General features: G+C 69.7%; 33 protein-coding genes. 21 read left to right on the forward strand and 12 right to left on the reverse strand.

What is annotated here, in order from left to right:
* Positions 1 to 446: AfsR/SARP family transcriptional regulator (locus ABT367_RS24130; RefSeq protein ID WP_352255169.1), on the forward strand; the 446-nt coding region annotated here is incomplete at its 5' end.
* 42 nt (positions 447 to 488) lie between these two features.
* Here ABT367_RS24130 and ABT367_RS24135 read toward each other — a convergent pair.
* The 3 genes from ABT367_RS24135 to ABT367_RS24145 are packed head-to-tail and all read right to left on the reverse strand — an operon-like array spanning position 489 to position 3,148.
* Entirely contained in the window at positions 489 to 1,646 is a 1,158-nt protein-coding gene (locus ABT367_RS24135) for an acetyl-CoA C-acetyltransferase (protein ID WP_352255170.1), read from the reverse strand.
* A 26-nt stretch (positions 1,647 to 1,672) separates the two neighbouring features.
* Positions 1,673 to 2,260 (reverse strand): TetR/AcrR family transcriptional regulator, encoded by a 588-nt coding sequence (locus tag ABT367_RS24140; RefSeq protein WP_352255199.1) that lies wholly within the window; start codon positions 2,258 to 2,260, stop codon positions 1,673 to 1,675.
* 45 nt (positions 2,261 to 2,305) lie between these two features.
* Positions 2,306 to 3,148 (reverse strand): SDR family oxidoreductase, encoded by an 843-nt coding sequence (locus tag ABT367_RS24145; RefSeq protein ID WP_352255171.1) that lies wholly within the window; start codon positions 3,146 to 3,148, stop codon positions 2,306 to 2,308.
* A gap of 52 nt (positions 3,149 to 3,200) precedes the next feature.
* Between ABT367_RS24145 and ABT367_RS24150 the strand changes: the two genes are divergently transcribed.
* Positions 3,201 to 4,361, forward strand: coding sequence for an acyl-CoA dehydrogenase family protein (locus ABT367_RS24150; protein WP_352255172.1), 1,161 nt, complete (start codon positions 3,201 to 3,203; stop codon positions 4,359 to 4,361).
* Positions 4,358 to 5,314 (forward strand): acyl-CoA dehydrogenase family protein, encoded by a 957-nt coding sequence (locus tag ABT367_RS24155; protein WP_352255173.1) that lies wholly within the window; start codon positions 4,358 to 4,360, stop codon positions 5,312 to 5,314. The genes ABT367_RS24150 and ABT367_RS24155 overlap by 4 nt, the downstream gene beginning before the upstream one ends.
* A 40-nt stretch (positions 5,315 to 5,354) precedes the next feature.
* On the opposite strand, the gene ABT367_RS24160 is transcribed toward ABT367_RS24155, so the two are convergent.
* Positions 5,355 to 5,699 (reverse strand): MerR family transcriptional regulator, encoded by a 345-nt coding sequence (locus ABT367_RS24160; protein ID WP_165331384.1) that lies wholly within the window; start codon positions 5,697 to 5,699, stop codon positions 5,355 to 5,357.
* 69 nt (positions 5,700 to 5,768) lie between these two features.
* Here ABT367_RS24160 and ABT367_RS24165 point away from each other — a divergent pair, with 69 nt between their 5' ends.
* The 3 genes from ABT367_RS24165 to proP all read left to right on the forward strand — a co-directional run bounded on the left by ABT367_RS24165 (position 5,769) and on the right by proP (position 9,185).
* Positions 5,769 to 6,680, forward strand: a complete 912-nt coding sequence (locus ABT367_RS24165; protein ID WP_352255174.1) for an aldo/keto reductase — start codon at positions 5,769 to 5,771, stop codon at positions 6,678 to 6,680.
* Between the two features lie 104 nt (positions 6,681 to 6,784).
* Positions 6,785 to 7,576, forward strand: a complete 792-nt coding sequence (locus tag ABT367_RS24170; RefSeq protein WP_352255175.1) for a uracil-DNA glycosylase — start codon at positions 6,785 to 6,787, stop codon at positions 7,574 to 7,576.
* A 109-nt stretch (positions 7,577 to 7,685) separates the two neighbouring features.
* Positions 7,686 to 9,185, forward strand: coding sequence for a glycine betaine/L-proline transporter ProP (gene proP / locus ABT367_RS24175; RefSeq protein WP_352255176.1), 1,500 nt, complete (start codon positions 7,686 to 7,688; stop codon positions 9,183 to 9,185).
* A 25-nt stretch (positions 9,186 to 9,210) separates the two neighbouring features.
* Here proP and ABT367_RS24180 read toward each other — a convergent pair whose 3' ends face one another.
* Both ABT367_RS24180 and qcrB read right to left on the reverse strand, forming a co-directional pair.
* On the reverse strand, positions 9,211 to 9,810 hold the full coding sequence (locus tag ABT367_RS24180) for a hypothetical protein (RefSeq protein ID WP_352255177.1): 600 nt from the start codon (positions 9,808 to 9,810) through the stop codon (positions 9,211 to 9,213).
* A gap of 142 nt (positions 9,811 to 9,952) precedes the next feature.
* Positions 9,953 to 11,608 carry a cytochrome bc1 complex cytochrome b subunit gene (gene qcrB, locus ABT367_RS24185; protein ID WP_352255178.1) on the reverse strand — a complete coding sequence of 552 codons (1,656 nt, stop codon included), beginning with the start codon at positions 11,606 to 11,608 and terminating at the stop codon, positions 9,953 to 9,955.
* A gap of 163 nt (positions 11,609 to 11,771) precedes the next feature.
* Here qcrB and ABT367_RS24190 point away from each other — a divergent pair, with 163 nt between their 5' ends.
* Both ABT367_RS24190 and ABT367_RS24195 read left to right on the forward strand, forming a co-directional pair.
* Positions 11,772 to 12,497 (forward strand): glucose 1-dehydrogenase, encoded by a 726-nt coding sequence (locus tag ABT367_RS24190; protein ID WP_352255179.1) that lies wholly within the window; start codon positions 11,772 to 11,774, stop codon positions 12,495 to 12,497.
* A 49-nt stretch (positions 12,498 to 12,546) separates the two neighbouring features.
* A complete protein-coding gene (locus ABT367_RS24195; protein WP_352255180.1) occupies positions 12,547 to 13,431 on the forward strand; it encodes a chitosanase in 885 nt (294 codons plus the stop codon).
* A gap of 73 nt (positions 13,432 to 13,504) precedes the next feature.
* On the opposite strand, the gene ABT367_RS24200 is transcribed toward ABT367_RS24195, so the two are convergent.
* From ABT367_RS24200 to ABT367_RS24210, 3 genes are read right to left on the reverse strand one after another with little or no spacing between them, the layout of a single operon-like run.
* A complete protein-coding gene (locus ABT367_RS24200) occupies positions 13,505 to 14,338 on the reverse strand; it encodes a carbohydrate ABC transporter permease (RefSeq protein ID WP_352255181.1) in 834 nt (277 codons plus the stop codon).
* Positions 14,335 to 15,336, reverse strand: coding sequence for a carbohydrate ABC transporter permease (locus ABT367_RS24205; protein WP_352255182.1), 1,002 nt, complete (start codon positions 15,334 to 15,336; stop codon positions 14,335 to 14,337). The genes ABT367_RS24200 and ABT367_RS24205 overlap by 4 nt, the downstream gene beginning before the upstream one ends.
* A 13-nt stretch (positions 15,337 to 15,349) precedes the next feature.
* Complete coding sequence (locus ABT367_RS24210; protein WP_352255183.1) at positions 15,350 to 16,654, reverse strand: sugar ABC transporter substrate-binding protein; 1,305 nt, start codon at positions 16,652 to 16,654, stop codon at positions 15,350 to 15,352.
* A 283-nt stretch (positions 16,655 to 16,937) separates the two neighbouring features.
* On the opposite strand from ABT367_RS24210, the gene ABT367_RS24215 reads away from it, so the two are divergent.
* The 6 genes from ABT367_RS24215 to ABT367_RS24240 all read left to right on the forward strand — a co-directional run bounded on the left by ABT367_RS24215 (position 16,938) and on the right by ABT367_RS24240 (position 25,298).
* A complete protein-coding gene (locus ABT367_RS24215; RefSeq protein ID WP_352255184.1) occupies positions 16,938 to 17,438 on the forward strand; it encodes a lamin tail domain-containing protein in 501 nt (166 codons plus the stop codon).
* A 165-nt stretch (positions 17,439 to 17,603) separates the two neighbouring features.
* Positions 17,604 to 18,650: a VWA domain-containing protein gene (locus ABT367_RS24220; RefSeq protein WP_352255185.1), complete on the forward strand. Its 1,047-nt coding sequence runs from the start codon at positions 17,604 to 17,606 to the stop codon at positions 18,648 to 18,650.
* A 172-nt stretch (positions 18,651 to 18,822) separates the two neighbouring features.
* Complete coding sequence (locus ABT367_RS24225; RefSeq protein WP_352255186.1) at positions 18,823 to 19,386, forward strand: hypothetical protein; 564 nt, start codon at positions 18,823 to 18,825, stop codon at positions 19,384 to 19,386.
* Positions 19,383 to 20,030: a hypothetical protein gene (locus ABT367_RS24230; protein WP_352255187.1), complete on the forward strand. Its 648-nt coding sequence runs from the start codon at positions 19,383 to 19,385 to the stop codon at positions 20,028 to 20,030. Before ABT367_RS24225 ends, ABT367_RS24230 begins: the two co-directional genes overlap by 4 nt.
* A complete protein-coding gene (locus ABT367_RS24235; RefSeq protein WP_352255188.1) occupies positions 20,030 to 24,772 on the forward strand; it encodes a putative T7SS-secreted protein in 4,743 nt (1,580 codons plus the stop codon). Before ABT367_RS24230 ends, ABT367_RS24235 begins: the two co-directional genes overlap by 1 nt.
* Positions 24,744 to 25,298, forward strand: coding sequence for a hypothetical protein (locus tag ABT367_RS24240; protein ID WP_352255189.1), 555 nt, complete (start codon positions 24,744 to 24,746; stop codon positions 25,296 to 25,298). The genes ABT367_RS24235 and ABT367_RS24240 overlap by 29 nt, the downstream gene beginning before the upstream one ends.
* Positions 25,299 to 25,484: 186 nt before the next feature.
* Here the strand turns inward: ABT367_RS24240 and ABT367_RS24245 are convergent, their stop codons facing one another.
* The 3 genes from ABT367_RS24245 to ABT367_RS24255 all read right to left on the reverse strand — a co-directional run bounded on the left by ABT367_RS24245 (position 25,485) and on the right by ABT367_RS24255 (position 32,581).
* On the reverse strand, positions 25,485 to 26,945 hold the full coding sequence (locus ABT367_RS24245) for a glutamate synthase subunit beta (protein WP_352255190.1): 1,461 nt from the start codon (positions 26,943 to 26,945) through the stop codon (positions 25,485 to 25,487).
* Complete coding sequence (gene gltB, locus ABT367_RS24250) at positions 26,938 to 31,497, reverse strand: glutamate synthase large subunit (RefSeq protein WP_352255191.1); 4,560 nt, start codon at positions 31,495 to 31,497, stop codon at positions 26,938 to 26,940. The genes ABT367_RS24245 and gltB overlap by 8 nt, the downstream gene beginning before the upstream one ends.
* Before the next feature lie 352 nt (positions 31,498 to 31,849).
* Positions 31,850 to 32,581 (reverse strand): VIT1/CCC1 transporter family protein, encoded by a 732-nt coding sequence (locus ABT367_RS24255; RefSeq protein WP_352255192.1) that lies wholly within the window; start codon positions 32,579 to 32,581, stop codon positions 31,850 to 31,852.
* Positions 32,582 to 32,829: 248 nt separating this feature from the next.
* On the opposite strand from ABT367_RS24255, the gene ABT367_RS24260 reads away from it, so the two are divergent.
* The 7 genes from ABT367_RS24260 to ABT367_RS24290 are packed head-to-tail and all read left to right on the forward strand — an operon-like array spanning position 32,830 to position 40,587.
* Positions 32,830 to 33,852, forward strand: a complete 1,023-nt coding sequence (locus ABT367_RS24260) for an ADP-ribosylglycohydrolase family protein (protein ID WP_352255193.1) — start codon at positions 32,830 to 32,832, stop codon at positions 33,850 to 33,852.
* Positions 33,849 to 35,036, forward strand: a complete 1,188-nt coding sequence (locus ABT367_RS24265; RefSeq protein ID WP_352255194.1) for an ADP-ribosylglycohydrolase family protein — start codon at positions 33,849 to 33,851, stop codon at positions 35,034 to 35,036. Before ABT367_RS24260 ends, ABT367_RS24265 begins: the two co-directional genes overlap by 4 nt.
* Positions 35,011 to 36,180, forward strand: coding sequence for an ADP-ribosylglycohydrolase family protein (locus tag ABT367_RS24270; RefSeq protein WP_352255195.1), 1,170 nt, complete (start codon positions 35,011 to 35,013; stop codon positions 36,178 to 36,180). Before ABT367_RS24265 ends, ABT367_RS24270 begins: the two co-directional genes overlap by 26 nt.
* A 26-nt stretch (positions 36,181 to 36,206) precedes the next feature.
* Positions 36,207 to 37,631: an ADP-ribosylglycohydrolase family protein gene (locus tag ABT367_RS24275; RefSeq protein WP_352255200.1), complete on the forward strand. Its 1,425-nt coding sequence runs from the start codon at positions 36,207 to 36,209 to the stop codon at positions 37,629 to 37,631.
* Positions 37,628 to 38,530 (forward strand): ribokinase, encoded by a 903-nt coding sequence (rbsK, locus tag ABT367_RS24280; protein WP_352255196.1) that lies wholly within the window; start codon positions 37,628 to 37,630, stop codon positions 38,528 to 38,530. Before ABT367_RS24275 ends, rbsK begins: the two co-directional genes overlap by 4 nt.
* A 24-nt stretch (positions 38,531 to 38,554) precedes the next feature.
* On the forward strand, positions 38,555 to 39,754 hold the full coding sequence (locus ABT367_RS24285; RefSeq protein WP_352255197.1) for a CaiB/BaiF CoA transferase family protein: 1,200 nt from the start codon (positions 38,555 to 38,557) through the stop codon (positions 39,752 to 39,754).
* Complete coding sequence (locus ABT367_RS24290; RefSeq protein ID WP_352255198.1) at positions 39,751 to 40,587, forward strand: HpcH/HpaI aldolase/citrate lyase family protein; 837 nt, start codon at positions 39,751 to 39,753, stop codon at positions 40,585 to 40,587. The genes ABT367_RS24285 and ABT367_RS24290 overlap by 4 nt, the downstream gene beginning before the upstream one ends.
* Positions 40,588 to 40,601 lie beyond the last annotated feature (14 nt).

Here is a 40,601-nt window from a genome sequence, read left to right on the forward strand (position 1 = left end):
GCGAACCGGCCGAGGCGGCCCGGCTGCTCGACCAGGCGCGGGCCCTCAAGACGGGCCCGCTGGCCGAAGGCCTGGACGCGCCGTTGCTCGACCGGGAGCGGACCTTCACCCGGGCACGCCTGCTCGTGGACTTCGAACTGCGCGCCGAGATCGAGCTCGACCTCGGTCGGCACCGCGAGGCGATCCCGTACCTGGAGTGCCTGGTGCACAGCCATGAGCTGCACGAACGTTTCGTATGGCTGCTGATGCTGGCGCTCCACCGCGCAGGTCGGGACGGCGAGGCCCTTGCCGCCTACCGGACGCATCGGAGCCGGGTCGCGGCGGAGCTGGGCGCCGAGCCGGGGCGGGCGCTGCGGGACCTGGAGCTCGCGGTGCTGCGCCAGGATCCCGCGCTGGGGTCCATCCCGGCCCTGGCGCCCGCTTCGAGGCCGAGGTCCGTCGCCTAGCGAGCGGGCGGGTCCCGGAGGACCCGCCGTTCGCCCGCGCCCTCAGAGCCGCTCGATGATCGTCACGTTCGCCTGACCGCCGCCCTCGCACATCGTCTGAAGCCCGAACCGCCCGCCCGTGCGCTCCAGTTCGTGCAGCAGCGTGGTCATCAGCTTGACGCCCGTGGCGCCGAGCGGGTGGCCGAGGGCGATCGCGCCGCCGTTGACGTTGACCTTGTCCGGGTCGGCGCCCGTCTCCTTGAGCCAGGCGAGGACCACCGGGGCGAAGGCCTCGTTGATCTCGACCAGATCGATGTCACCGATCGACATCCCGGTCTTCTTCAGCGCGTACGCCGTCGCCGGAATGGGCGCGGAGAGCATCCGGATGGGGTCCTCGCCGCGTACGGACAGGTGGTGGATGCGGGCGCGCGGGGTCAACCCGTGTTCCCGTACGGCCTGTTCGGAGGCGAGCAGCATCGCCGCCGCACCGTCCGAGACCTGCGAGGAGCAGGCCGCCGTGATGGTGCCGCCCTCGACCACAGGGTTGAGGCCCGCCATCTTCTCCAGGGAGGTGTCGCGCCGCGGCCCCTCGTCCACGGTCACCTCCCCGTAGGCGACGGTCTCGCGGACGAAGCGGCCCTCGTCGATGGCAGCGAGCGCCCGCTGATGCGAGCGGAGGGCGAACTCCTCCTGGTCACGGCGGGTGATCCCCCACTTGGCCGCGATCAGCTCGGCCCCGTGGAACTGGTTGACCGGCTGCTTCCCGTACCGCTCCTGCCAGCCCACCGACCCGTGGAAGGGCCCGTCCGTGAGGCCGAGCGGCTCACCCGCCTGCCGGGAGGCGAAGGCGATCGGGATCATCGTCATGTTCTGTACGCCACCGGCGACTACCAGGTCCTGGGTCCCGGACAGCACACCTTGCGCGGCGAAGTGAACGGCCTGCTGCGAGGAGCCGCACTGCCGGTCGATCGTCACGCCGGGCACCTCCTCGGGCAGCCCGGCCGCCAGCCATGCGGTGCGCGCGATGTCCCCGGCCTGCGGTCCGACCGTGTCGAGGCAGCCGAAGACCACGTCCTCGACGGCGGCGGCGTCGACGCCCGAGCGTTCCACGAGCGCCTTGAGCACATGCGCGCCGAGATCCGCCGGATGCACCTGGGACAGTCCGCCCTTGCGGCGCCCCACCGGCGTACGGACCGCTTCGACTATGTAGGCCTCGGCCATGACAACTCCCTCATACGAGACATGAGCTATGTACGTACGGCGATTCCGTCCAGGACCATCGACAGGTACTGCCGGGCGATCTCCTCCGGGCTGTGCTGCCCGCCCGGCCGGTACCAGGACGCGGCGACCCATACGGTGTCGCGCACAAAGCGGTACGTGAGCCGGATGTCCAGGTCGGAGCGGAAGACCTGGGCGGCGACCCCGCGCTCGAGCGTGCCGAGCCACGCCTTCTCGAACTTCTGCTGCGACTCGACGAGATACGCGAAGCGCTCCTGCTGGGCGAGGTGGCGCGACTCCTTCTGGTAGATCGCGACGGCCGCGCGGTGCCGGTCGATCTCGCGGAAGGACTCGGTGACGAGGGCCTCGATGGTCTCGCGCGGCCCGAGCCCGGCGGCGAGCACCTCGTCGTAGCCCTGCCACAGCTCGTCGAGGAAGGAGGAGAGGATCTCGTCGAGGATCCCCTCCTTCGAATCGAAGTGGTAGTAGAGGCTGCCCGCCAGCATGCCCGCCTCGTCGGCGATCTTGCGGACGGTCGTGGCGTTGTAGCCCTGCGCGGCGAACACCTCGGCGGCGGTCGCGAGGAGTTCACCTCGGCGGGCGGGCGAGGGGGTCACGTTCTTGCTGTCGTTCTGCTTCGGCACGCGTCCATTGTCCCGCCCCTATGCGTGCTGGCTGCTGACGGATACGACCTCGCCCGTCATATACGAGGAGTAGGGCCCGGCCAGGAACACGATCACGTTGGCCACCTCCCACGGCTCGGCGTACCGCCCGAAGGCCTCGCGGGCCGTCAGCTCCTCCAGGAGCTCCGGCGTCGTGACCTTCACCAGGTGCGGATGCATGGCGAGGCTGGGCGAGACGGCGTTGACCCGCACCCCGTACTCGGCGGCCTCGACCGCGGCGGTCCGGGTGAGCGCCATGACGCCGGCCTTCGCGGCCGCGTAGTGCGCCTGCCCGGCCTGGGCGCGCCAGCCGATGACGGAGGCGTTGTTGACGATCACCCCGCCGGAGCCGGACTCCTTGAAGTGCCGCAGGGCCGCGCGTACGCAGCGGAATGTGCCGTTGAGCGTGACGTCGAGGACCTTCGACCACTGCTCGTCGGCCATGTCGACGATCGCCGAAGTCCCGCCGAGTCCGGCGTTGTTGACGACCAGATCGAGCCCGCCGTGGCGTTCGGCGGCGTACGAGAACAGCGCCCGCACCTGATCCTCGTCCGTCACGTCGCACGGCACCGAGGTCACGCGGTCCGGCCCGAACTCCTTGGCCAGTTCGGCCTCGGACTCGGCGAGGCGGCGCTCGTGCGCGTCACTGATGACGACGGACGCACCCTCCTCCAGGAAGCGACGGGCGGTCGCGCCCCCGATGCCCGCACCGGCCGCCGCGGTGATCACGGCGGTGCGTCCGTCGAGGAGCCCGTGGCCTTTCACGTACTGCGGCTTGTTGCCGACCCCAGGCTTGCTGCCGGCCCCCGGCTTGTTGTCAGTCCCAGGCTTGTTGTCAGTCACAGCAGGAGGCTAACCTACCAAACACTTGTTAGGGAAGGGAGTTGGGCGGCCCGTGGACCTGGACGAATCACCCGAAGAGCAGGCGTTCCGTCAGGAGGCGAGGGAGTGGCTGCGCGCCAACGTCCCCTCGCAGCCGCTCATTTCACTGGAGACCGAAGAGGGCTTCGCCCAACACCGCGCCTGGGAGCGGCGGTTGTCCGATGACCGCTGGTCGGTGGTGTCCTGGCCCGAGGAGTACGGGGGCCGGGGCGTGGACATCTTCCAGTGGCTGGTCTTCGAGGAGGAGTACTACGCGGCCGGCGGGCCGGGCCGGGTCTCGCAGAACGGCATCAACCTCCTCGCCCCCACACTCCTCGACCACGGCACCCCGGAGCAGAAGCAGCGCATCCTGCCGTCGATGGCGAGCGGTGAGGTGATCTGGGCGCAGGCCTGGTCGGAGCCGGAGGCGGGCAGCGATCTCGCCTCGCTGAAGTCACGGGCCGTACGGACCGACGGGGGCTGGCTGCTGAGCGGCCAGAAGACCTGGTCCTCGCGGGCGGCGTTCGCGGACCGGGCCTTCGGCATCTTCCGTACGGACCCGGAGGCGGACCGGCCCCACCGCGGCCTGACCTACCTGATGTTCGACCTGCATGCCCCCGGCGTGACCGTCCGCCCGATCGGCCGCCTGGACGGCAAGCCGGCCTTCGCCGAGCTCTTCCTGGACGAGGTCTTCGTGCCCGACGAGGACGTGATCGGCGAGGTCGGCCAGGGCTGGCGTATCGCCATGTCGACCACGGGCAACGAACGCGGGCTCACGCTGCGCTCCCCCGGCCGCTTCATGGCGGCGGCGGACCGCCTCGTCGACCTGTGGCGCGAGCAGGGGAACCCCGCCGACACGGCCGCCAGGGACCGGGTCGCGGACGCGGTGGTCGGCGCCCGCGCGTACCAGCTGTTCACGGCGGCCAACGCGTCCCGCTTCGCGGCCGGCGAGACGATCGGCGCGGAGTCATCCCTGAACAAGGTGTTCTGGTCGCAGTACGACATCGCCCTGCACGAGACCGCCCTCGACCTCCTGGGCACGGACGGCGAGTTGGCCTCCCACGACGGCCCGTACGACTGGGCGGAGGGCTATGTCTTCTCGCTCGCGGGCCCGATCTACGCGGGCACCAACGAGATCCAGCGCGACATCATCGCCGAGCGGCTGCTCGGCCTGCCGAAGGGACGGCGCGCATGAGGTTCCTGCTCAGCGAAGAGCAGCGCGAGTTCGCCCGCAGCCTGGACGCGATGCTGACGGCCACGGATGTCCCTGCGGTCGTACGGTCCTGGGGCGCGGGTGACTTCGGGCCCGGACGCGCCTTGTGGTCCAGGCTCGCGGAGGCCGGGGTCTTCGCGCTCGCCGTGCCCGAGGCGTACGAGGGAGTCGGGCCGCTGCCCGTCGAACTGGCCGTCGCTTACGTGGAGTTGGGCCGCCATGCCGTACCGGGCCCGGTCGTGGAGACGGCGGCGGTCGCCGGACTGCTCGCCGCGACCGGCGACTCCGCGCACGCCAAGCAGCTCCTGCCGGGCATCGCCTCCGGTGCCGTGATCGCGACGGTCAAGGCGCCGGGCGGCCCGTACGCCCTGGACGCGGAGACAGCGGACCTCACCGTCACCTTCGCCGACGGCGGCCTGCACACCTGCACCGGACACGGCCCCACCCACCGCTCGGCCGACCCCGCCCGCCGGCTGACCGAACCGGGCGCGCCCGCCGAACTCCTCACGCAGGACCGCGCGGCCTTCGCGGCCACCGACGCCTGGGGCACACTCGCCGCGGCCGCGCAGACGCTCGGGGTGGGCCGTGCGCTGCTGGACCGGACGGTCGCGTATGTGAAGCAGCGCAAGCAGTTCGGGACGGAGATCGGCACGTTCCAGACGGTGAAGCACCAGCTCGCGGACACGCTGGTGAAGCTCGAGTTCGCGACCCCGCTGCTGTACGGCGCGGCCCTCACCATGACCCGCGCCGACCTCGCCGCCGCCAAGCTCACGGCCTCGGAGGCGGCCTATCACGCCTCGCGCACGGCGCTCCAACTGCACGGCGCGATCGGGTACACCGAGGAGCTCGACCTGTCCCTGTGGATCCGCAAGGCCCAGGCGCTGCGCACGGCTTGGGGCACGCCGAGCGCTTGCAGGAAGCGGGTGCTGGCCTGAGCGGCCCCGGGCCCTTCAGACTTGGGCGGCCCCCGGGCCTTCAGGCCCGGGCGGCAGCCACCAGCTCCGCGAGCGACTCACGGGTGAGCGCGAGCCGCTCCATCTCCTGGTCCACGCGCGAGAGTTGCTCGAGGACCAGCGGGCTCAGGCACGGCTCGATCTCCTGCTCGCTGCCGCAGACGCACTCGATGATCTCGGCGATGATGCGCGTGGACAGGCCCGCGTCCAGGAAGCGGCGGATCCGCCGGACCGTCGCGGGCGCGTCCACTCCGTACACCCGATGGCCGCCGGGCGTCCGGGTGGACGCCAGGAGCCCCTGCTCCTCGTAGTAGCGCAACAGCCGTACGGAGACGCCCGTCTCGGCAGCGAGCTGACCGATCTTCATCCCGTCCACTGTGACCCCCCTCACAAGTGCTTGAACCTCACATGGGTGTGAGCTCATAGCGTCCCTGCCATGACGAACACCACGGACACCACGCGGCTCACGGCCGAGAACCCTACAACCGTCCTGATCGGCGGAGACCTCCCGGTGCGGCGGATCGGATACGGCGCGATGCGCCTCGCGGACGCCCCCGGCGACCCCACAGGGCCCGAGGCCCGTATCTGGACCGCGCCCGCCGGCCGCGACGCGGCGATCACTCTGCTCCGTACCGCCGTCGAGCAGGGCGTCCAGCTGATCGACACCGCGGACGCCTATGCCCTGGGCGCGAACGAGGAGCTGATCGCCGACGCCCTGTACCCCTACCGCGACGACCTGGTGATCGCGACAAAGGTCGGCGTCGTCCGCCCGTCCCCCGCCGAGTGGGTGCCGCTCGGGCACCCGGCGTATCTGCGCCAGCAGACCGAGCTGAGCCTGCGCCGGCTGCGCACGGACCGGATCGATCTGCTGTATCTGCACCGCCTGGACCCCGCCTACCCGGTGGCCGAGCAGCTCGGCGCACTGAAGCAGCTCCAGGAGGAGGGCAAGGTGCGGCACATCGGCCTGTCCGAAGTGACCGTCGAGCAGATACGCGAGGCTCAGGAGACCGCGCCCGTCGCGAGCGTCCAGAACCTCTACAACCTGGCCACGCGCGACCACGAGGACGTGGTCACGTATACCGCCGGGCAGGGCATCGCCTTCGTGCCGTTCTTTCCGGTCGCCATGGGCGCGCACGCCGCACCCGGCGGCCCGCTCGACACGATCGCCCAGGAGCTGGGCGCCACCGCCGCGCAGACCGCGCTCGCCTGGCTCCTTCACCGCTCCCCGACCGTGCTGCCGATCCCGGGGACGACGTCCGCGGCCCATCTGGCCGAGAACGTCGGGGCGCTCGAAGTCGCCCTCGACGACGAGCAGTTCGCACGGATCGAGGCGGCGACCCAGGTGTGAGGGCCGGCGGGCGGCCCGGCTCGCCCGCGTGCCGCACACATGGCGGCCTGGTCAAGGGGCATACGGTCCTGCGGTGACGTCTGCGGGAAGGGAGGCCACGGACGATGGACGACAGGGACGCTCCCCGGCCCGGCAGTCCGGGGTTTCCCGGCCACCAGGCCGTCGCCTGCCGGACCGTCGATGAGCTCGACCTCGCGGTCACGGACTGCCGTGCGTGCCCCCGGCTCGTGGAGTGGCGCGAGCAGGTCGCCCGCACCCGCCGGGCGGCCTTCAGGGACGAGCCGTACTGGGGCCGCCCCGTCCCCGGCTTCGGTCCACCGGACGCGCGCCTCGCCGTCGTCGGACTCGCGCCGGCCGCGCACGGCGGCAACCGCACCGGCCGCATGTTCACCGGCGACCCCTCGGGCGACTTCCTGATGGCCGCCCTGTACGAGGCGGGCCTCGCCTCACAGCCCACCTCGGTCGCCGCCGACGACGGACTGCGCCTGTACGGGGTGCGCCTGTCGTCACCCGTGCACTGCGCGCCTCCGGACAACCGCCCCACGCCCCAGGAGCGCGACACATGCCGGCCCTGGCTGGCCCGTGAGCTGGACCTGCTTCGCCCCACTCTGCGCACCGTCGTCGTCCTCGGCGGCTTCGGCTGGCAGGCCCTGCTCCCGGTGCTCGCCGCGGCGGGATGGCGGCTGCCACGGCCGCGTCCGGCCTTCGGACACGGCGTCCACTTCACCGCGTACGGGCCGGACGACGGGCGCGAGCTGGCCGTTCTCGGCTGCTACCACCCCAGTCAGCGCAACACCTCGACCAAACGCGTGACCTTGCCGATGCTCGTCGACGTCCTGAGCCACGCGGCCGGACTGGCCGGGCTGGCGGAACCACGGTCGGACGGGCAAGGCTGAGGCACAAAACACACCTAAAGCGGTTGCACGGTGCATCTTGCCGGGATCTTCGGGTAAGCGGGCTCCGTCGGCCCGCTCAGCGGGTGCCCCCTCAGTGAAAGGTCACTCCATGTCCTCCGACGGCCACGACATCGAGGCCGATCCGCAGGCCCGCAGACGGCACCGCCTTCTGTTCCGTGCGCTCGAGCGCCGCCGCAACCCCCGCCTGCGCCGCACCGACATCACGATCACGGACCAGGCGGCGGTCAAACGGGCCGTGAAGGCCGCTTCCCTCGGCAACGCCATGGAGTGGTTCGACTTCGGCATCTACAGCTATCTCGCCGTCACGCTCGGCCATGTCTTCTTCCCCTCGGGCAGCGACACCGCTCAGCTGCTCTCGTCGTTCGCGACCTTCGCCGTGGCCTTCCTGGTGCGGCCCCTGGGCGGCATGGTGTTCGGGCCGATGGGCGACAAGGTCGGCCGCAAGAAAGTGCTCGCCCTCACCATGATCATGATGGCGGTCGGCACCTTCGCGATCGGCCTCATCCCCTCGTACGACAGCATCGGCTTCTGGGCGCCCGTCCTGCTCATCCTCTTCCGTCTGCTTCAGGGCTTCTCCACGGGCGGCGAGTACGGCGGCGCCTCGACCTTCATCGCGGAGTACGCGCCGGACAAGCGCCGGGGCTTCTTCGGCAGCTTCCTGGAGCTGGGCACGCTCGCCGGCTACGTCGGGGCCGCGAGCCTGGTCACCGCGCTGACCGCCGCGCTGGGCAGCGAGGGCATGGAGGACTGGGGCTGGCGCGTGCCGTTCCTGGTCGCAGGACCGCTCGGCCTTGTGGGCCTGTATCTGCGGCTGCGCCTCGACGAGACCCCGGCCTTCCAGAAGCTGGAGGACTCCTCCACGTACAAGGCCTCCGACGCCGCCTCGGCGGTGGAGACCTCCGCGAAGGGCGATCTGAAGAAGATCTTCCAGCAGTACTGGGGCACCCTCGTGCTGTGCATCAGCCTGGTCGGCGCGTACAACGTCGTGAACTACATGCTGCTCTCGTACATGCCGACGTATCTCTCCGACGAGATGGGCTACAGCGAGAGCCATGGGCTGCTGCTCCTGGTGGGCACCATGATCGTGCTGATGCTGGTGATCAACCAGGTCGGCCGGCTCTCGGACCGCTTCGGCCGCAAGCCCCTGCTCGCGGCGGGGATGCTCGGCTTCTTCGTGCTCTCGATCCCGGCCTTCGCCCTCGTGCAGCAGGGCAGCCTGGCCGCGGTCTCGGCCGGCATGCTGATGCTCGGCTTCTCCCTGGTGTGCCTGCTCGGCACGATGTCCGCGGCCCTGCCCGCGCTCTTCCCCACGCAGGTGCGCTACGGCGGCCTCGCCGTCGGCTACAACCTGTCGGCCTCCCTGTTCGGCGGCACCACCCCCCTGGTCGTCACCGCACTCATCCAGGTGACCGGGACCGACATGCTCCCGGCGTTCTACGCGATGGGCGCGGCGCTCGTCGGTCTGGTGGCCATCGCGTGCATGAAGGAGACGGCGCAGCAGCCGCTCGAGGGATCGCCGCCCTCGGTGGAGACGCCCCAGGAAGCGGCGGAGATCGCCGAGGCGCAGGCACCGGCAGGCCGTATCTGAGCGGGCGGCACCCGCGTGGGCGCCCTCAGCGGGACTGCAGGGCGTCCAGGGCGACCGCCTGCGCGATGACCAGACGCCGGTCCAGGCGCGGATCGGCGATGTCCACCAGGTACTTGTCGCGCAGCGCGAACTTCTTCGTCACCGAGAAGGACGGCGCTCCGTCCGAGGTGAAGGTGAAGTGGTACGGCCAGGCGAACGGCACCGAGTTGAGGAAAGGGATGAACTCCCATACGCGGCGCACCACGGCGAGCGCCGCGTTGCTCTCCTCGCCCTTGGCCTCGGCCGCACCCGGCTGCTCCAGCTGCCAGGTGGAGCGCAGCAGCGAGCGCTTGAAGAGCTTGCGGAACGAGCCGAGTGTGCCGCCCGCCGGGTCCGTGACGTCATAAGTGGCGCCCACATCCACGATGTTGCGCGCCCGGAACTCGGCGAACACCTGCTCCTTGGACGCGTCCGTGTAGAGCGTCACCTTCTCCTTGAAGGCCATGCGCTTCTGCTGCGCGAACGCCACGAGGTCGCCCTCCGAGCCGTCGGGGGCCTGGGTGTGCACCTCGTACTGGTTGACCATGAACCGTACGCGCTGACGTATGAGCAGCCGACTGTGGTCCTGCAGGGTCTTCGGGTCCATCGACAAGTCTCCTGCCGGTGAAGTGGACGGGGGAAACCGTGCGTCCGAGGAGCGGAAGTGCTCCTCGGACGCACGGTTTCCCCGTCTCCCCGAGATCAGTGGCGGAGGCCGCCGTTCCGCCGGCGGACGTCTGCGGCGGCGCTCAGTGCGAGGACCCGTGCCCGTCCCCGTGCCCGCTGGTGACCTCCCGGTACTCCTCCACCGTCGGCTTCTCCACCTGGGTGCCAGGACCGTACATCGCCTTCGACAGACGTACGCGCATCCGCTCACCCCTCGGCACGGGCCGCCGCACCCCGTTGGTGTCGGCCGCCGGGCCCGGGTCGAGCGCCGTCCGCTGCTCATGGGCCGTCAGCGTGAACCGCTGCCCCTGGGTGAGCGGTTCATGGATCTCCACGAACTCGCCGTGCGGCAGCCGCTTGATCGTGCCGCTCTCCCGGCCGTGCAGCACCTTGTCCCGGTCGCGGTGCTGCAGTCCGAGACAGATCCGGCGCGTGATCCAGAACGCCAGGACCGGGACGACGAAGAAGCCGATCCGTACGAACCAGGTGATCGCGTTGATGGAGAGATGGAGTTTGGTGGCCACGATGTCGTTGCCGCCGCCGATCAGGAGCACCCCGTATCCCGCGAGCCAGGCGACTCCCAGCGCCGTACGGGTCGGAACGTTGCGCGGACGGTCGGCGACATGGTGCTCGCGTTTGTCGCCGGTGACCCAGGCCTCGATGAAGGGGTAGACCGCGATCAGCGTCATGTACACCGGGAAGAGCATGAAGGGGATGAAGACGCCGAGCGCGAGCGTATGGCCGAAGGCGTTTATCTCCCATCCCGGCATCACCCGGATCAGGCCCTCGGAGAAGCCCAGATACCAGTCGGGTTGAGCGCCCGTGGTGACGAGGTCCGCGCGGTAGGGGCCGAAGAGCCACACCGGGTTGATCGTCGCGACCGCGCCCATGAACGCGAGCACACCGAAGACCAGGAAGAAGAACCCGCCGGCCTTCGCCACGTAGATCGGGAAGAACGGCGCACCGACCACCTTCTTCTCGGACCGTCCTGGCCCCGCGAACTGGGTGTGCTTGTGGTAGAAGACCAGGATCAGATGGGCCACCACCAAGCCCAGCATGATGCCCGGCAGCAGCAGGATATGGATCGGATAGAGGCGCGCGATGATGTCCGTGCCGGGGAACTCGCCGCCGAACAGGAACATCGCGAGATACGTCCCGACGATCGGGATCGACAGGATCGCGCCCTGGGCGAAGCGGAGGCCGGTGCCGGAGAGCAGGTCGTCCGGGAGCGAGTAGCCGGTCAGACCGGTGATCAGGGCGAGCATCAACAGGGTCCAGCCGAACAGCCAGTTGATCTCGCGCGGCTTGCGGAACGCCCCGGTGAAGAACACGCGCATCATGTGCACGAGCATCCCGGCCACGAAGACCAGTGCCGCCCAGTGGTGGATCTGCCGGATGAGCAGTCCGCCGCGCACATCCATGCTGATCTCTACGGTGGACTCGAACGCCCTGGTCATCAGGACGCCCTTGAGCGGCTCGTACGAGCCCTCGTAGACGACCTCGGCACTGCTCGGCTCGAAGAACAGCGTCAGCCAGGTGCCGGTCAGGATCAAAATGATGAAGCTGTACAGACAGATCTCACCCAGCATGAAGCTCGGGTGGTCCGGAAACACCTTGCGCATCTGCGTCTTGGCGAGGCCGTAGATGCCGAGCCGGCTGTCGGCCCAGTCGGCGAAGCTCTCACCCTTGGCCGGCTGTGCCGGCCGGCCATTGCTGCGTATCCGCTCCTGGCTGCTCATCCCCGGCCTCTCCCCTTCAGGCGTACTCCAGGTTAGGCACACCGCTTCCCGGTGCCAACAGGCGCCCCCCGTCAGTGCAGTTGCGGCACACCTGTTGATGTTCCGGCGCCGCACCACGAATATGACGAACAGTCATATACGCGGGAGGGCCCGGGAGGCGCACATGATCTCGCTCGACGGCAGGACGGTCCTCATCACCGGTGCGGCGCGCGGCCAGGGCGCCGAGGAGGCGCGGCTGTGCGCCGAGGCCGGCGCACGCGTGGTGGTGACGGATGTGCTGGAGGAGGAGGGGCACCAGGTCGCCAAGTGCCTCGGTGAACAAGGCCTGTTCGTACGGCTCGACGTGACCGATCCGGACAGCTGGGCCGCAGCGGTGCGCACCGCGCTCGGCCGCTTCGGACGGCTCGACGCGCTGGTCAACAACGCGGCGCTGTGGCGTACCGCTTCCGTCGAGGAGGAGACGTACGACAACTTCGAGGCCCTGCTCCGGGTCAATCTGCTCGGGCCGTTCCTCGGGATCCAGGCCGTCGTGCCGGCGATGAAGGAGGCCGGCGGCGGCTCGGTGGTGAACATCTCGTCCACGGCGGGCCTGAAGGGCCTCCCCCGCCACGCGGCCTACGGTTCCACGAAGTTCGGGCTGCGCGGACTGACCCGCTCCGCGGCGCTCGACCTCGCCCCGTACCGCATCCGTGTGAACTCGGTGCACCCCGGCGCCATCGACACCCCGATGATCGCCGAGGCCACGGCGGGCCGCGACTGGTCCCATGTGCCGCTCGGGCGGGTGGGACAGCCGCGGGAGGTCGGCGAACTGGTGGTCTTCCTGGCCTCTCAGGCCTCGTCGTACGTCACGGGCACGGAGTTCACGGTCGACGGCGGGCAGACGGCCTGACGCAGGTCCGCCCGGTGGGAGGCCCGGGCCCGAGCTCTACCCTGTGCGCATGAAGCGTGCTGGTTGCCTCTTTCTCGCCATAGCCCCGGTGGCGACCCTCGTCGTCTATCTGCTCGGGCCCGACCCCGGCTCGGGCGGCCCGGACGACAAGCCCTCGGCCTCCCAGGGCTCGGACGGGCTTGCACGGGAGACCGAGAAGGAGCTGCAGGAGCGCATCGCGAAGATGCCGCCCGGGCTCGCGGCGAAGGACAAGAAGGAGCTGGCACAGCAGCTCGTGTCGAGCGCCGAGAACTCCACGCTCGACTGGCGGGCGAACTACGGCTACATCGAGGACATCGGCGACGGCAACGGCTACACCGCGGGCATCATCGGCTTCTGCTCCGGCACGCACGACATGCTCAAGCTCGTCGAGAGCTACACGCAGGACCACCCGGACAACGGGCTCGCGACCTATCTGCCCGCCCTGCGCGCGGTCGACGGCTCCGACTCGCACGAAGGCCTGGAAGGCTTCCCCGAGGCCTGGGCGAAGGAGGCCGGGCGGGCCGGGTTCCGCGAGGCCCAGGTCCGGCTGCGCGACGAGGACTACTTCGACCCCGCCGTGCGGCAGGCCAAGATGGACGGCCTGAGCACGCTCGGCCAGTTCGCCTACTACGACGCGATGGTGCAGCACGGCCCGGGCACCGACCCGGACGCCTTCCACGGAATCCGCGAGGAGGCCATGCGGCGGGCGAAGACCAAAGCGGAGGGCGGCGACGAGAAGGCGTACCTCGAGGCCTTTCTCGACGTGCGGCGCGAGGCGATGGAGACCAAGGAGGCCCACCGCGACACCTCACGGATCGACACCGCCCAGCGCGTGTTCCTCGAAGCGGGCAACCTTCAGCTGGACACTCCGCTGGCGTGGAAGGTGTATGGGGACCCTTACCGCGTGAAATGAGGGCGCACGGACCCGTACCGCGTGAAGTGAACGAGGCCCCGCCCGCGTACGGGCGGGGCCTCGCGGTGGAGGTTCAGCCCTTGACGGCGCCGGCCGCCAGGCCCGACCCCAGCCGCTTGTGCACCAGGACGAAGAAGATCATCACGGGCAGCGTGACCAGCGTGGAGCTGGCCATGACCGGGCCCCAGGCCGTCGAGTTCTCCCCGAAGAACTGGTAGATGCCCACGGCCGCCGTGTACTTCTCGCTGTCCTTCATGAAGGTGTACGCGAACACGAACTCGTTCCACGCCGTGATGAAGGCGAAGATCGAGGTGGCCACGAGCCCGGGCGCCACGAGCGGCAGCAGCACCGAACGGAACATCCGGAACCAGGACGCCCCGTCGATGTACGCCGCCTCCTCGACCTCCTTGGGCACCGCCTGGACGAAGCCGCGCAGCGTCCAGATGGCGAACGGCAGCGAGAGCGCGATGTAGACGATGGTCAGGCCGAGCAGCGAGTTGAGCAGCTCGTAGTCCCGCATCTGCAGGAACAGCGGGATGACAAGCGCTTCGAGCGGCACCATCTGCACGATCAGGACCATGATCAGCACCGAGGTGCGGAAGCGGAACTTGAAGCGGGCCACCGCGATCGCCGCGAACAGTGAGAGCACCGCGGCCGCGAGGATCGTGCCGAGCCCGACGAGGGCCGAATTCAGCAGGAACGTACCGAAGTTGCCCCGCTCGAAGACCAGCTCGAAGTGCTCGAAGCCGAAACCGCTGGGCAGCACGTCCGAACCGCGGGTGGCCGCCTTCGGATCGAACGAGGTCGACACCATCCAGTACACGGGGAACAGCGTGAAGACCAGGAGCGCGAACACGGCGGCCGGCAGGCCGATCCGCGTGGCACGGGACGTACGGCGGGTGCTCACAGGTCCTCCTCCCCCTGCCGGAACAGCGTGCGGATGTAGACGATGGTGATCAGCACGAGCAGCAGCGTGAGCAGCACCGCCGCCGCTGACCCGGCCCCGTAGTCGTCCTGGCCGAAGGCCTGCACGTACGAGTAGACGCCGAGGTTGTAGACCTCCTCGTTGGAGCCGCTGCCGCCCGGCATCAGGAAGATCTGGGTGAAGACCTTGAAGTCCCAGATGGTCGACAGGATCGTGACGACCAGGAAGACGGGACGGATGGTCGGCACGGTGATCTTCCAGAACCGCTGCCAGGCGTTGGCGCCGTCGATCATGCCCGCCTCGTACAACTCCCGTGGAATCGTGAGCAGTCCGGCGAAGACGGTGATCGCCACGAACGGGAAGCCGTGGTGCACCACGTTGAGCGTCGCGATGGCGTAGAACGGCAGCCGCTCCGTGAACCAGTTGGTGGTCGCCGGATCGATCAGACCGAGGGCGCCGGCGAGCTGGCTGAACATGCCCTCATCCGGCTGGAAGAGCCAGATCCAGACATACGTACCGGTGACCGCCGGCATCGCCCAGGCAGCCAGGATCGACACCGAGCAGATGGCGCGCCAGGTGGTGCCGAGCCGGTTGAGCAGCAGCGCGACCAGGGTGCCGAGCACCACGGTGAGGCCGACGCAGGCGACGGCGAAGAAGACGGTGTTGGGCATGACCGTCTTCCACAGCAGCTCGCTGGAGAGCAGTTCGCTGTAGTGGTCGAACCCGGTGAACTCCCCTTCCCCGCCGCCGAACGTGACCTCCCAGTCCTGCAGGGAGATCTTGCCCACCTGGAAGATCGGGTACAGCAGGAGTCCGGCGAGGACCACGAGTGCGGGGGCCAGCAGCAGCCAGGGGCGGGTGAGCCGTATCAGGCGCCGGCGGCGGGCCGTCGGCGCCTTTCCGGAAGGGCGGCGGGCACCCTCTGTGGAGGGGCGGTGGGCAGAAGACTTCTGCCCACCGCGTACGAGCGCATTCTTCACGGTTCGCAGCGCCCTACTTGTCCTTGGCGAAGATGTCGTCCATCTGCTGAGCCGCCTTGTCCGCGGCTTCCTTGACGGAGGCCTTGCCCGTGATGATCGACTGGATCATGCCGGGGACGACCTGAGCGGCCTGGATCTTCCCGTACGACTCGGTCTTCGGCACCGTGGCACCGGCCTCCAGCATCTGCTGCGCGAAGGGCTCGACGAGCGGGTCCTTCTTCGCGGCGACCTTCTCGAGCTCGGAGTTCTGGCCGGGGAAGTAGTTGGTCTGCTCGGCCCACTTGGCGGCGAACTCACCGGTGGTGAGCATCTTCACGAACTCCCAGGCCAGCTCCTTCTTGTCCGTGTCGAACGTGGACAGGTAGGAACCGCCGAGGAAGGAGCGGCTCATGCCCCCGTCGGGGCCCGGAATCGGCACGGCGGCCAGCTTGCCCTCGAGCTCGGGGTTCTCGTCGACGAAGGCCTTCGGGGTCCAGTTGCCGGAGATGGACATCGCGATCTGCCCCTTCTTCCAGGCGTCGCCGACCTCCTTCTCCGTCCAGGTGTTGACCTTGGCCGGGGAGACCTTGTCCTTGGTCGCGAGGCCCGTGTAGAACTCGATGCCCTTGATCGCCTCGGGCGAGTTGATCGCCGACTTCCAGGAGTCGCCCTCCTGCTCGGCGAGCTCGCCGCCTGCGCCCCAGATGAAGGGGGCCGCGAACATCTCGGCGCCGCCGGCGACCGGGAAGGAGAGGAGTCCTGGCTCCTTCTCCTTCAGCGTCTTCGCCGCCTCCTGGAGCTCCTTCCAGGTGGTCGGGGGCTTGATGTCGTGCTTCTCGAAGATGTCCTTGCGGTACAGGATCGAGCGGACCCCGGCGTACCAGGGCATGCCGTACTGCTTGCCGTCGAGCGTGCCGGCGTCCTTGAGACCCTCGACGAGGTCGTCGGTCAGACCGGACTCCTTGACCTCGTCGGTCACGTCCACGAGCGCTTTGGTCTCGGCGAACTGCGGCACCCAGGTGGTGCCGACCTCGGCGACATCGGGCACCTGGTCCGCGCCGCCCGCGATCGCGGTGGTGAACTTGCGGTTCGCGGTCGCCCACTGCTGGTACTCGACCTTGATCTTGGCGCCGGTCTTCTTCTCGAACGCGGCCGCGGCCTCCTTGAAGAACGGGCGCGCGTCGGGGTTGGTCCCCTCCATGATCCATACGGTCAGGGTCTTGCCCTTCCCGTCGGTCGCACCGTCCTTGCCCCCGCTGTCGCCCGAGTCATCGCCGCAGGCCGTGGCGGTCAGTCCGAGCGTCAAGGCGATTGCTGCCGCGATGACACGTCGCTTCATGACGAGCCCCCTTCATGGATGGCGGTCCACTTGCGTGAGGTGATTCTCAGCACAGGGGCTCATGAGCGGTCTAGGCCATTCCCGATACGCGGCCGAACCGTAATGCCCATTGCAAACGCTGCAACATGCGCGCAGCCCATTGCAGTTGACGCAACGCGCACGGCATCCCCATGTCCACAATCGATCTCTTTCGGCCAACGCCCGCTGGATGTGGAGATTTTGTGAGTGACTTGTGTCCGCTCATCACTCAACTCCCTTGCACGGGACGCCCCGAGGAGTCTTCTTGCGCACTCGCACCGCCACAGCCGCCGTCACCGCCGCGTTCGTCACGTGCGGCCTGACCGCGCTCGCCGCACCGTCACAGGCGGCCGAATACTCATCCGCACTCAAGCTCTACGGCGTGCAGTACGACGCCCCGGGTACGGACAGCAACCGCTGCTCGGGCGGCAACACGAAGGACGAGTACCTGACGATCAAGAACTACTCGCGCAGCACGACCGTGAATCTGAAGGGCTACTTCGTGAAGGACGCGACGGGCAACCGCTTCACGTTCACGAGGAACCACACGCTCCAGCCCGGCGACCACATCAAGCTGCGCGGCGGCAACGGCACCGACTCCGACGCGAACAACGTGGTCTACCGCAACAACTGCAACTTCATCTGGAACAACCCGGGCGACACGGTCTACCTCTACAAGCCGTCCGCCGCCCGGGCCGACGTCCACTCGTACACGAAGACCGGCAGCGACCCGGACCGGAACGGGTACGTGAGGTTCCACGGCTGAGCAGCACCCGCAACACCCCCTCGACCTGGGCGGCCCTGGACATCGGCCCCGGGCATCGACCCTGGGCATCGACCCCTCCGGCCAAGATCAATTGTCAGTGCCGGCTGGGAAGATGGAGACATCGAACGGGAGCTGCAGGGGCTTCCGGGACGAGGGGGATCACTCATGTCGGGATCGCAGAACTACATCAATCACGTCGCACTGGTGCTCGACGCCAGCTCGTCCATGTCCCACCTGAGCAGCAAGGTCGTCGAGGTCGCCGACCAGCAGATCGCGTATCTGGCGCGCCGCTCGCAGGAGTTGGACCAGGAGACGCGCGTGACGGTGTATGTCTTCTCGAGCCAGGTCGAGTGCGTCATCTACGACAAGGACGTGCTGCGGATGCCGTCCCTGAAGCAGCTGTACCGGGCGAGCGGCTCCACCGCGCTCCTCGCCGCCACCCTGAAGTCACAGCGCGAACTGGCCCAGACGGCACAGCTCTACGGGGACCACAGCTTCCTGACCTTCGTCCTCACCGACGGCCAGGAGAACACGAGCCACCGCTGCTCGGACAGCCTGGGCAAGACGCAGCAGCAACTGGTCCAGGCCGTCGCCGACTTGGCGCGGACCCAGGAGGACAACTGGACGCTGGCCGTCCTCGTCCCCGACCAGATGGGCAAGCGCGAGGCCATGCAGTGCGGCTTCCCGAAGGACAACATCGCGATCTGGGACGCCACCAGCACCCAGGGCCTCGAGGAGGCCGGCCAGGTCATCCAGGAGGCCACCGAGAAGTTCATGGTGGGCCGCACCAAGGGCATCCGCGGCTCCCGTGCCGTGTTCTCCACGGGCGCGGACGCGGTCAACAAGGACACGATCAAGGCGGCCGGCCTCACCTCGGTGGACCCGTCCGGCTACCAACTGCTCACGGTGGACCGCGCGGAGACGATCCGCACCTGGGTCGTCGACAGCGGCCACACGTACCGCACGGGCGCCGCGTTCTACGAGCTGAGCAAGTCGGAGAAGGTCCAGGCCCGCAAGCAGATAGCAGTCCTGGAGAAGAAGACGGACAAGGTCTACACGGGCCCCCAGGCCCGCGCGCTCCTCGGCCTGCCGAACGCGGAGGTCCGCATCAAGCCGGACCACAACGACGAGTTCACCATCTTCATCCAGAGCACGAGCGTGAACCGCAAGCTGGTCCCGCAGACGCGCCTGCTCCTGATGTCGCAGAGCTGAGCCACCGCGCCAGGCCCGGGCCTTCGAGGTCCGGGCCCTTGGCATGCCTCCTGATGTCCCTTACTCCTCCTCATGCCTCTTGATGTCTCCTGACGTCTCCTGATGCCTCCTGATGCTCCTGTGACGAGGCATGCGTTGCGGCTGTCCGTGTGCGGTTGCGATGATCGGGCGCATGTCTGAGTACGGGGGAACGGCGGGCGATCCGCCACGGTCACGACTGGCGGACTACGCGGAGCCGCTCGAAGCGGTTCACGAACCGGTACGGAGCAAGGCGTGGAGCGAGGCGCAGAGCGCCGAGCCGCCCCCGAAGCCGGAGGAATCGGCCGAGGTGAAGGGGCGCCGCCGCGAGTTCGCCGCGGTCCTTGGCGAGTTCCGGCGCTCGGCGGTACTGGTTCCGACGGTGGGCGAAGCCGACGGGGACAAGAGCCTGCTGACCGCCGAGTCGGGCGGCGTCCGCTGGATCTTCGCGTTCTCGAACGAACAGGCCCTGGCGCGCTTCGCCATGGCACGCGGCGAAGGCGCCCGGGAGTGGTCGTATCAGCGCGTCCTGGGCGCCCGGCTGCTCGACGTGGCCGTGCCGGCCGCCGGGGTTCCCTGCGGCGTGGCACTGGACTGCGCGGACGGACCGGACGGGGTGGTGTTCCCGCCGGTGGCAGGAATCGTGCCGGACGCGGTGGCAGTCGATGCCGGCGCCGCGGACGTGCACGCCGACGGACGAAACGGGGGTACGGCATGAGCGGCGGCAAGGACCTCAAGGCACAGGGTCTCGGACTCATCGCGCAGGGCCTGACGGCCGCGCTGGACGAGCTCAAGGAACTGGGCATGGTGGGCACCGCCGGAGCCGGGCGCGGCTTCGGCGATATCGCCCTGTCCGGGCTCGAGTTGGGCCACGAGGGGCTGACGAGCGAGTTCTCGTCGTTCTGCGAGCGCTGGGAGTGGGGTGTGCGCTCGCTGATCAACGAAGGCAACGGGTTCGCCCAGAAGACCGGCCTGTCCGCGGGCACCTACTACGAGACCGATCAGTACGTCGAGGGCTCGATGAAGGTCGTCACGAACTCGCTGATCGGCAACCCGTACGCGACCGAGGACGAGGTGACCCGCCAGAACTGGGGCGACGTCGCCACCTCCGGCATCTTCGGCGGTGAGGTCGACTACAGCAAGGAGTCCTTCGACACCGCGTTCGCCAACGCGGGGCAGGGCTGGAAGGACGCCGGCCGGGATGTGATGACCTCCCACACCCTCGGGCCGATGGCGCCCGCGAATGTACGCGAGGGTCTCGGGGTGTCGGACGCCGAGTGGGAACGGCAGTTGGACGAGACCTTCGGCCCGTCCGCCGAGGAGCGCGCGAAGGCCGCCGAGCAGGGCGGGGACTCCGGCTGATGGGGCTCTTCGACGACTTCAAGGACGGGCTGAGCGACGCCGGTGGCGCCCTCAAGGACGGGGTCAACGACGGACTCGGCGCGATCGAGGACGGCATCGACGCGGGCAAGAAGGCGCTCGGCGAAGGCGTCGACTGGACCACCGACAAGGTGGGCCAGGGCCTGGACTACGTGGGCTGGGAGTCCGGCGCGGACGCGGTCGAGGACTGGGGCGACGAGGTCGCCTCCGACCTGGGCGCCACGCCCGGTGAGCAGCAGCTCGGCCAGACCGAGGACGCCAACGAGCTCGTGCACGGCAACCCGGAGAAGATCCGGGACTCCTCGAAGCACCTGAAGGACTTCCACTCCGCGTTCGACAAGGTCGCGAGCGGGATGCGGAAGGTCGACTCCTCGGGCTGGGCGGGCGAGGGCGCCGACGCGTTCCGCAAGAAGTTCGGCGTCCACCCGGCCAAGTGGGCGCAGGCCGCCGACGCCTGCGAGAAGGCGGCGGCCGCGCTCAACTCGTACGCGGACACGGTCAAGTGGGCGCAGGGACAGGCCAAGGAAGCCATCGAGCTCTACAAGAAGGGCAGAAAGGCCTCCGACGACGCGGTGGACGCGTACAACAAGCGCGTCGACACCTACAACGCCAAGCTGAAGGCGAACGAGGACCCCGGCCCGCGCCCGGAACCCTTCGTGGACCCCGGCAAGAGCGATATCGCCAAAGCCCAGAACCTGCTGGCCGAGGCCCGTAAACAACGCAACACCGCCGGCGCCGAGGCCCAGGGCAAGGTCAAGGCGGCCCTGGCGCACGCCCCTGCCGAGCCTCCGCCCCTGGACCGGCTGGAGGACAACTTCGTCGACGGCTTCAAGGCACTCGACACCGAGCTCACCCATGTCGTCGGCGGTGTCCTCAAGGGCGGCGCGGGCCTGGTCAATTTCGTCCGCGGCCTCAACCCGACGGACCCGTACAACCTGACCCACCCGGCCGAGTACCTGCAGAACGTCTCCATGACGCTCTCCGGCCTGGTCTCCACGGCGGCCCATCCAGAACGTGCGATCTCCGCCGCCGTCGACGCCTTCCAGAAGGACCCGTCCGAGTTCGTCGGCCGCCTGATCCCCGAGATCCTCGGGACCAAGGGCGCGGGGCTGGCTCGCGGTGCGCTCACCACCGGCGTCAAGACGGCGGCCAAGGAGTCACTGGAGAGCGGGGCGCAGAAGGCGGCGCGCGATTCGGTCACCGACGGCCCCAACCAGGTCGCCCGGGACAAGGACGCCGTGGAGACCAAGGGCTCCGACCCCGTCGACATGGCCACCGGCAAGATGTTCCTGCCGCAGACCGATGTGGTCCTGCCGGGCGTACTGCCCCTGGTGTTCCAGCGCCGGGTGGAGTCGGGCTACCACTTGGGCAGGTGGTTCGGCCCGTCCTGGTCGAGCACGGTCGACCAGCGTCTGGAGATCGACGCGGAAGGCGTCCTCTTCGTCACGGAAGACGGCCGCATCCTGGCCTATCCGCATCCCGCGCCCGGTGTCCCGGTGCTGCCGGGCCACGGTCCGCGCTGGCCACTCGACCGCGAGCCGGGCGGCTACACGATCACCGATCCGTCCTCGGGCCGCGTCCGGCACTTCTCCGACCAGAGCGACGACCTCGCCGTCCTGGTCCAGATCGACGACCGTCACGGCAACTGGATCACCTTCGAGTACGACGCCGAGGGCGCACCCACCGCACTGGTGGACAGCGCCGGCCGCCACCTCAAGGTGTCCACGTACGAAGGACGCGTCACCGGTCTGCTCCTGGCGGGCGGCTCGCCGGACGGTACGGACCTGCGGCTGACCCGCTACGGCTACACCGACGGCAACCTCACCGAGACGGTCAACTCCTCCGGCCTGCCCCTGCGTTTCACGTACGACGACCGGCGCCGTGTCACCTCCTGGACGGACACCAACGACCGTTCCTACACGTACGCCTATGACGACGAGGACCGTTGCGTCGCCGAAGGCGGCAACGACGGCCATATGACCCTGCACCTGGACTACGACGGGATCGACCCGTCGACCGGGCACAAGGTCACCACGACCACCACGGGTGACGGCCACACCCGGCGCTTCGTCATCAACGACGACGCACAGGTGGTCGCGGAGATCGACCCGCTCGGCGCGGTCACCCGCTATGAACGCGACCGCTACAACCGGCTGCTCACCACCACCGACCCTCTCGGCCACACCACGACGCTCTCCTACGACGAAGCGGGCCACCCCACCGCGGTCGAACGCCCCGACGGCCGCTCCAGCACCGCCGAGTTCAACGAACTCGGTCTGCCGGTAAGGGTGGTGGCCCCGGACCGCACCGTCCGCCGCTACACCTACGACGAGCGCGGAAACCGCACCACGGCCACGGGCCCGACCGGCCTGACCACACACTTCACGTACAACGAGTCCGGCCATCTCACCGAGATCACCGATCCACTCGGTCACACCACGCGGATCGACTGCGACCGAGCAGGTCTGCCGCTGGCCGTCACGGATCCGCTCGGTGCGACCACCCGTTTCCGGCGTGACGCCCTCGGCCGCCCGATCACCATCACGGACCCACTCGGCGCGATCACCCGTCTCGAATGGACCGTCGAAGGCAAGCTCACCCACCGCACCGCACCCGACGGCACCTGCGAGTCCTGGACGTACGACGGCGAGGGCAACTGCACCACGCACACGGACCAGATGGGTGCGGTGTCCACCTTCGAGTACACCCACTTTGACCTCCTCATGGCCCGCACCGGCCCGGACGGTGTCCGCCACACCTTCGCCCACGACCACGAACTCCGCCTCACGCAGGTCACCAACCCGCAGGGCCTGAGCTGGAACTACGCCTACGACGCGGCCGGCCGCCTGATATCCGAATCGGACTTCGACGACCGGGAGCTCAACTACTCCTACGACGCCGCGGGACGCCTTGTCTCCCGTACGAACGCCATCGGCCTGACCACGACCTTCGAGCGCAACACCCTGGGCCAGGTCGTCCGCAAGGACGCGGCGGGCTCGGTCACCACCTTCGCGTACGACCTCACCGACCAACTCGCCCACGCCGCAGGCCCGGACACCGAACTCACCCTTCTCCGCGACCGCTTCGGCCGCCTGGTCTCGGAGACGGTCGACGGCCGCGAACTGCGCTACGCGTACGACGAGTTGGGCCGGCGCACAGGCCGTACCACTCCCACCGGCGCGGTCAGCACATGGTCGTACGACGCGGCAGGCCGCCGCACCCACCTCACCACGTCCGGCCGCACGATCGACTTCGCATACGACGCGGCAGGCCGCGAGGTGTCCCGGTGCATCGGCGAAGCCGTCTCCTTCACCAACACCTTCGATCCCCTGGGCCGCCTCCTCGACCAGGCGATCACCGCGGCCGACGGCACCGCGGTCCAGCGCCGCTCGTACGCCTATCGCGCGGACGGCAACCTGACCGCCGTGGACGACCAGCTCGCCGGCGCCCGCCACTTCGACCTCGACTCCGCGGGCCGCGTCACAGCCGTCCACGCGGCGAACTGGACGGAGACCTACGCCTACGACGAAGCCGGCAACCAGACCTCGGCCACTTGGCCCGACACCCACCCCGGCCATGAAGCGACCGGCCCGCGCACCTACGAGGGCACTCGCATCACCCGCGCCGGAGGGGTCCGCTACGAACACGACCCCCTCGGCCGCGTCGTCCTCCGCCAGAAACCCCGCCTGTCCCGCAAGCCGGACACCTGGCGCTACGAGTGGGACGCGGAAGACCGCCTGACCTCGACGATCACCCCCGACGGCACACTCTGGCGCTACACGTACGACCCCTTGGGCCGCCGCACGGCGAAGCTCCGCATGGCGGACGACGGCGAAACGGTCGTGGAACGCGTCGACTTCACGTGGGACGGCACGACGCTCTGCGAACAGATCACCAGCCACCCGGAGCTACCCAGTCCCATCGCTGTCACTTGGGACCACCGGGGATTGCGCCCACTTGCACAGACCGAGCGCCGCATCGGAAATGACGTCAGCCCGGGCGAAATCGATTCCCGATTCTTCTCCATCGTCACGGATCTGGTCGGGGCCCCGACGGAGCTCCTCGACGAACGCGGCCATATTGCATGGCGTACTCGCGGAACGCTGTGGGGGACCACGGCCTGGCCACATCGCAGTGCCACGTACACCCCGCTCCGCTTCCCTGGCCAATATTTCGATCCCGAAACCGGGCTCCACTACAACTACTTCCGACACTACGACCCCGAAACGGCTCGCTATGCGCTGCCGGATCCCTTGGGACTGACCCCGGGGCCCAACCCGAGCACCTACATAAGGAATCCGCACTCGGGCACCGACTCCCTGGGACTGGCTCCCGACTACTACCCCAACACGATGCCGGACGACCGTGCGGGTGAGCTCGCACAGGCCGAAAGGCTCGGGGTGACGCCGCTGCGCGTCGGGGACGACGGGTTCGATGCCGCGGTCAACAGCGGTACGGTCAAATGGGGAGTCACCATGGAGGGCGAGCTGCGCATCGTCCCCAAACATGTGGACGGAGTCGAAATCAAGCATTCGGTGCTCAATTACGACAAGACACCGGAAGACGATAAACTCCTGGCGGCAGGAGAGGCCGAAATTGCCGGGGACGGTGGCGCCTACTTCGGCATGGATATCAACAACAACAGCGGTCACTATCTGCCCCATATCGACAGCCTCCAGAAAGGTCGCGAGGCATTTGAGCGAGCAGGAATTCCCTTCTTCTGACATGAGAGAACTGTTGGCACTCCCCCCGGACACCGCAATGGCAAGGGTCCAAGGAGTGCATTCCACCGACTTCCCGCGCCTCTGGGAGTACCTTCGGGACGGCGCTGTCGGAAAACTTCAGAACAAAGACCTGGGCGATGCGGATCGCATCGCATGGGCCAAGTTCGCAGCCCTGTCCATTTCACGAAGGATCGAATCCGGCGAGAAGGACAGCCTGACATCGGCGGCCGAACTGGCCAGAGTTCGCGCTTACGTCATCCGCGAATTCGGCCCCAGCTCAGAGGAACCGTTCAGGAACCCTGACCGCCTGTGCCGCGAAGCCCTGGAGGAGATTCCCATGGGCTACGCGGAGGTGCGCGCGCTGGCTGAGGAGTGGAAGCGCAGGGCACCGGAAGAAATGTTGACCTTGCGGCGCATCAAGAATCTCCTCACCCCACTGCAAGATGTCGCCGATCATCTCGAAAGCAGCAGCTCGCCGGGACGGGAAATCAGGGAGTGGCTCGACCTGATCCCTTTGCTGCCGTAGCGCCGAAACGCCGCAACGCCCACCCCACAGTCCGGTCGGGGACAGGGGCGGGCGTAGCGTCAGGTCCGTACGCCGTTGTACGGAGCGTCAGTTGGGGCCCGCCGCGAGCAGCGAGCCGGTGGGCCCGCCGCAGGCAACGCGAGCAGCGGGCCGGTGGGGCCGGCCGGCAAGCCGGCCCCCAGGCGGTCAGACCGTCAGCGAACGGTCCGTCGGGCGGATCGGGGCCGGCAGCTCCGACGCACCCGTCAGGAAGCGGTCCACACCGCGGGCGGCGGAGCGGCCCTCGGCGATCGCCCAGACGATCAGCGACTGGCCACGGCCCGCGTCACCGGCCACGAACACACCGGGGACGTTGGTCTCGTAGTCGTCGTTGCGGGCGATGTTGCCGCGCGCGTCGAGCTCCAGGTCGAACTGCGCGACCATGCCGTTCTCGACGTCCGTACCGGTGAAGCCCATGGCGAGCGTCACGAGCTGCGCCGGGATGACGCGCTCGGTACCCGGCTTCTGGGTCAGCTTGCCGTCGATGAACTCGACCTCGATGAGGTGCAGTTCCTGGACATTGCCGTCCTCGTCGCCCGAGAAGTGCGTGGTCGACACGGAGTAGACCCGCTCGCCGCCCTCCTCGTGCGCGGAGGTCACCTTGTACAGCATCGGGAAGGTCGGCCACGGCTGGTGCGGCGCACGGTCCTCGCCCGGCTTGGGCATGATCTCCAGCTGGGTGACGGACGCGGCGCCCTGGCGGTGGGCGGTGCCCACGCAGTCGGCGCCCGTGTCACCGCCGCCGATGACCACGACGTGCTTGCCCTCGGCCGTGATCGGCGGGGCCACGAAGTCGCCCTCGACCACCTTGTTGGCGAGCGGCAGGTACTCCATCGCCTGGTGGATGCCCTTCAACTCCCGCCCGGGGACGGGAAGATCACGGGCGGTGGTGGCACCGGCGGCGATGACCACGGCGTCGTACCGCTTGCGCAGGTCCGTCGCCTTGAGGTCGCGGCCGATCTCGACGCCCGTACGGAAGCGGGTGCCCTCCGCGCGCATCTGCTCGATGCGCCGGTTGATGTGCACCTTCTCCATCTTGAACTCGGGGATGCCGTACCGGAGCAGACCACCGATACGGTCCGCGCGCTCGAACACGGCGACCGTGTGACCGGCCCGCGTCAGCTGCTGCGCGGCCGCGAGGCCCGCGGGACCCGAGCCGACCACTGCGACGGTCTTGCCGGAGAGGCGCTCGGGCGCCTGCGGCTTGACGTCGTTGGCGTCCCAGGCCTTGTCGATGATCGAGACCTCGACGTTCTTGATGGTCACGGCCGGCTGCGAGATACCGAGGACGCAGGCCGACTCGCAGGGGGCCGGGCACAGGCGACCGGTGAACTCGGGGAAGTTGTTCGTCGCGTGGAGACGCTCGGAAGCGGCGGCCCAGTCCTCGCGGTACGCGTAGTCGTTCCACTCGGGGATCAGGTTCCCGAGCGGACAGCCGTTGTGGCAGAACGGGATGCCGCAGTCCATGCAGCGCGAGGCCTGCGTCGAGATGATCGGAAGCAGGGATCCGGGGACGTAGACCTCCTTCCAGTCCTGGACGCGCTCCTCGACCGGGCGGGAGCAGGCGACCTCGCGGCCGTGCTTGAGAAAGCCCTTCGGATCAGCCATTGGTCGCCGCCTCCATCATCTTCTCGGTGATCTCGGACTCGGAGAGTCCGGCTCGCTCGGCGGCGTCCTTGGCGGCGAGCACTGCCTTGTACGTCTGCGGAATGATCTTGGTGAAGCGCTGAGCCGAAGCGTCCCAGTCGACGAGCAGCTTCTCGGCGACGGTGGAGCCGGTTTCCTCCGCGTGGCGGCGCACGACATCGTGCAGCCACTGCTTGTCGGCGTCGGAGAGCTCCTCGACCGCTGCCAGGTTCCCGGCGTTGACGTTGTCGCGGTCCAGGTCGATGACGTACGCGGTGCCGCCGGACATACCGGCCGCGAAATTGCGTCCCGTCTCGCCGAGTACGACCGCCTGGCCACCGGTCATGTACTCGCAACCGTGGTCGCCGACACCCTCGGAGACGACCAGCGCACCGGAGTTACGGACACAGAAGCGCTCTCCCGTACGTCCGCGCAGGAAGATCTCGCCGCCCGTCGCGCCGTACGCGATGGTGTTGCCGGCGATCGTCGAGTACTCGGCAAGGTGGTCGGCCGCGCGGTCCGGGCGGACGATGACGCGGCCGCCGGAAAGACCCTTGCCCACATAGTCGTTGGCGTCGCCCTCGAGGCGCAGCGTCACACCGCGCGGCACGAAGGCGCCGAAGGACTGGCCGGCGGAGCCCGTGAAGGTGATGTCGATCGTGTCGTCCGGCAGACCGGCGCCGCCGAAGCGCTTGGTGACCTCGTGGCCGAGCATCGTGCCGACGGTCCGGTTGATGTTGCGGATCGCGACCTGGGCGCGGACCGGCTGGGCTGCCTCGGCGGAGTCCACGGCGAGGGCGTCGGCGGCGAGCTTGATCAGCTCGTTGTCGAGCGCCTTCTCCAGACCGTGGTCCTGGGAGATCAGCTGGTGGCGGACGGCGCCCTCGGGCAGGTCCGGCACATGGAACAGCGGCTCCAGGTCCAGGCCCTGCGCCTTCCAGTGCTGTACGGCCCGCTCGGTGTCGAGGAGTTCGGCGTGGCCGACGGCCTCCTCGATCGTACGGAAGCCGAGCTCGGCGAGGATCTCGCGGACCTCTTCGGCGATGAACTCGAAGAAGTTGACGATGTACTCGGCCTTGCCGGTGAAGCGCTCGCGCAGGACGGGGTTCTGCGTGGCGATGCCGACCGGGCAGGTGTCCAGGTGGCAGACGCGCATCATGACGCAGCCGGAGACGACGAGCGGCGCGGTCGCGAAACCGAACTCCTCGGCGCCGAGCAGCGCGGCGATGACCACGTCACGGCCGGTCTTGAGCTGGCCGTCCGTCTGGACCACGATGCGGTCGCGCAGACCGTTGAGCAGCAGAGTCTGCTGGGTCTCGGCGAGGCCGAGCTCCCAGGGACCGCCCGCGTGCTTGAGCGAGGTCAGCGGCGAAGCACCCGTACCGCCGTCGTGGCCGGAGATCAGGACCACGTCCGCGTGCGCCTTGGAGACACCCGCGGCGACCGTGCCGACGCCGACCTCGGAGACCAGCTTCACGTGGATGCGGGCCGACGGGTTGGCGTTCTTGAGGTCGTGGATCAGCTGAGCCAGGTCCTCGATGGAGTAGATGTCGTGGTGCGGCGGCGGGGAGATGAGGCCCACGCCCGGCGTCGAGTGACGCGTCTTGGCCACCCACGGGTAGACCTTCGGACCGGGCAGCTGACCGCCCTCACCGGGCTTGGCACCCTGGGCCATCTTGATCTGGATGTCGTCGGCGTTGACGAGGTATTCGCTCGTCACACCGAAGCGGCCGGACGCGACCTGCTTGATCGAAGAACGCCGCGCCGGGTCGTACAGACGCTCCGGGTCCTCGCCGCCCTCACCGGTGTTGGACTTGCCGCCCAACTGGTTCATGGCGATGGCGAGGGTCTCGTGCGCCTCCTTGGAGATGGAGCCGTACGACATGGCGCCGGTCGAGAACCGCCTGACGATCTCGGAGACGGGCTCGACCTCGTCGATGGAGATCGGCTCCCGGCCGCTCTTGAAGCCGAACAGACCGCGCAGCGTCATCAGGCGCTGGGACTGCTCGTCCACACGCGAGGTGTACTGCTTGAAGATGTCGTAGCGGCGGTTGCGCGAGGCGTGCTGCAGCCGGAAGACCGTGTCCGGGTCGAACAGGTGCGGCTCGCCCTCACGGCGCCACTGGTACTCGCCGCCGATCTCCAGGGCGCGGTGCGCCGAGGGGACGCCGGAGGCCGGGTAGGCCTTGGCGTGCCGGGCGGCGACCTCCTTGGCGATGACGTCGATGCCGACGCCGCCGATCTTGGAGGTGGTGCCGTTGAAGTACTTGTCGACAAAGGCCTGTTCGAGACCGACGGCCTCGAAGACCTGCGCGCCGCGGTAGGAGGCGACGGTCGAGATGCCCATCTTGGACATGACCTTGAGGACGCCCTTGCCGAGCGCGTAGATCAGGTTGCGGATGGCCTGCTCGGCCTCGATGCCGGGAAGGAACGTTCCGGCCCGGACGAGGTCCTCGACGGACTCCATCGCCAGATACGGGTTGACCGCAGCCGCTCCGAAGCCGATGAGCAGCGCGACGTGGTGCACCTCGCGGACATCGCCGGCCTCGACGAGCAGACCCACCTGGGTGCGCTGCTTCGTACGGATGAGGTGGTGGTGCACGGCCGCGGTGAGAAGCAGCGACGGGATCGGCGCGTGCTCGGCGTCCGAGTGCCGGTCCGAGAGCACGATCAGGCGGGCGCCGCCCTCGATCGCGGCGTCGGCCTCGGCGCAGATCTCCTCGATACGGGCAGCGAGCGCGTCACCGCCGCCGGAGACCCGGTAGAGACCGGACAGGGTCACGGCCTTCATGCCGGGCATGTCGCCGTCGGCGTTGATGTGGATGAGCTTGGCCAGCTCGTCGTTGTCGATCACCGGGAAGGGCAGCGTGACCGAACGGCAGGACGCGGCCTGCGGGTCGAGCAGGTTGGAGCCCGGGCCGAGCGAGGACAGCAGCGAGGTGACGAGCTCCTCACGGATCGCGTCGAGCGGCGGGTTGGTGACCTGCGCGAACAGCTGGGTGAAGTAGTCGAAGATCAGCCGGGGGCGCTCGGAGAGCGCGGCGATCGGCGAGTCGGTACCCATCGAACCGATCGGCTCGGCACCGGACTTGGCCATCGGCGTGAGCAGGATGCGCAGCTCTTCCTCGGTGTAACCGAAGGTCTGCTGGCGGCGGGTGACCGAGGCGTGGGTGTGCACGATGTGCTCACGCTCGGGCAGGTCCGAGAGCTCGATCTCGCCGGCTTCGAGCCACTCCGCGTACGGGTGCTCGGCGGCGAGCGCCGACTTGATCTCGTCGTCCTCGATGATGCGGTGCTCGGCGGTGTCGACGAGGAACATCCGGCCCGGCTGGAGGCGGCCCTTGCGGACGACCTTCGCGGGGTCGATGTCGAGCACGCCGACCTCGGAGCCGAGCACGACGAGGCCCTCGTCGGTGACCCAGTAGCGGCCGGGGCGCAGACCGTTGCGGTCCAGGACCGCGCCGACCTGGGTGCCGTCGGTGAAGGTGACACAGGCCGGGCCGTCCCAGGGCTCCATCAGCGTGGAGTGGTACTGGTAGAACGCGCGCCGGGCCGGGTCCATGGAGGCGTGGTTCTCCCATGCCTCCGGGATCATCATCAGGACCGAATGGGGCAGCGAACGGCCGCCCAGGTGCAGGAGTTCGAGCACCTCGTCGAAGGACGCGGAGTCCGAGGCGTCGGGCGTACAGATCGGGAAGATCCGCTCCAGCTGCTCGCTGCCGAAGAGATCGGAAGCCAGCTGGGACTCACGCGCCGTCATCCAGTTCCGGTTGCCCTTGACGGTGTTGATCTCACCGTTGTGCGCGACGAAGCGGTACGGGTGGGCGAGCGGCCAGCTCGGGAAGGTGTTCGTCGAGAAGCGCGAGTGGACGAGCGCGAGCGCCGAGGCGAAACGGCGGTCCGACAGGTCCGGGAAGAAGGGCTCGAGCTGGCCGGTGGTCAGCATGCCCTTGTAGACGATGGTGCGCGCGGAGAACGACGGGAAGTACGTCGCGGCCTCCCGCTCGGCACGCTTGCGCAGCGCGAACGCCTTGCGGTCGAGGTCGATGTCCTTGGAGACACCGTCCGCGACGAAGAGCTGACGGAACACCGGCATCGTCGAGCGGGCGGAAGCGCCGAGCAGCTCCGGCGCGACCGGCACCTCACGCCAGCCGAGGACGTTCAGTCCCTCCTCGGCGGCGATGCCCTCGATCTTCACGGCGGTCTCGTCGGCGCCCTCGACCGGAAGGAAGGCGATACCCACGGCGTACGCGCCGGCCTCGGGCAGCTCGAACGCGGTGACCTCACGCAGGAAGGCGTCGGGGACCTGGCACAGGATGCCCGCGCCGTCACCCGAATCGGGCTCGGAGCCGGTGGCACCGCGGTGTTCGAGGTTGCGCAGCACGGTCAACGCCTGCTCCACCAGCTGGTGGCTGGCAACACCGGTCAGGGTGGCCACGAACCCGACACCACAGGCGTCGTGCTCGTTACGGGGGTCGTACATCCCCTGCTGGGCGGGGCGACCGTCCATGGGCGACCAGGCGTCGGAACGCATCGGCTCTCCCGTCGTCGTCGAGGCAAAAGTGCAGGTGCCGAGGGACGACGTTGGCCCTCACGCTTCAATATCTGCGCGAAATTTCGTGCAGGTTACATGATGAGGCGCTTCTCGAAAATCGGATAGCGCATTCCATCATGCGGACACCGCGAGTGACGGTCGTCCCGTCGGGGACAGGACCTTCGCGGGCAGATCAGTGACCGGGGGCCCATGTTTCGCGTGGGCTTCTTTGCCCATGGGTACGTCGGGGCCTCATTGCCCACGGCGCTTACGGCTCATGCCCTGCTGTCATGGGATCGAAACCGCTCGGTAACGACTACTTATGCCAGCCGCTGCATAGACCTGCAAGCCCTTATCCTACGGCCGTTCCGAACAGTGTGCCGAGGGCGTACGTCACACCCGCAGCGGCCCCACCGAGCGCCAGCTGCCGCAGCCCGCTGTACCACCAGCTGCGCGCCGTCACCTTGGCCACCACGGCCCCGCAGGCGAAAAGCCCGACGAGCGCGAGCAGCACGGCCGGCCACATCGCGGACGCACCGAGCAGATACGGCAGTACGGGGAGCAGCGCCCCGAGCGCGAAGGAACCGAAGGAGGAGACGGCCGCCACGGCCGGCGAGGGCAGATCGTCCGGGTCGATGCCCAGCTCCTCGCGCGCGTGGATCTCCAGGGCCTGCTCGGGGTCGCGCGAGAGCTGCCGCGCCACCTCGCGGGCGAGGTCGGGCTCGACACCGCGCGAGACGTACAGCTCGGCGAGCTCCTGCTCCTCGCACTCCGGGTGCTTGCGCAACTCCCGGCGCTCGACGTCGAGTTCCGCCTGGACGAGCTCGCGCTGGGAGGCGACGGAGGTGTACTCGCCGGCGGCCATGGAGAACGCACCGGCCGCGAGACCCGCCAGCCCGGTGATCACGATGGTCTGCTGCGACACGGACCCGCCGGCCACACCGGTCATCAGCGCGAGGTTGGACACGAGTCCGTCCATCGCGCCGAACACGGCAGGCCGCAGCCAGCCGCCGTTCACATCGCGGTGCGTGTGGTTGTCGCGGTGCGCCTCGTGCAGTGGTGCTTCGGTCTCGATGATCGCCATGGTTCAGGCCCCCTGCCTTCTCGCCGTACGACCTCGAAAGTACGCGCGAAAAATCGCCCCTGCCAGCAAGGAAGGCCATACTTACTTAGTCTAACGAGTGGTTAGGCAGGCCTGCCTGACCACTCGTTCCGGCTGGCGAATCCAGCCCCTCCCCAGGCGAAGGGGTGACGTCGACGTAACACAGGTACCGACCGGACACGAACCGTGGAACGGATATCCCACGCATCCGCGGACGGAAGGTCCAGCCCATGGCGTCGCCGATTGCATACGTTCCACCGGAACCCACCGCGGCGCCGACCGCGGCCCAGACCCTGCGCGCCCGAGCAAGGGGCGCGCTCCTCGGCCTCGCCGTCGGCGACGCCCTCGGCGCCCCCGCCGAGAACCTCAAGCCCTCCGAGATCCGCGCCCGCTGGGGCCGTATCGAAGGCTTCGTCGTCGACGACCCGGCCGGCACCGACGACACCGAGTACGCGATCTTCTCCGGTCTCCTGCTCGCCCGCTACGGCTCGGGCCTCACCACCGCGCGCGCCGAGACCGCCTGGCACCAGTGGATCGCCGACCTCGACGAGGGCCCGTTCAAGGGGGCCGGGTTCAGCGAGCGCGGCACCCTCGAGAACCTCCGCCGCGGCCTCGCCGCCCCCGTCACCGCCCAGCACCGGCACGCCTGGAGCGACGGGCTCGCGATGCGGGCCGCGCCCTTCGGGGTGTACGCGGTAGGCAACCCCGCCGAGGCCGCGCGCCTCGTCGCGATCGACGGCTCGGTGAGCCACGAGGGCGAGGGCATCTACGGCGGCCAGGCCGTCGCCGCGGGGGTCGCGGCCGCGATGGGCGGAGCGGGCGCGGCCTCGGTGATCGGCGCCGCGCTCTCCGTCATCCCCATGGACTCGTGGACGGCACGTTCGCTGCGCCGCGCGGTGATCGCCGCCCCCGCCGGGGAGCGCGCGGTCCGCAGCGCGGTCGTCATCGGCGGCTACCCGTGGACCGATCTCGCGCCCGAGGCGGTGGGTCTGGCCTTCGGCGCGTTCGCCGCCGCGCGCGGTGAGTTCCGCGAAGCGGTCCTGATGGCGGTCAACATGGGCCGCGACGCCGATACGACGGCCGCGCTCGCCGGCGCCCTCGCCGGGGCGCTGCAGGGCGAGGCGGCCATCCCCGAACCGTGGGCGCAGGCGATCGGCCCGGTCCGCGGCAGTTGTCTGCCCTCCATGGCAGGCCATCACGTCCTGGACGTCGCCGATCTGCTCACCCCGGACGACGAGGAGACGACGTCATGACGCCGCACGAGGCCGAGGGCGGGCCCGGCCGCTCCCGAATCGAAGGGCTGCTCCTCGGAATCGCCGCGGGAGACGCCGCCGGCTGGCCCGCCGCCCGGCACCGCGCCGCCCGGATGCCCGAGTGGACCCGCCGGCTCACGCGGGAGCTCGACACGTTCGCCGAGCAGAACGCCACCACCACGCTTCCCGTGCCCATCGCCCTCAACCAGCCGCCCGAGCCCCTGCGCCTCGGACCGTCCGACGACGCCGAGTGGGCGGCGTTCACGGCGGTCTCGCTGCTCAAGTCGGCCGCCGCGGGTGAGCCCGCACTGCGTGTACGGGCCGCCGTGGACCACACCTGGCAGACCCTCGCGGCCCAGATCGCCGAGGCCGAACAGCGCGCTCCCGAGGTCGAGTCCGCGGTCGTACCGCTGCGGGCCCGTATCTCCGTACGCGCGGGTCTTGGCAATCTCGCGGGCGGTCTGCGGCCGCCCGCGACCGGCCACGACAATCCGCACTACTTCGACGACGCGGCCTGTGTACGCGGCTGCGTGCTCGCCCTGCTGCACCCCGGCGACCCCCAACGGGCCGCGGAGCTGGCCGAGTTCGACGCCCGCTACACCCAGGACGGCGACGGCGTGCACGGCGCCCGCGCCATGGCCGCGGCGAGCGCCGCCCTGCTCGGCGGCTGGGACATCGACGCGGCCGTGGACGCGGCGCTCGAGCAGCTCCCGGACGCAACGGAGATCGGCCGCAACGCCCAGCACGCCGTGAAGCTGGCCCGAGACCCCGTCTACGCAGCCGACGCCTTCGCCCTCGTACCGGTCCTGGAGCACCAGATCGTCGACCACGTCTACAGCTACGGCATCGCGGCCGCCGAAACCGTGCCGGTCGCCCTCGCCCTGACCACCGCGTCCCGCGGATCCCTGGCGCGCGCCGTGCCCGCCGCCGCCTGCCTCTCCCGCGTCGCCGACTCGGCGCCGGCGCTCGCGGGCGCGCTCGCGGGCGCGTACGAGGGGGCCCCGGGCGTGCCCGAGTCCTGGCGCGCGGCCTGCCGCACCCTTTCGGGCTGCGCGCTGCCCCGGCTCGCGGGCACCGATCTGGTGGAACTCGCGGCGGAACTCGCCGAACTCCTCGCACCAGACCGGGAACTGGCCACCACGGGTGGACAATTCACGCATGACAGACAGGAAAGGCGCATCTGACGCAGGCGGTCTTCCCCTGGACGACCGCATCAGCCGCGCCCTGACCGGCGCCGCGGTCGGCGACGCACTCGGCGGACCGGTCGAGGGCTACAGCCCCGAGCAGATCCTGGAGCGCCACGGCGGCCGGGTGCACGGCATCGTCGGCCCCTGGTTCGAGGACTGGCGCACCGCACGGCCGATCGCCCCGTACCACAAGGGCGACGGCCACATCACGGACGACACCTTGCTGACGCACGCGCTGATCAGGGTGTACGAGAAGGTACGGGACCACCTCGACGCGTACGCCGCGGCCGAGCACCTGGTGCCCGAGCTGACCGCCGAGCCGCACTGGATCCCGGAGCTGGAGACGGAGGCGATCCTGCTCCAGCGGGTCTTCCTCGCCGAGAAGTGGCTGGTCGCCCGCCTCCACTACGGCCATGTGGACCCGCGCGAGGCGGGCTCGGGCAACATCGTCAACTGCGGCGCGGCGATGTACATGGCGCCGGTCGGCCTGGTCAACGCGGGGAATCCCGCCGGGGCTTACGCCGAGGCCCTGGACATCGCGGGCGCGCACCAGTCCTCGTACGGCCGTGAGGCTGCGGGCGTCTTCGCGGCAGGCGTGGCCGCGGCCTGCACTCCGGGCGCGACGCCCTCCTCCGTCGTGGAGACCTGTCTGTCCCTGGCGAAGGACGGCACCCGGTCGGCCATCGAGGCGGTGTGCGAAGTGGCAGCGCGCCATGGCGACTTCGAATCGGCCCTCGTCCCGCTCCGCGAGGCGATCACTCCGTTCGACACGGTCGGCCCCGACTACCGTGCGCCGGGCCTGGGCGCCCGTCGCCCTTCCCGTCTGCACGCGATCGAGGAGCTGCCCATCGCCCTCGGAATGCTCCTGGTCGGCGCGGGCGACTACCGGCACACCGTCCTCGGCTCCGTCAACTACGGCCGCGACTGCGACTCGATCGCGACGATGAGCGGGGCGATCGCGGGCGCGCTGGGCGCGGAGGTGCCGACGGAGTGGGCGAAGCCGGTGGCGGAGTCGAGCCGTATCGACTTGTCGGCACCGGCGGTGTCGCTGGCGCGGGTGGCACGGGAGATCTTCGAGCGGGACACGGAACGCCGGCGCGCCCACGAGGCGATGTTCACGTCGCTGTTGGACCGGGCGTGACCGGGCTCGACGTGACGGGGCTCGCCATGAAGGAGCCCACGCCGACCGCGCCCGAAAGCGCGCCGCCGCTGCGCCTCACCTGGGTCCAGCCGGAGGACCTGATCGGCCACGAGCTGCGGCAGCTCGCCCTGGAGGGCCACGACGCGTCCGCCCTCGAACGCAGATGGCTGGCAGCGGGCGGCCACCTGGCCCCGGAACGGGCAGGCGCATCCCCGGCACCCGCCGCCCCGGGGCTGCGCCGTCTCGCGTCGCAACTCCTGGACGAGGCCGCCGGCCTCTCGGAGACCCACTCAGCCCCGCCGGCGTTTGAGGCGATCCGAACGAAGTTCGGATGCGGGGGCCCGGGGGCGAAGCCCCCGGTTCCGGGAAGGGGCGGGGTGGGGAAAAAGATCCCGCCCACCCACCTGCACGCCGTACACGCCGCCTGGCTCGGCCGAGCAGCCGGCTGCCTCCTGGGCAAACCCGTGGAGAAGCTCCCCCTGCAAGGCATCCGCCAACTCGCCCAAGCCGCAGGCAACTGGCCGATCACCACATGGTTCACGGAACGCGGCGTCCCCGGGGACCTCAGAGCCACGTACCCCTGGAACAAACGCAGCGCTCCCACCAGCCTCGCCGAGAACATCGACGGCATGCCCGAGGACGACGACCTCAACTACCCCCTCCTGGGCCTCCTCCTGCTCCAGCGCCACGGCCGGCACTTCACCACCACCGACGTGGCCAAGCTGTGGCTCGACGAACTCCCCGCCGGCCGTACCTTCACCGCCGAACGGGTCGCCTACCGCAACCTCCTCGACGGCATCGAACCCCCGGGCACCGCACGGCACCGCAACCCGTTCCGCGAGTGGATCGGCGCGCTGATCCGCGCCGACGTCCACGGCTGGACCAACCCGGGCAGGCCCGAAGCAGCCGCCGAACAGGCCCGCCGCGACGCCGAGCTCACCCACACCGGCAACGGCGTGCACGGCGCCGAGTTCATCGCGGCCGTGATCGCCGAAGCGGCCACCGGCGCCGACGTCCACCGCTCCATCGAGGCCGGCCTCACCGTCGTACCGCCGCGGTCGCACCTGCACCGGGCGATCACCCACGCCCGCGAACTGGCGCGCACCACAACGGACTTCGACGCGGTCGTCGACGAACTCCACCACGTCCACGCGGCCCACCACTGGGTCCATGTCATCCCCAACGCGGCCGCGATCACCGCCGCCCTCACGCACGCCGACGGGGACTTCACGCACTCCATCACCCGCGCCGTATCGGCCGGCTGGGACACCGACTCCAACGGCGCCACGGCCGGCTCGATCGCGGGACTCATCGCCGGACACCCCGACCGGCTCCCCGCGCAGTGGACCGAGCCGTTGCGCAACCATCTCTCCACCACCGTCGCCGACTTCCACGGCATCGGCTTCGACACCCTCGCCCAGCTCACCTTCCGGGAGGCCGAACGCCCATGAGAGCTACCCCGCGCATCGCCGTACTCGGCTCCACGAACATGGACCTCGTCGCCTACGTGGCGAAGGCACCGGACCGCGGAGAGACCGTCACCGGACGTGAGTTCCACACGATCCCCGGCGGCAAGGGCGCCAACCAGGCGATCGCCGCGGCCCGCGCGGGCGGCGACGTCACGATGATCGGGGCGGTCGGCGCCGACGACTTCGGGGTACGGCTGCGCGGTGCGCTCGGCGAGTCCGGCGTGGACACCGGACGGCTGCGTACGGTCGAGGGCGCGAGCGGCACGGCGCACATCGTGGTCGACGACGAGGGCGGCAACGCGATCGTGGTCGTCCCCGGCGCCAACGCCACCGTCACCCATCTCGCCCCCGGCGACGCGGAGGCCATCGAGGCGACGGGCACGCTCCTGCTCCAGCTGGAGATCCCCCTCGAAGGCGTGCTCACCGGTGCACAGACCGCTCGCGCCCGTGGCGTACGCACGATCCTGACCCCGGCGCCCGCGCAGCCGCTGCCGCCGGAACTCCTCGCCGCCACCGACCTGTTGGTGCCCAACGAGCACGAGGCCGCCGCGCTCACCGGTCGCACCGACCCGTACGAGGCCGCCGAGGCCCTCCTCGAACAGGTCCCGGAGCTGATCATCACGCTCGGCTCGGCGGGCAGCCTGTACGCGGACCGCTCCGGCACCCGGCTCACCGTGCCCGCACCCCAGGTCAAGGCCGTGGACACGACGGCCGCCGGCGACACCTTCGTGGGTGCGCTCGCGGTGGCGCTCGGCGAGGGGCGCGCGATGCCGGACGCGCTGGCCTGGGCCTCGGCGGCGGCCGCGCTGTCGGTCCAGCGCCCGGGCGCCTCGGCCTCGATGCCGGCCCGCGCGGACATCGACGCCGCCGTACGACCGTAAGAACCCCCACCGCTAAAGGACCCCATGGCATCCCCTCCTCCTCCCCCGCTCGCCGGTCTGCGCGTCCTGGACCTGGCCACCCTGTTCGCAGGACCGCTCGCCGCCACGATGCTCGGTGACTTCGGCGCCGAGGTGATCAAGGTGGAGCACCCCCGCAGGCCCGACCCGTCGCGCGGTCACGGGCCCTCGAAGGAGGGGGTCGGCCTGTGGTGGAAACTCCTCGGCCGCAACAAGCGGACGATCACCCTCGATCTCTCGACGAAGGGCGGCCGCGAGACCCTGCTCAGGCTCGCCGCGACCGCCGACGTGATCATCGAGAACTTCCGCCCTGGCACGCTCGAGAAGTGGGGCCTCGGATACGAGGAGTTGAGCGCCGCGAACCCGCGGCTCGTGCTGGCCAGGGTCACGGGCTTCGGCCAGTTCGGACCGTATGCGCACCGTCCCGGCTTCGGGACGCTCGCCGAGGCGATGAGCGGTTTCGCGGCGATCACCGGGGAGCCCGAAGGGCCGCCCACGCTGCCGCCGTTCGGGCTCGCGGACTCCATCGCGGGCCTCGCGACGGCGTACGCGGTGATGACGGCCCTTGCCGGGCGGCAGCGCACGGGCCGCGGTCAGGTGGTGGACATGGCGATCATCGAGCCGATCCTGACGGTCCTGGGCCCACAGCCCCTCTGGTACGACCAGCTGGGCTTCGTCCAGCCGCGTACCGGCAACCGCTCCACGAACAACGCCCCGCGCAACACCTACCGCACGGTGGACGGCAGTTGGGTCGCGGTGTCGACCTCCGCGCAGTCCATCGCGGAGCGCGTGATGCACCTGGTCGGCCGTCCGGAGCTGATCGCCGAACCGTGGTTCGCCTCGGGCGCGGACCGCGCCGCCCACGCCGACGTGCTCGACGAGGCGGTCGGCTCGTGGATCGCCACGCGTACCCGCTCCGAGGTGATCGCCGCCTTCGAGCAGGCGCAGGCCGCGGTGGCGCCGATCCAGGACGTACGGGATGTGATGGCGGACCCGCAGTACGCGGCCCTCGACACCGTCACCACCGTCGACGATCCCGAACTCGGTCCGCTGCGCATGCAGAACGTCCTGTTCCGCCTCTCGGAGACCCCGGGCGCCATCCAGTGGGCGGGCCGCCCGCACGGTGCGGACACGGACGAGGTGCTCGGTGAACTCGGCCTGTCCGCGGGCGAGATCGACGAGCTGCGCACGGAGGGCGCCGTATGACTGCGAAGACCGGGAAGATCCCGCTGACGTGGCTGTACGTGCCGGGGGACCGGCCCGAACGCGTCGCGAAGGCCCTCGTGGCCGGAGCGGACGTGGTGATCGTGGACCTGGAGGACGCGGTCGCGGCGGACCGCAAGAGCTTTGCGCGGGCGGCGACCTCGGAGCTGCTCTCGGACCGCCATCACGTCCCGGTCCATGTCCGGGTCAACGCCCTCGACGGCCCGCTGGCCCGGCTCGACATCGAGGCGCTCGCGGACCGCCCCGGCCTCGCCTGCCTGCGCCTGCCGAAGGTGACCGCCCCGTCCCAGATCACCCGCGTCGCCGAACTGGCCGACTCTCCCCCGCTGTTCGCACTCCTCGAATCGGCCCTCGGCATCGAGTCGGCGTACGCGATCGCGACGGCCCACCCGTCCCTGACCGGTCTCTCCCTCGGCGAGAGCGATCTGCGGGCGGATCTGGGGATCGCCGCGGACACGGGCCTGGACTGGGCCCGCTCGCGTGTGGTGTGCGCGGCCCGTGCGGCGAGCCTGGCGCCGCCGCCCCAGTCCGTGCACACCGACCTCTACGACCTGAACGGACTCGCGGCGTCCTGCGCACGCGGCCGAGCCCTGGGTTTCCTCGGCCGGGCGGCCATCCATCCCAGCCAGCTCCCGGTGATCGAGCGGGCGTATCTGCCCACCGCGGAGGAGATCGCGGCCGCGCAGGACATCACCGAGGCGGCGGCCACCGACGCGGGCGCGCTGGCCCTGCCGGACGGCCGGTTCGTGGACGCGGCCGTGGTGGCGGGCGCCCGCCGCACGCTGGCCCTGGCCGCACGCCGCCCGCTCGCCTAGGGCCTCGTCCGCTC

Source organism: Streptomyces mesophilus (genome assembly GCF_040300965.1).
GTDB classification, from domain to species: Bacteria; Actinomycetota; Actinomycetes; order Streptomycetales; family Streptomycetaceae; genus Streptomyces; species Streptomyces mesophilus_A.

Bases quoted from the DNA above. Each gene is read 5' to 3' on its own strand.
- ABT367_RS24135 (WP_352255170.1), bottom strand. From the start codon at position 1,646: ATGGCCGAGGCCTACATAGTCGAAGCGGTCCGTACGCCGGTGGGGCGC.
- ABT367_RS24155 (WP_352255173.1), top strand. From the start codon at position 4,358: ATGAGGTTCCTGCTCAGCGAAGAGCAGCGCGAGTTCGCCCGCAGCCTG.
- ABT367_RS24160 (WP_165331384.1), bottom strand. From the start codon at position 5,699: ATGAAGATCGGTCAGCTCGCTGCCGAGACGGGCGTCTCCGTACGGCTG.
- ABT367_RS24165 (WP_352255174.1), top strand. From the start codon at position 5,769: ATGACGAACACCACGGACACCACGCGGCTCACGGCCGAGAACCCTACA.
- ABT367_RS24170 (WP_352255175.1), top strand. From the start codon at position 6,785: ATGGACGACAGGGACGCTCCCCGGCCCGGCAGTCCGGGGTTTCCCGGC.
- proP (WP_352255176.1), top strand. From the start codon at position 7,686: ATGTCCTCCGACGGCCACGACATCGAGGCCGATCCGCAGGCCCGCAGA.
- ABT367_RS24180 (WP_352255177.1), bottom strand. From the start codon at position 9,810: ATGGACCCGAAGACCCTGCAGGACCACAGTCGGCTGCTCATACGTCAG.
- qcrB (WP_352255178.1), bottom strand. From the start codon at position 11,608: ATGAGCAGCCAGGAGCGGATACGCAGCAATGGCCGGCCGGCACAGCCG.
- ABT367_RS24190 (WP_352255179.1), top strand. From the start codon at position 11,772: ATGATCTCGCTCGACGGCAGGACGGTCCTCATCACCGGTGCGGCGCGC.
- ABT367_RS24195 (WP_352255180.1), top strand. From the start codon at position 12,547: ATGAAGCGTGCTGGTTGCCTCTTTCTCGCCATAGCCCCGGTGGCGACC.
- ABT367_RS24210 (WP_352255183.1), bottom strand. From the start codon at position 16,654: ATGAAGCGACGTGTCATCGCGGCAGCAATCGCCTTGACGCTCGGACTG.
- ABT367_RS24220 (WP_352255185.1), top strand. From the start codon at position 17,604: ATGTCGGGATCGCAGAACTACATCAATCACGTCGCACTGGTGCTCGAC.
- ABT367_RS24225 (WP_352255186.1), top strand. From the start codon at position 18,823: ATGTCTGAGTACGGGGGAACGGCGGGCGATCCGCCACGGTCACGACTG.
- ABT367_RS24230 (WP_352255187.1), top strand. From the start codon at position 19,383: ATGAGCGGCGGCAAGGACCTCAAGGCACAGGGTCTCGGACTCATCGCG.
- ABT367_RS24235 (WP_352255188.1), top strand. From the start codon at position 20,030: ATGGGGCTCTTCGACGACTTCAAGGACGGGCTGAGCGACGCCGGTGGC.
- ABT367_RS24245 (WP_352255190.1), bottom strand. From the start codon at position 26,945: ATGGCTGATCCGAAGGGCTTTCTCAAGCACGGCCGCGAGGTCGCCTGC.
- gltB (WP_352255191.1), bottom strand. From the start codon at position 31,497: ATGCGTTCCGACGCCTGGTCGCCCATGGACGGTCGCCCCGCCCAGCAG.
- ABT367_RS24255 (WP_352255192.1), bottom strand. From the start codon at position 32,581: ATGGCGATCATCGAGACCGAAGCACCACTGCACGAGGCGCACCGCGAC.
- ABT367_RS24260 (WP_352255193.1), top strand. From the start codon at position 32,830: ATGGCGTCGCCGATTGCATACGTTCCACCGGAACCCACCGCGGCGCCG.
- ABT367_RS24265 (WP_352255194.1), top strand. From the start codon at position 33,849: ATGACGCCGCACGAGGCCGAGGGCGGGCCCGGCCGCTCCCGAATCGAA.
- ABT367_RS24270 (WP_352255195.1), top strand. From the start codon at position 35,011: ATGACAGACAGGAAAGGCGCATCTGACGCAGGCGGTCTTCCCCTGGAC.
- ABT367_RS24275 (WP_352255200.1), top strand. From the start codon at position 36,207: ATGAAGGAGCCCACGCCGACCGCGCCCGAAAGCGCGCCGCCGCTGCGC.
- rbsK (WP_352255196.1), top strand. From the start codon at position 37,628: ATGAGAGCTACCCCGCGCATCGCCGTACTCGGCTCCACGAACATGGAC.
- ABT367_RS24285 (WP_352255197.1), top strand. From the start codon at position 38,555: ATGGCATCCCCTCCTCCTCCCCCGCTCGCCGGTCTGCGCGTCCTGGAC.
- ABT367_RS24290 (WP_352255198.1), top strand. From the start codon at position 39,751: ATGACTGCGAAGACCGGGAAGATCCCGCTGACGTGGCTGTACGTGCCG.